The sequence below is a fragment of the Shimia sp. FJ5 genome (genome assembly GCF_032918335.1).
GTDB lineage: Bacteria > Pseudomonadota > Alphaproteobacteria > Rhodobacterales > Rhodobacteraceae > Shimia > Shimia aestuarii_A.
Genome location: NZ_JAWJUV010000005.1, coordinates 111991 through 168297 on the forward strand (window position 1 = coordinate 111991; position 56307 = coordinate 168297).

Genomic DNA, 56307 nt, shown 5'->3' on the forward strand with positions numbered 1-56307 from the left:
AGGTCCAGAGCGGTTTGGATCGGGTTGGTGTCTGGGGTGTCTTCGCCGCTTGGGAGGGGCTGCGCTGCACCATCCGGTTCAAGCCAGGCTGACTTCACGAGGGTGTTTGCCCAATCCGTATAGAACCCGCGCGGTTGCAACATATGCGGAAAGGTCGTGATTTCGCCCATGAGCGGCCCACGCACGCGATCGGCGTACCAATCAAGACGCACGAAAATCCCCATCTCACGCGCCAAGCGTTTGGAGTTGGCCAGCATGTCGGAAAGGCAGGTGGGGTTTCTCGCGTCTACCATCGCCTGATCGGTGCAGACCAAGGTCCGGTGCGTGCGCCAGCAGGTGGCCGGATCCCATGCCGGTTGGGGCAACAGGCGAAACTCTTCGTCGAGGAAGGCGACCCAGTTGAAACCGTCCATCCGGAAATGCAGTTGAAGCCACAGGAACCTCTCGCCGATCATAAAGACCTTGTAGTCGGTCGGAGCGGGGAACCCTCTTTCGTCGAGGACGAAAGCCTCGATCAGGAAGGAGGAGAAGTTGAACGGAAAGACCTTACCTTCGTGGCGACAGAATCCGCGCTCGGCCATCTTTGCGAGCTCTTGTCCGACGGTTGCCGGGTCGAAGGGAACGCCGCCTCGTGAGAGATCGATGCCGTTGCGCACAAGTGTCACGCCGAAGGAATGACCGGCGCCTACGGGTTTGATGACGAAGCTTTCCGGCAAATCCGGGGCCAGTTCGGTCAGCGCCTCTGCGATGCGGTCTTTTGGCACGATATGAAGCAGATCCGGCAGCGGCACATCGTGGCTTTCAAGAAAGCGGCGCTCTTTCAGCTTATCAAGCTGTGTGAAGGGGAAAGGATTGCTTGGCGTGCCGATGAAGCGGTTTTCTGTGTCGCGGCGCAGTCGGAACTGCGCGTCGTGTTGATACCAGCGCTGTTGGCGGGCTACGAGCTTTTCATAGATGAAAGCCCCGCTCTGTGCGGCCTTGTCGACAAGGGCCGAGGTGTCGCGCACATGGGTGGCTGCGAAATCCGCGCGATCCACGACGCGGGTGATGATCTCGTGGATCTGGAGGCCGGCAAGGCGGTCTTCGGAAGCGGCGAGCAGGTCGCGCAAGATCTCGACAAGGCAATAGGGCACGAGGCCCGCCAAGACGCGATCCTCGGAGAACGCCCGGAAGATGGCCCCGACAGGATCGTGGGATTTTGACCCTGCCTTTGCAGGCAATGTGGCCCGCAGCAACAGGCCCCAGCGGGGTTGCTGCGGGCGTTGAACGGAATGCTCGATGATCTCGGATGCTGCGCCAGAGGCGGGTGTGGGGGTGCGGACGATATTGATATGCGGAAAACGTTCGATCAGTGCCGCGGCGCGCTGGCCCTCTGTTTCGGATGAATCGTCAGACCGTATCCAACCGCCGCGCGGCAGATCGGACACGCAGAGGTGCGCGCCGGAGAAGGCCTCGTGTGTCTTGTGGCAGAGGGAGGCGAGTGTCTCGTCCTTTTCCAGCCTGACCGCCACTGGCACCGAGGTGTCGAGGCAGCCAACGGTGTCCTTCAGCACCGGATCGCGTTCGCGGTTTGACACGACATGGCATAGGAGCGTGTCTTGGCGTCCTGAGAGCGCCTTGTCCTCTCCGGTGAGGCGAGCGATCAGCGCCGAGGCCAGTGTATGCAGCAGCAAGGGAAGCGTTGTGCCAAGGCGCGCGGCGCAACGCTCGAGCGCGTCGGTCTCGGAAGGGCGCAGCTCTGCCTTGGCGTCAAGGCTCGCGAAGATTTCCCAGGTTGTCTTGGCGACGCGTGGCAACGGTCTTGTGGTAGTGATGTCGGCGCGGGCAAGACATGCGTCGAGGGTGGTCACGTGCTGTGCGCCGTCCGGGCCATTGGCGCGCTGGGCTTTCCAGAGCGCGACGTCGGAGAAATCAAAATCCTTTGCTTCGGCGTTTTGCAGGCGGTTTGAGGCAATCATCTCGCGCAGCTGTCGAGCGAGCCTGTGCATGCTTATACGGTCCGAGAAGACATGGTGCATCGTGATGCACATCCAATGACGGCCTTCGCTATTCGGGTCGGAAAGGATCAGGGCGCGGGTGGATGGTTTAAACGGCGAGCAGGGCTTGCCTTCAAAGGCTTCGATCAGGCGCATGGCCTCTTGGTCGGATGCGGGTGCGTCCTTGACCTCGACCGGAAGCTGGAGACCGGGCAGCGCCTGTTGTTGTACCGTGTCGCCTGACTGCACCAGAACCATACGCATGGCCTCGTTCGCGTCGCAGAGGGACTGCGCGATTGCGGGCAGAAACGGCGCGCGGATGAGCGAGGCAGGCATTGATAGACAGAGGCTTATGTTCGCCCATGGCCCCCAGCTTTCTTGCTCGAGCTGCGCCCACAAGACCTGTGGCCCAGCGAGGGCAATAGGGGCGGATGGGTCTCGAAGATCGGACGGTGCGGGCCGGGCTTCGGTTTTTTCGCCAAGGGCCTCAAACAGGAGGTCGATGCTGGTCTCACTGAGGAGAAATTCATAGGCCACGTCGTAGCCGAGCAATTGAAGCTCTTCCAAAAGCTCCGCAGCGCCGAGCGAGTCGAGCCCTTGAGAAACAAGGGACCGTTCCGCATCAACGGGCGTTTGCAGAATTCTCGAGGCAAGGTCGATCAGGGACGTCCGGGAGATCGGATCGGACGGCTCATCTCTGAGCTTTGAGGCCATCGCAATGATCCTCTACAAAAAATCGTTAAACACATACTTTAGCATTACCAGCGTCGAAAAAACTTATCCAAAATACACCATTACGGCAATAGAAGAGTGGTCTGTATGTATCAAATTGAAACGGTGCCAAGGGCGCTTGTCCAGACATGAGTGTGAGATGCTTTGGACTCCGATCGTGTTTTGACCGCGTGCCTGATTTCCGCGCGGTGCCGCCTTGTGACGCATACCACTTTGACACGGTCAGACGAACCCGTTACCCCTTCGAATACCAGGGGCGCCGTGAGGCTGAGATGTACCCTTTGAACCTGAACCGGATAATGCCGGCGGAGGGAGGTACCGGTCAGTTCGCGCATCGCCCTTGATGTCTTTCGACCGTCTCTCCCGTGCGGCGGGAGAGAGATCATGACCCAAACCCTGCTTAAAGACATGCGCGCCAAGGCTCCCTTGGTGCATTGCATTACCAACTATGTGGCGATGAATATCGCCGCGAATGTCGTCCTTGCGGCGGGCGCCTCTCCGGCGATGGTGCATGCGCCGGAAGAGATGGAGGCCTTCACCCCTTTGAGCGGTGCTGTCACGGTCAATATCGGCACGCTTTCGGCGCAGTGGCTCGAGAGCATGCGGGTGGCGGTGCGGGTGGCCAATGCCCATGGGATACCTTGGGTTCTGGACCCGGTCGCGCATTTCATCAGCGGCTTTCGCAAACAGGCGGCGCAGGACCTTCTTGGGATGCGCCCCGCTATTTTGCGCGGCAACGCCTCGGAGATCATGACCCTTGCCGGAGAAGCCGGGGCGGGAAAGGGCGCGGATAGCGGTGATGCGGTCGCAGATGCCGAAGGGGCGGCCAAGGCACTTGCTCGCGAATATGGCTGTGTCGTTGCCGTCACCGGGCCAGAGGATTTCGTGACCGATGGGGCACGCATGGCGCGGGTGGCAGGCGGTTCCGCGTTGATGCCTCAGGTCACGGCGCTGGGCTGCTCACAGACAGCATTGATGGGGGCCTATGCCGCTGTCGGGCCGGCCTTTGACGCCGCTCTTTCGGCACTGGCGCATTTCAAGGTTGCCGGGACGCAGGCCGCCGCGCGCGCCGAGGGGCCGGGCAGTTTCCAAGTCCATTTTCTCGATGCTCTGGCCTCGGTTGAACCATCACAGCTTGAGGCGGCGATCATGGAAGTGGCCCTGTCATGAGCGAATTGCGAGAGCACTTGCGGCTCTATCTGGTGACCGATCCGGAGATGTGTCGAGCGCGAGGCGTCGTGGAAACGGTCGGGCAGGCTGTCGCCGCCGGAGTGACCATGGTGCAGTTGCGGGACAAGGACATCAGCACGCGTGACCGCATTGCCTTGGCTCTGGCGCTGAAAGACGCGTTGCAGGGGACCGGGGTGCCGTTGGTCATCAATGATGATGTGGAGGCCGCGACCGCTGCAGAAGTGGATGGCGCCCATATCGGTCAGGGCGACATGTCGTCGGTAGAGGCGCGTGCGCGGCTTGGCGCGGGAAAGATCCTTGGCCTGTCCTGCGAGACGCCCGAGGCCGTTGTGGCGGCAGACCCTGCCCTTGTCGACTACCTTGGGTTGGGGCCGGTTTTTGGCACGGCGACCAAAACCGATCATGCGACTCCCATCGGCCTATCGGGTCTTGCAGAGCTTGCGGGGTTGAGCCGGTTGCCGAGCGTAGCGATTGGCGGGATCAAGGCCATGCACCATGCGCAGGTGTTGGCCGCCGGGGCCGATGGCTCGGCCGTCGTGTCGGCCATTTGTGGCCAGCCGGATATCGCCGCCGCAACGCAGGCCTTTTTCCCAGAGGCGCAGCCATGATCCCGAATGTTCTTAGTATCGCGGGATCCGACCCCTCGGGCGGGGCGGGAATTCAGGCGGACCTGAAATCCATCTCGGCCAATGGCGGGTTTGCCATGGCTGCGCTCACCGCGCTGACCGCGCAGAATACGGCGGGCGTGTCGGGTATCCATCTTGTGCCTGCCGAGTTTGTGCGCGCGCAGATCGACGCGATCTTTGCGGATATCCGGGTCGATGCGGTGAAGATCGGCATGATCGCCACGGCAGAGATCGCAGAGGCCGTGGCCGATGCCTTGGAGGGTCGGGCCGTTCCGGTCGTGCTTGACCCGGTGATGATCGCCAAGGGCGGCGCGGCGCTGTTGCAGCCAGACGCCGTGGCGATGATACGCACGCGCCTGTTGCCTTTGGCGACGGTGGTGACGCCGAACCTGCCGGAGGCGGCGCATTTGCTGGACAGTGAGATCGCGACCAGCCGTGTCGAGATGGAAGAGCAGGGCCGGGCGCTGCGTGCCCTGTCGTCAGGGGCGGTCTTGATCAAAGGCGGCCATCTCGAAGGCGCGGGCAGCCCAGACTGCCTTGTGTTTGCGGACGGATGCCGATGGTTCGAAAGCCCGCGCAGGCAGACGCAAAACACCCATGGCACGGGCTGCACACTGTCCTCGGCGCTGGCCACACAGATCGCCAAAGGCGCGGACCTGCCGAAAGCGACCGAAGCCGCTAAAGCCTATGTATCGCACGCCATTGCACATGCGGACGACCTCAGGGTTGGGCATGGGCATGGTCCGACACACCATTTCGCCGCGCTCTATGCGGCGTATTCCTCAGACCAGAATGGATCCCCCTCATGAGAACGCTACTATACGCCACCGTCTTTTCGCTCTTGTCCTTGCCCGCCATGGCGCAGGACAAGGTCACGCTGCTGCTTGATTGGTTCGTCAACCCGGATCATGGCCCGGTCATCATTGCGCAGGAGAAGGGCTTTTTTGCCGAGGCGGGGCTAGAGGTTGAGATGATTGCCCCGGCCGATCCCTCCGATCCGCCGAAGATGGTGGCTGCCGGGCGGGCGGACCTTGCGATTTCCTATCAGCCTCAATTGCATCTGCAACGTCACGAGGGTTTGCCGCTGCGGCGGGTCGGGACGTTGGTGGCGACGCCTTTGAACTGCTTGCTGACGCTTGCGGACGGAGAGGTGGCCACACCTGCGGACCTGAAGGGGGCCAAGATCGGCTTTTCCGTTGGTGGCGTCGAGGAGGCGGTGTTGGGGCGCATCCTTGAGACCTACGGCCTGACGCTTGGGGATGTAGAGCTCGTCAATGTGAACTTCTCTCTCTCGCCGGCGCTCATGTCGGGGCAGGTGGATGCGGTGATCGGGGCGTTTCGCAATTTCGAGCTGAACCAGATGGAGATCGAAGGTCGGCCGGGGCGCTGTTTCTATGTCGAGGAAGAGGGGCTGCCGTCCTATGATGAGTTGATCTATGTGGCCAATGCGGATCGCATGGACACCGACATGATACGCCGCTTTCTCGCAGCGACAGAGAAGGCCACGCAGTATATCGTCAACCATCCCAAGGACAGCTGGGACGTGTTTTCGGCAACTTCGCCAGAGTTGGCAGATGAGTTGAATCGCCGTGCATGGATCGACACGCTGCCCCGCTTTGCACTGCGTCCAGCGGCGCTTGATGTGGGCCGCTATGCTCGGTTCGAGGCCTTTCTGCTTGAGGCGGGCCTGACGCCGGGCCTGCATCCGGTTTCCGAAATCGCCATCGATGTGACAGCGCAATGAGCGGCGTTTCCTATGGGGCCGTCTTCGAACGGTGGCGCGCGGGCTGTGCCGAGACATGGCAGGCCTATACGCGGCATGCCTTTGTCCGAGGAATCGGCGATGGCAGTCTGCCGCGCGCGGCCTACCTGCGCTACCTCGTGCAGGACTATGTGTTTCTCGTGCATTTCGCCCGTGCGTGGTCCCTCGCTGTGGTGAAGGCGGAAACGCTTGAAGAAACGAAGGCCTGCACTGGGGTTCTCGATGCTTTGGTGAACCACGAGATGGCGTTGCATGTCGCGACCTGTGCGGACGAGGGGATTGACGAAGAAGCGCTCTATACTGCGACTGAAGAGATCGAGAACCTCGCCTATACGCGCTATGTTCTTGATGCCGGGTTGCAGGGGGATTTCATCGACCTGATGGCCGCGCTCGCGCCGTGTTGTTTTGGCTATGGGGAGATCGGGCACCGTCTTGCACATGAGGCCGCGCCGGGCACGCCCTACCGCGACTGGATCGCGACCTATGCGGATGAGGCGTACCAATCTTCCATGGTGACGCTTGGCAAAATGGTCGATGGCGCCGTGTCGCGACGTCTGGGGTCTGAACCTTGGCAGGCGCCCCGGTGGGCGCAGGTGCAACAGCGGTTCACGACTGCCACGCGGCTCGAGGTTGGCTTCTGGGAGATGGGGCTTAGGGTGTGATGAGCGCAGCGGCGCCCGGTATCGCGCTTCGGGGTCATCATGAGATTGCGGGAACGCCTCTGTTTGCGCCAGTGTCCTGCCATCTGCCTGCAGGGCAATGGACCTGCCTTCTCGGGAGATCAGGCACTGGTAAGACAACGCTGCTCCGCCTGATTGCCGGGCTTGAGGTTGCGGGGCAGTTCGTCGGGGACATCGCGGTTTCAGATGGGCTTCCGATTGAGGGGCGTTGCAGTTTCATGGCGCAGACGGATCTGCTCTTGCCGTGGCTCTCGGCGCTGGAGAACGCCGTGTTGGGGCAGCGTCTGCGGGGAGAGACGCCGGATTTGCCCCGCGCGCGCCGACTATTGGAACGTATTGGCCTCGGCGCATATCTCTCGGCGCGGCCAAGCGCGCTCTCTGGAGGGATGCGACAGCGGGTGGCTTTGGCGCGAACCTTGTTGGAGGATCGGCCTATCGTCCTGCTCGACGAGCCGTTCTCGGCGTTGGATGCAAGCACGCGTGCCGCGATGCAGGAATTGGCATGCGAGATGTTTCGCGACAAGACGGTCTTGCTTGTGACGCATGACCCTGCCGAGGCGATACGTCTTGGTCATCAGGTCATCTTTCTGACCGGCGAGGGCGCAAGGATTTGGCCCGTGCCCGAGACCCCTCCGTTGCGTGATTCCTATGCGCCAGACAGCGTCAAGGCGCAGGCAGAGCTGATGGCCGCGTTGCGGAGGCTCGCGTGATGCGGTGGGCGTATGGAGCCCTCGCTGCGGGGGTCGTGCTTGGCGTGTGGCAGGCGGTTGTCTGGGGCATGGAAATGCCACCCTTTATTCTTCCCTCACCTCTGCGCGTCGCCGAGGCGTTTTGGCAGAACCGGTTGATTTTGCTCGGCCATGCGGGGGTAACGCTGGCTGAGGTTCTTCTCGGCCTGCTGATTGGCAGTGTGCTTGGGGCAGGTACGGCGATCGCGATTGCGGGGTCGGAGCGGTTGAGCCGTCTGGTGATGCCGCTTTTGGTCTTGACCCAAGCCGTGCCGGTCTTTGCGCTCGCACCGATCCTGACGCTGTGGTTTGGCTATGGGATGGCGTCGAAAGTGCTTATGGCGGTGCTCATCATTTTCTTCCCTGTCACCAGCGCATTTCATGATGGGCTGACACGCATTCCCAAAGGGCTACGCGATCTGGCGCGGACCATGAATGCAACTCCGTTTCAGGAGATGCTCCGCCTGCGCATTCCCCATGCGCTGCCGTCGCTGGCGACAGGCCTGAAGATGGGGGCGGTCTATGCGCCCATCGGGGCGGTGATCGGGGAATGGGTGGGCGCCTCGCAAGGCTTGGGATACCTGATGCTTTTGGCCAATGGTCGGGCGAAAACCGATCTCATGTTTGCGAGCTTGTTGCTGCTCGCGCTGATGACTGTAACGCTTTACCACGTTGTCTCATGGGCCGCGGATCGCGCATCTTTTCGCGATAAGGATTTGCACGCTGCCTAGCCGCGTTTCGGTAGGTGCCGGGCAGGAACATATTCGCGGGGGCGCGCGGCGAAGCGAGAGGCCACGCCGCGCGATTGGATTAGGCCTTGGCGGCGGTCACGATGACTTCGACCAAATATTCCGGGGTTGCCAGTTTCGATTCGCCGCAGGCGCGGGTTGGCGCGTGGCCCTTGGGAACCCAAGCATCCCAGACAGCGTTCATTTCGGCGAAATCCTTCATGTCTGCGAGCCAGATCACCGCTTGTAGGATGCGCGTGTTGTCGCTGCCTGCTTCGGCAAGCAGGGCATCGACCTTGTCGAGACAGTCCTGAGTCTGCTGGGCGACGCTGGCCCCGGCGGTGCCGACTTGGCCCGCGAGGTAGATGGTCTCGCCGTGGGTGACGATCTGGCTCATGCGATCGCCAACATGTTTGCGCGTGATTTCAGTCATGGTCTTTCCTGTTTGGTTGAGTCGTCTGAATAGGGTCTAGCGTGTCAGGTGCTTGCCTGAAAGCCGCTCAGGGTTCGGGTCAGATTTTCGCCGAGGGAGTCCGACAGGTAGCCACCTTCTTGCACGAAGAGAACGGGCAGACCTGTCTTGGCGAGCGCCGCGCCAATGCGGGAGAAGCCCTCTTTGGTGACGCGAAGCCAGTCGAAAGGATCATCGATGGATGCGTCGAGGCCGAGGGCAACCACGAGAACGTCCGTTCCGAAATCATCGATGCGATTTAGGGCCGTGTCCAACGCCACGAGGTAGTCCTCGTCGCCAATGCCGCGGGAAAGCGGGATGTTGAGATTGTAGCCGAGCCCGGCGCCGTCGCCGCGTTCATGGACATGACCCCAGAAGAAGGGGTAGAACTTGGTCGGGTCGGCGTGAATCGACAAGGTGAGCACATCGTCACGGCGATAGAAGATGTCTTGGGTGCCGTTGCCGTGGTGCACATCTACATCGAGAATCGCGGGGCGCAGACCGGCTTTGCGCAGGCGTTCGGCGGCGATACCCGAGTTGTTGAGGAAGCAGAAACCTGCTGCAAGATCGCCATAGGCGTGGTGCCCCGGCGGGCGCGAGAGCACGTAGGCCGCATGTTCGCCGCCAAGAAGCAAATCGGCCCCCGTGATGGCGGATTGGGCCGACCAGTAGGCCGCTTCCCAAGTGCCTTCTGCAATCGGGCAAGCGGTATCGCCTTGGTGGTATCCAGCCTGACCTACGGGCGAGGTGGGGTAGCTATTGCTGCGGGCGAGGGGGTGGATGTTGGGAATAACCTCTTCGCCTGCGTCCGGAAGTGCGCGCCAGCGGGGGTAGATGGTTTTCAGGAAGGCAAGGTATTCGGGGGAATGCAGGGCCGCGATGGGGCCAATGCCGGCGTCCTTGGGGGCCTCGAACTGGCAGCCCGCCGCAAGCGCGCCCGCATGCAGCACTTCGATTCGTTTGGGTTGTTCTGGGTTGGGGCGAATGGCGCCGCTTGCGATGAAGTGCTTTGGGTCGTGGCGCCATTGCCGTTCGTCGAAGACTGCTTTCACGTCGTTCCTCTCAGGGCCGGAAGCCCGGCCTCGTCCGTTGTTTCTTGAGTTTCAATCCCGGTCGGCCGTTTCCAGCCCGCTGAAATGCGCCACGATCACGTGACGCGCCAGCCCGATGTGATAGTCCATCGCGTTGCGGACCTGTTCCACATCGCCGCTCTCGAGGGCTTCGATGATGTGGCCGTGATTGCTCGCGATGTTGTCTGGTGCGTTTTCCATCCTCCCGATCAGCGAAAGACCGAGTTGGATCTCCGAAGAGATCTGCTGGAAGATCGCAAGGAAACGGGGGTTGCCAGACGCCTCGATGAGAAGGCGGTGGAACTCGAGGTCTGCGGCAGACGTCTCGGGTTCGCGCCCGGCATCTGCCAAGGCGATCATCTTTTCAAGCTGTTGGCGCAGGACGGGTATCACATCCGCCGCGCCCTTGCGCACGACAAGCGCCGCAGCTTCGCGTTCGATCGCCAAGCGCAATTCATAGAGCGAACCGAGGTCTTCGGAGTTCATGGTGCGCACAAAGAAACCGCGATTGGGATGGGACACCAACAACCCCGTGCTTTCCAGCATGCGCCCGGCTTCGCGCACTGGTGCGCGGCTGACACCGAGCTCTCGCGCGATGACAGATTCGGACACTCTTTCACCGGGTCGAAGGCGACCGGACAGGATGTGATCGGTCAGAAGTGTCGCGATTTCTTGCGAGAGCGATCTCCGCTCGAGGTGATCCAGTCGCAGGGGGTTGGTTTTTGTGCTCATTCGTACAAACTACGCCTCAGATTGTCGACTGTCGACAATATTGTTGACATTCGGTGGGAACCTCCCCGAGCATGGGAGGCGTGAAGCGTGGGGTGCCCGCGCACAGTCTGCGAAGTGAAAGAGACCGGAAGAAATAATTCGGTCGCCACCAAAACAGGGAAGAATCAAATGATGAAACGACTAGTCACAAGCCTTATGGCGATGACCTTGGCGGGTGCTGTGCATGCCGAGAATCGCCTCGATATCGTGGTCCAGCCAGAGCCGCCCAGCTTGATGCTCGGCCTTGTGAGCAACGGGCCGACGCAGTTGGTCGCGGGCGATATCTATGAAAGCCTGCTGCGCTATGACACTGATCTCAATCCGATGCCGTCTTTGGCTTCCGAGTGGGAGATTTCGGACGATGCGCTTACCTATACGTTCAAGCTCCGTGAGGACGTGACATGGCATGACGGCGAGCCGTTCACCGCCGAAGACGTGGTGTTCTCGGTCGACAAGTTCCTGCGCGAGACCCACGCGCGCTTGCGTGTCAGCCTCGAACATGTCGAAAGCGTCACAGCGCCGGATGCGCATACCGTGGTCTTTAAGTTGAAACAGCCGTTTGGCCCGTTCATCGGGGTTTTCGAGGCTGGCACGATGCCGATGATCCCGAAGCACATCTATGAAGGCACCGACTACAAGACCAACCCGGCCAACAATACGCCGATCGGCACTGGCCCGTTCAAATTCGAAGCCTGGGAAAAGGGCAGCTATATCCACCTCGTGAAGAACGAGGACTACTATCTCGACGGTAAACCGGCGATTGACGATGTCTATTATCGCGTAATCCCCGATGCCGCGTCGCGCGCGGTGGCGTTCGAGAATGGCGATGTCGATGTTCTGCCGGGTGGCTCGGTCGAGAACTGGGACGTGAAGCGCCTGATCGAGATGGATGGCGTCTGTTCGACGGGCCATGGCTGGGAATATTTCGCGCCGCATGCGATGGCGTGGATGAACAACCGTGAAGGGCCGACCTCGAGCAAGGCATTCCGCAAGGCAGTCATGTATGCGACGGACCGCGAATTCGTCAAAGACGTGATCTGGAACGGGTATGGCAAGGTCGCGACGAGCCCGGTTTCGTCCAAGACCAACTTCTATAGCGACGATACGGTCATGTATGACTATGACCCGGACAAGGCGCGCGAGCTTCTTGCAGAGTCGGGCTATGATGGCGAGACCGTTCGCATCCTGCCGCTGCCCTATGGCGAGACCTGGCAGCGCTGGGCCGAAGCGATGAAGCAGAACCTCGAAGAGGTTGGCGTCAACGTGCAGGTCGTGGCGACCGATGTTGCGGGCTGGAACCAGAAGCAGGCGGAGTGGGATTTCGATATCGCCTTCACCTACCTCTACCAGTATGGCGACCCGGCGCTTGGTGTCGCACGTAGCTATCTCGCGAGCAACATTGCCAAGGGCAGCCCCTGGAACAACGTCGCTGGGTATGAAAACCCCAAGGTGGACGATCTCTTCGCCAAGGCCGCTGTTGCGGCGACCCCCGAAGAGCGCCAGGCGCTTTATACCGAGATTCAACAGATCCTCGTCGATGACGTGCCTGTCGCATGGCAGCTCGAGATCGAATTCCCGACGATCTATCGTTGCAACGTTAAAGACCTCGTCACCACGGCGATCGGCGTGAATGACGGTATGCGCGACGCGTATCTCGAAGACTAAGCGAAAGCAGACGAGAGAGACCGGCCTGGTCAGAGATCGGGCCGGTCTTTCTTTCTAACGCAACAAGTGAAGCAGGCATTGGCACAGTATGGACATCGTGACAGCTATCGTGGGGCGATTGTTGAAGGCGGTCATCACGCTCTTGATGATCGTCATTCTGAATTTCTTTCTCATTCATGCGGCTCCGGGCGACCCGGCTGCGGTGATGGCAGGGGAAGCGGGTGCGGCGGACGCCAAGTATATCGCCCAACTGCGAGAGCAGTTCGGGCTCGATCAGCCACTCATGGTGCAGTTTTGGAATTACGTGTCGGGGGTCTTGCAGCTTGATCTGGGCTATTCCTATCGCCAGCAGATGCCGGTTCTGGACCTGATCCTCGAACGCCTGCCCGCGACCTTGATCCTCACACTGACGGCCTTTGGCATGTCGCTCTTGCTTGGGATCGTCTTCGGCCTTGCCGCCGCCGCGCGCCAGGGCAAGTGGAGCGATACGGTCATTACCTCGCTCTCGTTGCTGTTTTACGCCACGCCGCTTTTCTGGGTCGCGCTTATGGCGGTGGTGCTATTCTCGGTGAAGCTCGGTTGGTTTCCCGCCTTTGGCTATGAGACCGTGGGGGCCGACTATGTGGGTTTCCAAATGGTGCTCGACCGGCTCAAGCACCTTGTGTTGCCCGCCTTCACGCTCGGCCTTTTCTTCATGGCGGTGTACCTGCGCATGACGCGGTCCTCGGTTCTTGAGGTGAGCCAGATGGATTTCGTCAAGACGGCCCGCGCGAAGGGCTTGCAGGAAAACGTCATCCGTCGTCGCCACATCCTGCGCAATGCGTTGTTGCCGGTGGTCACACTGGCCGGTCTTCAGGCCGGGCAGCTTGTCGGGGGCGCGGTCCTTACGGAGACGGTTTTTGCCTGGCCGGGGATCGGGCGGTTGATGTTCGAGAGCCTGACGGCTCGGGACTATAACACGCTTCTTGGCGTGTTCCTGATCTCGGCGGCGATGGTGATCCTTTTCAACGTGGTCACGGACCTTGTTTATCGGCTGATTGATCCGCGTATTGGCGCAGGGGGTGCAGCATGAAGGACTTCTTCAAACGCTTCTCGCGCAATCGTGGCGCGTTGATCGGGCTATTCATCCTTGTGGTCGTGATCCTTGTCGCGGTCTTTGCGCCGCTCCTTTATCCGGACAGCCCGTGGAAGATGGTGCAGCGTCCTTTCCTTGCGCCCTTTAGTGTCGATGGCTTCCCGCTTGGGACCGATACGCTTGGCCGCGACGTGGCGGCGGGGCTTGCGCATGGGGCGCGGGTGTCGCTTATCGTCGGGCTTGTTTCGACGCTGGTCGCCTTGTTGATCGGTGTGCCGCTTGGCGCACTTGCAGGGTTCTATGGCGGGCTTGTCGATGATGGCGCGATGCGCTTCACCGAGTTTTTCCAGACCATTCCGAATTTCGCGTTGGCCATCGTGCTTGTCGCGATCATGGAGCCGACGCTGCCGACGATCACGCTTGCCATTGCAATTGTGAGTTGGCCGCCGGTGGCGCGCCTTGTGCGGGCGGAGGTTCTTTCGCTTCGCCGACGCGAGTTTGTCGATGCTGCGCGGCTGGCGGGGCTTTCGAACATGCGCATCCTGTTCGGGCATATCCTGCCCAATGCCATGTCGCCGATCATCGTCATGGCTTCGCTCATGGTGGCGACGGCGATCCTTCTTGAAAGCTCGCTTTCCTTCCTTGGGCTTGGCGATCCCAACATCATGAGCTGGGGCTATATGATCGGGGCGGCGCGGACCGTCATCCGCAATGCCTGGTGGCTGAGCTTTATTCCGGGGGTGGCGATCCTGATGACCGTTCTTGCCCTCAACCTGATTGGCGAAGGCCTCAATGACGCGCTCAACCCGCGTCTGGCACGGAAAGGACGATAACCATGGATCCAGTGCTTTCTATTCGTGACCTCGCCATCTCCCTGCCGCCCGGCGCGGACCGGGACTATGCGGTGCAGAATATCGAATTCGACCTGACGCCGGGGGAAATCCTCTGTGTCGTGGGCGAGTCCGGTTCGGGGAAATCCATGACGGCGAATGCGCTCATGGGGCTTTTGCCGGATCTTGTTCACGTGACCCGTGGCGAAGCGTTCTTTGAGGGGCGCGATGTGCTCGCGCTTCCGGATGCGGAGCGGCGCAAATTGCGCGGGGATCGGATCGGGATGATATTCCAGGAGCCAATGTCGGCGCTCAATCCCCTGATGCGGATCGGGGATCAGATCGCCGAGACCTACGAGGCGCATGGGCGCTACACCCCGTCCGAGCGGCGTGAACGGGCGCTCGATCTGATCCGCGAGGTGGGCCTGCCAGAGCCGGAGAAGATCATCCGCGCCTATCCGTTCCAGCTTTCGGGCGGGCAGCGGCAGCGGGCAATGATCGCGATGGCGCTTGCGATGGACCCTGCGGTTCTTATCGCGGACGAGCCGACGACGGCGCTTGATGTGACCACGCAGGCGCAGATACTCGACCTCATCAAATCCTTGCAGGAACGGCACGGCATGGCCGTGATGTTCATCACCCATGACTTTGGTGTCGTGGCGGAAATCGCCGATCAGGTCATCGTCATGCGCTATGGCGAGATTGTCGAACAGGGCGGGGCCGCGCAGGTGCTTGAGAACCCGCAGCATGACTATACCAAGGCGCTCCTCGCGGCGGTGCCCTCGGATGTTGTTCCAAGCGGGCAGGAAACGTCAGAGCAGCATGTTCTCGAGGTGCGCGATCTGCGTAAGACCTACAGAACGCGCGGTGGCCTTTTCAAGGCGACCCGCGAGGTCCGGGCGATTGATGGCGTGTCCTTCACTGTTGGCAAGGGCGAGGTTCTCGGGATCGTGGGCGAAAGCGGATCGGGCAAGTCCACGGTGGGGCGGTCGATCGTGCGCCTTGTCGAAGCTGATAGCGGGCAAATCCTCCTTGATGGGGAAGATATGAACGCGCTTTCGACCGAGGAATTGCGGAGTGCACGGCGTCGGGTTCAGATGATCTTTCAGGACCCTTACGCCTCGCTCAACCCGCGCAAGAAAATCCTCTCGGCGATCAGCGAGGGGCCGATCACAATGGGCACGCCTGTGGCAGAGGCCCATGCGCGGGCGCGGGACTTGCTTGAGACAGTCGGTTTGGATGCCAGCGCGGCAGACCGCTATCCGCACGAGTTCTCCGGCGGACAGCGGCAACGAATCGGGATTGCCCGCGCGCTTGCCATGGACCCGGACCTGATCATTGCGGATGAGGCTGTTTCGGCGCTCGACGTGTCGATTCAGGCGCAGGTTCTCGAATTGTTGCGCGACCTGCAGCAGCGGTTGCACTTGTCCCTGCTCTTCATCACCCATGATTTACGCGTCGCGGCGCAGCTTTGCGACCGGATCGCGGTTATGCAGCACGGAAAACTGGTCGAGATTGGCTCGGTGGCGGAGGTCTTCCTGTCGCCGAAGCAGGACTATACGCGCAACCTTTTGGCTGCGGTGCCGGGCACTGAATGGGGCGGGGCGGCCTAGGCGGCTGCAAAGCTCTGGAGGATTTGGGGGGAGATGACGGAATGAGCGAACTTTGGTCCCTGACCGCCACAGAGATCGGTGCGGGTCTGCGCGCGGGAGACTTTACCGCGCGGGCCGTGGCAGAGGCGACATTGGCGCGGATCGACGCTGTAAACGGCCCGATCAACGCGGTTGTCGAACGCTGCGATGCGCAGGCCTTGGCGGCTGCGGAGGCCGTAGATGCGGCGCGTGCCGCCGGAGACCCGCTTGGACCGCTCGCCGGGGTGCCGGTGACGATCAAGGTCAACGTCGATCAGGCCGGTATGGCGACAACCAACGGGCTTCAACTTCAGAAGGATCTTGTCGCGGCTGAAGATAGCCCCGTTGTCGCCAATCTCCGCAAGGCAGGGGCGGTGATTGTCGGGCGCACCAACACGCCGGCGTTCTCCCTGCGTTGGTTTACCCGCAACAGCCTTCACGGAGCGACCCGCAACCCGCGCAATGCGGCGCTGACACCGGGCGGATCGTCCGGCGGGGCGGCGGCGGCGACAGCGGCGGGTATAGGGGCCATCGGGCATGGCACTGACATCGCGGGTTCTATCCGCTACCCGGCGTATGCTTGCGGTCTGCATGGGTTGCGCCCGTCTCTAGGCCGTGTGCCCGCAGTCAATTTTTCGGGCCCCGATCGCCATATCGGAGCGCAGTTGATGGCGGTATCCGGACCGATTGCACGGTCTATCCCCGACCTGCGATTGGCGCTTGAGGCGATGGCTGCGCCCGATCTGCGCGACCCGTGGTATGCGCCGGTATCTTTACAAGGACCATCCGTTCCGCGCCGCGTGGCGCTTTGTGTTGCGCCGGATGGCATGGAGGTCGATCCGGCCGTGGAAAGCGCTTTGCGCGATGCAGCGGATCGGCTCTCACGGGCGGGTTGGATCGTCGAGGAACAGGAGACGCCGCCGCTAAGAGAGGCAGTGCGTCACCAGCTTACTCTTTGGCTTGCCGAAACGCGGCGGGGTGCGGATGAAGCGATCCGGGAAGAGAACGATCCAGACTCTTCATTGGTCTACGAACGCCTGTCTGCGATGACGCCAGCCGTGGACGTGAATGGGCTTCTCGATACGCTTCAGGCGCGGGCAGGGCTAAGCCGTGCGTGGCGTCAGTTCCTTGGTCAATGGCCTGTGATGCTCTGTCCGGTGTCGGGGCAGCTTCCGTTCAAGGATCATCTCGACACCGAGAGCCAGTCCGCCTTTGAGGGGATTGTCGCGGCGCAGATGACTCAGATTGGTTTGCCGTTTATGGGCCTGCCGGGTCTTACCGTCAGCACAGGAACAGTCGATGGCCCGCATGACAAGACGCCGATCGGCGTGCAGCTTGTCGCGAACCAATTTCGAGAGGACCTGCTTTTGGAAGCGGGGGAGGCCCTTGTCGGTGCGACAGCCGTGAACTATGCGGCGGTTGATATTTCTGCGGGCTAGACACCCGCTTCTCATTTTCAAAGAAGTCATCTTATGCCTGAAATCCTGACGATCCCGAACGCTGCCACCCGTCCTTTTGCACATCGACAGGGGGGATCGCGCAGATGACGCTTGTTGAGGACCTTATCGAAATTGTCGGGGCGGCGCAGGTCTTTACCGGGACAGACGCCAAGCGCTGGTCCGAGGACTGGACCGGTCAGTACAAGGGAATGCCGCTTGCGGTTGTCCGTCCCGCAAGGACCGAGGAGGTCGCCGCAGTGGTCAAACTCGCCAATGCGCGCGAGGTTCCAGTCGTGCCGGTTTCGGGAAATACCGGCTTGAATGGTGGCGCTCTGGGCACAGATTCCATCATGATTTCCTTTGAGCGTATGAACCGTGTGCGCGAAATTCGCGCTGATGCGCGGGTCGCTGTCGTCGAAGCAGGGGTAATTGTGGACGCGCTCAACACCGCGACGGAAGAGCACGATCTTTTCTTCCCGTTGAGTTTCGGCGCGTCTGGGTCGGCCATGATGGGCGGTGTCTTGTCGACGAATGCCGGTGGCGCCAATGTCTTGCGCTACGGGAATACGCGCGATCTGTGTCTCGGGCTTGAGGTTGTGCTGGCGGACGGCCGGGTGATGGACCTGATGCAGGCGCTTCACAAGGACAACTCCGGCTTTGACCTGCGCAACTTGATGATCGGTGCGGAGGGGCAGCTTGGGCTTATCACAGCAGCGGTGGTCAAGCTTCACCCGCGTCCAGTCGACCACGTCACCGCCATGGTGGCGATGGATTCCCTGGAGCGGTCGTGTGAGTTGCTCAACGCAATTCAGGACGCATCCGATAGCGCGGTTGTGGCCTTCGAGTTCATGCCCCGCGCATATATCGAGGGGCATTTCCTTGTCAGTCTCGACGCGCGCGAGCCGTTTGAGGCGGCACACCCTGTGAATCTGCTCGTCGAACTTGCCGTGATGTCTCCCGGTGCGCTGGAAGATGTGCTCGAAGAAGTTCTGGCGGAGTGGATGGAGGAAGGCGCTGTGACGGATGCTGTCATCGCCCAGAACGAAGCGCAACGGACCGAAATGTGGGCCCGGCGGGAAGCCGCTGCGGTGATCGCGTTTCGCCAGCAACCGGTCCTGAGCGCGGATGTGGCCGTCCCGAGAGAATCTGTCGCCGCATATCTAGACGAGATCGAACCGCGTTTGCGCGCGATTGATCCCTCTTGCGAGGTTCTGTCGGTGGCGCATCTGGGCGACGGCAATATCCATTGCGGGTGCCACACGAAAGATGCGTCTCTGATCCCGGCCCTGCGTGCAGAGATCGACGCCCTTGCCGTCGAAATGAAAGGCACGTTCTCGGCAGAGCACGGTATCGGCCTTTCGAAGCTTGCGGCGATGGCCCGTTTCAAGGATCCGGTTGCACAAGACGTAATGAAGGCGATCAAGAGCGCACTTGACCCCAAAGGGATTTTGAACCCGGGCAAGACGCTTGCCCCGGAGTGAGTGCAGCGTTCTTGTGCCGTGGGAACAGGGTATCAGAGCAGTTTCTCGAAGATACCGCGGAAGACCGCGGCAACCTCTGCCGTGTCCTGTGGGCCATCGCTGATCTGACGCTGCATGAGATGCAGAAAGACCCCATCAATCAGCGCGTATTGAATGGCCAAGGTCTCGTCGATGGGATGCCCGGCTTTCTCGAGCGCATCCGCGACGATCCCGACGAGCATCTCTTCGATTTCATGGACGATGGGCCGGAATGTCTCGTCGAACATGGCTTGCGAGCGGATGTCATACCAGAGGCGGTGCGTCATCGCGTCATCCGTAATCGACTCGGCGAGCGCGTTTGAAAAAGTCTCGATAACCGAGTCGCGCCCTTCGGCGCCTGCAAGCGCGTCCACGATATTGCTGACGAATTGCTGTTTGTAGATGCTCACGCAGTAGATGATGAGCTCGGAGCGATCCTCGAAATAGTAGTGCAGCATGCCGAGCGACATGTCGCTTTTCTCGGCGATGTCACGCAAGGACGTGTTGGCATAGCCCAACTCTTGAAGCGCGAGGATCGCACTTTCTGCGATCTGGCGCTTCTTGACGTCTCGCTTGGCGTTTTTTCTTTCGGCGCGGGCTTTGAGTTTCGAGGGCATTTCGTTCATGGGCGAGAAAATGAGGGTTTCCGAGGCCAAAAGCAAGCTGCATCCGGCCTCGGGGAGGGCAGGTTATCCAAGAAGGGCGTTCAGGAAAATCCGCGGGAGTTTGAGCCAACCAGGCTTGTACTGGAAACGTGTCAGGAGTTTTCCGACTTTATCCTGTTTCCGGTTGGTGATGAACCACGGTGGGCGCGGCAAGAGCGTGAACTGCAAGGACAAGAGCCCGCGCGGGAAAGGGCGGAATGGGGCGCTGACAACGGTGCGTTCGACGTTCTCGAACATGAAAGTGTTGTGCACTGTGCCGATGCCCGATTGAACATCCTCCAGCGTATGGCCCGGGAAGGCGCCCCAGGGACATGGCGTCATCAAGAACCCAAGCCCCGTCCACGCGTTGATTGCGATTGTGCCATAGCGGAACTCGGCGATGATCTCCTCGAACCGCTTCTTTCCGATTTTGCGAATGGTGCGTGGGTGGATGATGATATTGCCACCGAGCGTGCCATAGAGATTCTCGTTGGCCCATTCGATCGCATTGATGAGGTAGGTTTCCGGGTCCGGGTCATCCATTGCGAGGGTGGACATGGCGGGGGCAAAGACCTCGTTGGTCTTGAAGTAGTCATCGCTCTGCATCGGGTTGATGACACAGGCAGGCGCAGACCCGCGTGCGACTTCTTCGGTGCTGTCGGCATGATCCGCGAATGTCGCGATACGATCCTCGGCACCGGGGTAGTAGGCAAGGCGCGTCGAGGAGGCCATGACGGACTTCAGGTTCGCCATGAAAGTCTTGGTCTTGTTCCATGTCTTCGGTGTGATGAGGACTTGGCAAGCGACACAGTTGAAACCGGAATTGTGCAGTTTCTGGGTCGCGACGTTCTCGGCCTGAAAGCGCAGGTCGGCTCGGCTCCACGGACCGGGGACGATGATCGTCGGGCAGACGGCGCCAAGCTCGGAGGTGAACCGCTTGGTGTTCTTCGGCGTGCCGGCCTCCTTGTTCTTGATGCCTTCTGCGCCCGGGCCCCAGACGATGGCGTCATGAGTCGCGCCTGCGCCGGTGATGTGGAGTTCTTCGACGATGGGGTGTTCGGTCAGCCACGCGCCGGCGACCCCGTCGCCTTTGACGATGCGCAGGGCGTTGCGGTCGATCAGCGGTTTCAGCGCGGCCTTGAGATAGTCGGTCAGGTAGTCGTTGACCGGATTCATCTTGAGGATCACGACCTGGTTCTCGTTGAAGACTTTGTGGAAGACATCGAGCGGCGTGATGGCATTGATGTTGCCTGCCCCGAGGACGAGCGCGACCTTGCCTTTCCGTTTCACGGTCGGCACGTCGTATTCGACCGCCGTATGCTTGGCGAGATTGCCTCGGTTGACCCCTTTCTGCATCCAGATCTCGGCATTCACACCGGACAGAAGCAAGCGATCCCAGATCGAATGTGGCACAACGCGCACAGCGGTTTGGCCTGTGGCCAATTCCCGGGTCTTCAGGTGATCGAGGTAGGACTTTCGTTCAAGCTCGGCGAAGGTCTGCATGTAGCCGTTACATGCGGACATCACCGCGTAGGGGCCGGAGGTCCACTCTTCGCCCACCAGCGGCGAGCCTTCAGGAATCATCTTTTTGCGGGCGGCCGTTTCTGCCCAACCCTCAGCGACGCTCAGGAGATTGTCCTTGATGTGTTGCAGGATTTGCAGGCGCTCGGCGTTGGAGGTGCGCGCCCAGTTGTCCTTGCCCGCGTCGAGCGCGGTCAGGGCGGCTTCATACTCTTCGAGCCAGAAGGGCTGGGCCTCGACGGGTTGTTGAATGGCTTGGGTCATAGGTTACTCCTCCCTTTCGATGAGCAGGTTTCCAAACTGTTCGCGCAGTTGGTTCTTGAGCATCTTGCCAGTGGCGTTGAGTGGGATGGCATCGGTAAAGACCACCGCGTCAGGAATCTGCCACTTGGCGACCTTGCCGTCGAAGAGGGCAAGAATATCGTCCTCTTTCGGGTCGGCCCCTTCGGCCTTGACCGCGACGACGATCGGGCGCTCGTCCCATTTCGGGTGCACAGCACCGATGGCGGCTGCCATGGCCACGCCGGGATGCGAAACGGCAATATTCTCGAGATCGACCGACGAGATCCATTCGCCACCGGATTTAATGATGTCCTTGGTGCGGTCACGGATCACCATGTAGCCGTCGGCGTCGATGGTGGAGACGTCTCCGGTATCGAACCAGCCGTCTTCGGTCGTCGCGCTCTGGTCCTTGCCGAAGTAGGTCTCGACAACCCAGTGACCACGGACCTGAAGCGCGCCCTGTGCCTCGCCATCATGCGGCAATGGGTTGCCCTCGTCATCGACGATGCGCAGGTCGATCCCGAAGGGCGGACGCCCTTGTCCGAGGCGCAGCGCCGCGAGCGTGTCTGCGTCGAGATCGTCATGCTTGCCTTTTGGCACGTTGGCCGAGCCGAGAGGCGAGGTTTCTGTCATGCCCCAAGCGTGGATCGTGTCACAGTCATATTCGTCGCGGAACGCGGCGATCATCGAGGGGGCGGCTGCGGATCCGCCGATGACATTGCGCTTGAGACTTTCCATTTTGGAGCCGGACTTGGCGGCAGAGGCCAAGAGCATCATCCAGATCGTCGGAACACCGAGGGCAAGCGAAACGCCATAGTCGTCGATCAGTTGCAGAAGGCTATCGCCGTCGAGGCCCGGTCCGGGCATGACAAGCTTTGCGCCCGTCATCGCTGCAGCGTAGGGGATACCCCATGCATTGGCGTGGAACATCGGCACCACGGGCAAGATCGTCTCTCGCGAAGAGAGCGAGAGCGCATCGGGTAGTGAGATCGCGAGCGTGTGGAGCATCGTCGAGCGATGGTAATAGAGGACACCCTTCGGGTTTCCGGTCGTGCCGGAGGTATAGCAGAGCGAACAAGGGGTATTTTCGCTGAATTGCGGCCAGTCGTAGTCTGCGTCGCCCTTCTCGATCAACTCATCAAAGAAGATCGCTTCGGGCAGGGCGGCGGCGACCTCTTCGTCTCGCGGCCCCATGAAGATGAAATGTTCGATGGTCTTGAGGTGTGCCTTGGTGCCGGTGATGAGCGGCATGAAGGTCTTGTCGAAGAAGATCGCCTTGTCCGCGGCATCATTGCAAATGAAGATGAACTGCTCAGGGGGCAGGCGCGGGTTCAGCGTGTGGCAGACGAGGCCACTGCCGGAGACCGCGAACCAGATCTTGAGGTGGCGATGATTGTTCCAAGCGAGCGTCGCGACGCGGTCACCGTGATCCAATCCCAGCGTGCCAAGTGCAGAGGCCAGTTGACGCGAGGAAGACGCAACCGCGCTCCACGTTGTTGTGTTCATGTCGCCTGTGGTCTCTCGCGATACGATTTCCGTATCGGCATGGTATTTTCCGGCATGGACGATCAGGTCGCTGATCAAAAGGTCCTTGTGCATCATCGCGCCAAGCATGGTGTGGCCTTCTTTCTTTCTAGACGTGTCGAGAGACGCCGCCGGCAGCGTAAACGCCGGCAGCGTCTTTGGATCAGGCGGCGTATTCGGCCTTGATCATGTCGGCAGCTTTTTCCGCGATCATGATCGTGGGGGCATTGGTGTTGCCGCCAATCAGGGTCGGCATGACAGAGGCATCGACGACGCGAAGCCCTTCCATACCATGCACCTTGAGCTTGGGGTCGACGACGGACATGTCATCCACGCCCATCTTGCAGGTGCCAATCGGGTGATAGATCGTGTCGGCACGGGCGCGGATATGGCTCTCCCACTCGGCATCCGTCATGTTGTCTTTCACCCCGAAAAGCTCCTTGTGACGATACTTGGACATCGCGTCCGATTGCAGGATGTCACGGGTCATCTTGGCACCCTTGATCGTGGTCTCGAGGTCGCGCTCGTCGGAAAGGAACTTCGGGTCGATGCCCGGAGCGGCCATGGGATCGGCGCTTTGCAGGAAGACCTCGCCGCGCGAATGCGGGCGGACGGCGCAGACGTGGCAGCTAAAGCCATAGCCCATGTGCAGCTTGCGCGCGTGGTCATCGACGACCGAGATCACGAAGTGAAGCTGAATATCCGGGCGGTCGAGCGACGGATCTGTCTTCAGAAAGGCTGCGCCTTCGGCGAAGGGGGTGGCGATCATACCAGTGCCGTCCTTGCGCCATTTGAAGATATGCTTCGTCAGGCCGATCGTTCCCGCAAGGCCGATACCGAAGTTATCGGTATCCTTGGTCTTGTATCCGAGGATGAAGTCGAGGTGATCCTGAAGGTTCTGGCCGACACCGGGCAGTTCGTGGACCATCTCGATGCCGTGCGGACGGATGTCCTGCGCCCGACCGACGCCCGAAAGCTGAAGCAGTTGCGGTGAGTTGAAAGCGCCGCCGGAGAGGATCACTTCCTTGCCCGCCATGGCACGATGGGTCTTCTTGCCGATACGGTATTCCACGCCGGTCGCGCGTTTGCCTTCGAAAAGAACCTTGGTTGCGTGCGCCTTAGTGATGATCGTCAGGTTGGGGCGCGAACCCATCACCGGGAACAGGTAGGCCGCCGCGGCAGAGCAGCGCTCGCCGTTCTTTTCCTTGGAATGGAATTGGGTCACCTGATAGAGGCCAACACCTTCGTTGTCGCCGGTGTTAAAGTCACTGACCTCGCGATGTTGAAGCTCGGTTGCACCCTTGATGAAGGCGCGCGTGATGTCCCGAGGGCTTTTCTGGTTGGAGACCTGAAGCGGCCCGTCATGGCCATGCACATCATCCGAACCAGTTTCGTTGTTCTCGGATTTCTTGAAGTAGGGCAGACATTCGTCCCAAGACCAGCCGTCACAGCCCATTTCGGCCCAACCGTCATAATCGGACTTGTGACCGCGCACGTAGAGCATGGCGTTGATTGCGGACGAACCGCCGAGCGCCTTGCCGCGCGGCTGATAGCCTTTGCGACCGTTGAGGCCCGGCTGTGGCACGGTGTTGAAACACCAGTTTGAAATCTTGCCGTGCCCGGGCAACATCCCGACAACGCCAGCAGGCGCGCGGATCAAAAGGTGGTTTCCGCCACCGCCAGCTTCGAGCAGGCAAACTTTGGTGTTTGGGTCTTCTGACAAGCGCGACGCCAAGGTCGCGCCGGCGGATCCACCGCCAACAATCACGAAATCGTAACTCATTCTTTCCTCCCTGTGTCCGCCCCTCTCCCTGAGGCGAAACGCTTGCGAATCCAGAGTGGAGTCAGGCAAGCAAAATCACTTAACAAAAAATTTGGACAAAAGTCCAGAAAAAATGTTCAGATGACTTTTCAAGCCCCGCGCGAGCTACGGGCTTTGGCATTTTCATGCGGGTGGGATTTCTTAGCCCGCCTGCTCCAGCTCACGTTCAAGTGCCTTTTCAACGGCGCCACGCGGCTTGGTGAAGCGTGCGAACAAGTCATAAAGAGTTGGCGTAACGATCAGCATCAGGACGGCAGAAAGGGTCAGGCCGGCGATGATGACCGTGCCGATGGCATTGCGGCTTTCGGCGCCTGCGCCTTCTGCAAGGACGAGAGGCAAGGCGCCGAGGATCGTTGAAAGCACTGTCATCATGATCGGGCGCAGACGCAGGACGGCGGCTAGGATTGCGGCCTCGTGCACGGACTTGCCCTCGTCGCGTAGCTGGTTGGCGAACTCGACGATCAGGATGCCGTTCTTGGCCACGAGGCCGATCAATAGGATGATGCCGATCTGGCTATAGACGTTGAGTGATAATCCTCCGAGCGCCATCGCGTAGATTGCACCGGCGACACCGGCAGGCACACTGAGAAGGATAATCGCCGGGTGCACGAAGCTCTCGAACTGCGCGGCAAGAACCAGGAAGACAATCAACAGTGCCATCGCAAAGACGGCGGTCGCACCGGCTGTGGTGTCCTTGAAGGTTCGCGATTGCCCTTCATAGCCGAGTTTCCCCGTTGCTGGCACGATGTCATCGGCAAGCGCTTCGATCTCGCCCAGTACGGCACCGAGATCAGCACCGGGCGCGAGCGCGCCGGAAAGCTGGATAGAGGGCAGGCGGTCAAAGCGGCGCAAGGACGGAGCCGCTGCGTTCTCTTGCAAGGTGACAAGAGCGCCGAGCGGCACAAGCGTTTCGCCATCTCCGGAACGGATATAGATGTTGTCGATATCAGAGGGTGAACGGCGATCCTGCGCCTCGGCCTGAAGGATGACAGGGTATTCGCGTCCGCGACTGATAAAGGTCGTGGCCTGCCGAGAGGCGAGCATGGATTGCATCGTGGAGGCAATGGTCTCGATGGAAATCCCAAGATCATCGGCGCGCTGCCGGTCGATATTGATCTCAAGCTGTGGCAGGTTCTGTTCGTAGTTGATCTCTGGATTGACGAGACCTTCAATGGATTCTGCGCGGGCGAGAAGCGTGGTGGACCAGTCTTTGACGCTCTCGAAATCAGGGCCGCTAATCACGATGCGGACCGGAGTCGAGTTGCCGCGCAGGCCGAGACCCGCCGGAGTAATCGGGAAACCGCGCGCGGCGGTGATTTGTGCCATCTTGGGAGCGATCTCGCGGGCGACCTCTGAGGCGGATTTCTCGCGCTCTTCCCACGGTGCCAGACGAAAGACGACAAAAGAGCGCCAGGCACGATTGCCCCAGCCGGTAAAGGTAAAGACGGTTTCGATCGTGCCTTCTTCGCGTAGCGGATCAAGCAGGGCCTCTACCTGTTGTGCGGCTCGGTCGGTATAGGCCGTAGTGCTGCCTTGCGGGGCGGTCAGGGGAATAAAGCCGACGCCACGGTCCTCGCGCGGGGCGAGTTCACGCGGCAGGCTATCATAGAAGAAGAACGCGCCGCCGCTGATCGCTGTGCCAAGAACGATGACGACAAGGGGCATCCTCAGGCAGTATCGCAGGAGCGCGGCATAGGCACGTTGCACTGGGCTTTCGGGGTGTGCTGTGGTTGCAAGGGGCGCGCCGTCGCTTTGTTTTCTTGCCCGCAAGATCTTGGAGGCAAGTGCCGGGCAGGCCGTCAGGGCAACGAAAGTTGAGATGGCCACCGTGCCCGCCATCACCCAACCGAACTCGATAAAAAGTCGCCCGACCTGACCCGGCATGAAGGAGAGCGGCACGAAGACCGCAATCAACGTGACCGAGGTCGCCANCGACCTGACCCGGCATGAAGGAGAGCGGCACGAAGACCGCAATCAACGTGACCGAGGTCGCCAATACTGCAAAGGTGACCTGTCGCGCGCCCTTGAGCGCAGCAACAAGCGGCGTCTCGCCGTTCTCGATCCGGCGTTGGATGTTCTCGAGTACGACGATGGCGTCGTCCACTACGAGGCCGATGGCGAGGAGCAGTGCAAGCAGTGTCAGGGTGTTGAGAGAGAACCCCCAAGCCCCAATCAGGACAAACGCACCAATGAGAGAAACGGGAATGGTGATCGCGGGAATGAGCGTGGCCCGGAACGAACGCAGGAAAAGGAGGATCACGAGAACGACGAGGCCGAGCGAGATCATCAAGGCATTGACCACTTCGCGGATCGAAGCGCCGACGAAAAGCGCATCATCGGAGCCGATCTGAATCTTCATACCTTCGGGAAGGGTGGGGTTGATGCGGTCGACTTCGGCGCGCACGGCGTTGGAAATCTGCAGTGTGTTGGATTGGCTTTGGCGTTGAACGGCGATGCCAACCGCATCTCGGCCGTCACTGCGCGCGATGGTGGTGTCCTCGGCGACACCGGGCTCTACTCTGGCAACATCGCCAAGGCGCACAGGGTAACCTGCGACCCGGTCGAGCACGACATCCCGGAAATCATCGACGCTCTGAAGGCGGCTGTTGAGCCGCACGGTCAGTTGCCGGTTGCGAGAGGTGACCTCTCCGGCTGGTAGCTCGACGTTGTTGCGTTTGAGGGCGTTCTCGACATCCGCCACCGTCAGTTTGCGCGCGGCCAGCGCGCGGCGGTCGAGCCATATCCGCACGGCAAAAGATCGTTCGCCGTAAATGCGTAAGCTGGCGACACCGTCAAGTGTGGCGAGGCGATCGGATATGAAGCGATCCACATAGTCGGTGATTTCGGCGGTTGTCATTCGGTCGGACACCACCGCAAGACGCATCACCGGGTCGGCGTCGGCGTCGCTCTTCTCGACTTCGGGTTGATCGGCCTCCTGCGGGAGGTTGTCTCGGATGCGCCCCACGGCGTCGCGCACGTCATTGGCGGCGACATCCACATCGCGCCCGGCCTCGAACTCTATGGTGACCCGAGAACGGCCCTGTCGGCTTTCTGAACTGATCGACCGGATGCCCGAGATGGAGGCAACTGCCCCTTCGATTGTTTCGGTGATGTCGGTGTCGATGACTTCTGGCGCGGCGCCGCGATAGGTCGTCGTGACGGTCACAACGGCGTTGTCGACATCTGGCAATTCCCGCACAGGGATGTCGCGCAGCGCAATGATGCCGAACACAATGAGCAACAAATTTGCGACCGCGGCGAGAACCGGTCGGCGCACCGATATGTCGGAGAGAGTCACGACTCGCCCTCCGCCCCATCCGGGGTCTGCCCTTCTGCACCGACCTCCCTGACAGGGGATCCATCACGTACTCGGTGCAGCCCCTTGACGACCACCCTGTCGCCTGCCTCCAATCCGCTGAGGATCGCGACAAGCCCATTGCGGCGTTGGCCCGCTTTCACAGTGGTGCGTTTTGCGATGCCATCATGAACCGCAAAGACATAGGTCTCGGCAGCCTGAAACAAGATGGCTTCTTCAGGGACAACAAGGTGATCTGTCTGCGAGAGTGTGAGTTCAAGCGACATGAACATGCCGGAGGGCAAGGTGCCGCTTGGGTTCGGGATGACAGCGCGGGCGCGGAACGAACGGCTCTGGGGGTCAATACGGCTATCTACCGCGTCGATGGCCCCGTCAAACCGCTGTCCGGGAAATGCGGCGCTCGTGGCGACGATGGTTTGCCCTCTCGAGACGCGGGCGAAAAGGGTCTCGGGAAGCGCGAACTCAACCTCGACATGAGAAAGGTCGTCGAGCCGCGCGATGAAGGTTCCGGCATTCACGCGCGCGCCTTCATCGACTTCTGCAAGGCCGATGGTCCCGTCAAAAGGCGCGCGCAGGCTCCGTTGGGCAAGGCGTTGCTCAGCGCGATCAAACTCGGCATGGGCTTCGGCTTGACGGGCCGTGGCATCTTCGAGCGTGGCTTCGGCCACAGCACTTGCGCCGCGTAGCTGTGTCATACGTTCAAGCATCCGATCACGCTCGGTGACTTGGGCGCGGGCCTCGGCAAGGTCGGCGCGTGCAATCGTATCATCAAGGCGGACAAGCACGGCGCCAGCCTTTACCTTTTGGCCAGAGGAGAACGTGATTTCTTCAATTCGACCGCTCGCCTCGGGCACGATATCGACGGATTGCCGCGCACGTGTGGTTCCGACGGCCTCGACCGCATCGGATAGTGTTTCGAGACGCACTTCGGCGAGTTCAACAGGTGCGGCGCCCGACCGGCGCGGCGCGGTTTGTGCTTCGGAAGCGGTCTCGGCGGCGATAAAGCGCTGGTAGCCTTCGTAGCCGCCATAGCCAAGCGCCGCACACACGGCCAAGATCAGAACCTGTTTCCAGATAGACATAGGAGTCGACACCCGTTTTGACGTTCCAGCGATCAGCAGAACCAGTCATTGAGGGTAGAGGAACGGGCCGGATAAGCAATCTTAACCTTGCGGGTCGGACCGCACCGACCACCCCGCTCTTTACGCCGCTCAAGCGTTGCTCACATGCGTTCGCAAGCTTTGGGCAATCAAGGCCGGTGTCTGTGGCCATTCGATGAAGGGCGGCAAAAGTGGACCGCTGAACGCGGCAGATGCGAGAGCATCGGGGACATCCTCGATGTAGTGCCCGGCACGAAGTGCAAAGAACGGCAGGCAAATCGCCTGACCAAGGTCTTGCGCGGCATCGCCGAGGAAAGGCTCCTGCTCCACAAATCCGGGGCGCGCGGAGCCGAACCCGAGGGCCGATTCAAGCCGTGATGTGAGGGCTTTTGTGGTTTCGGCATTCTTTTCGGAGACAGCGCTCCCATGTGCAGCGACAAGAAGCGCCGTGTCCTTGGCGTGCCACTCATTTGCGGCAAGGCACTCTGTGAGCGCAGCCATGATGGTATCGGTCAAGGCCGGCTCATGGCCGAAGGGGGGTAGAACGCTGAGCCCCAGCGCCTCGGCTTTCTTGCCGATGATGCGTCCGACGAAATAACCATCGGCCATGAAGAACGGATAGAGCAGCGGTGCACCAAGCTTCTCCACCGCAGCTTCAAAGCGGCCCGGTGCAGCGAGCGTTGCGCTTGACACCTGAATGTCAGGCAGAAGCGCATCGACCTTTGCAGCAAGAGCAGCAAGAGCGTCTTCCTGCACTTCTCGATCAGAGGGGCTTCCATGGGCAACGATGAGAACAGAGGGGGTATTGGTTTGTTGCATTTGAGGGCCTTTGGTGCGGCTGATGCGGTTTGCTGTATCCTAGAGGCTCTGTCCTGAAAGCTGAATGGTGCGTTTACAGCGGAGGGCGCAAAATCCGTCTATAGTCCGTCTATAGGATGGCATTGTCCCGCGTCCTCACAAGGACTTGATTGATGGCTGCAAGCAGGACATCTTCTTTTCTCTGGCGGAAATGACGAAAGCAAAGCTTTGCGCGGGGTGTCAAATGCGGATCGGATTTCTCGGAACTGGCACAATCGCAAGCGCGGTTGTCGAGGGAATCGCTGGCGACGGGCATGTGATCATCGTGTCTCGGCGCAGTGAGGCCAGATCAAGCGCTTTGGCGGAGGCTTATTCTTCGGTGCACGTCGGTGAGAACCAAGAGGTCTTGGATCAGAGCGACGTGGTGTTCCTTGGCCTCATGGCGGAAACCGCAGCGGAGACGCTAGCACCGCTGACGTTCCGCGAGAATCAGGCTGTGATCTCTTTCATGGCGGGCGCGACATTGGAGGCGGTTGGGGAAATGGTGCGCCCGGCGCGGGCGGCGGCAGTGATGATGCCCTTCCCCGGGATCGCGCAAGGCGGCTCACCGATCATGATGCAGGGCGATGCGGGCCTCGTTAAAACGATCTTCGGGGCGCGGAATAAGGTTTTCGCTCTTGGGGATGACAGCGAGTTACAGGCCTATCTCGCAGCGCAGGCCGTGTTGTCGCCGGTGGCGGCGATGGTCGGCGAAGCGGCGGCTTGGCTTGGGGCGCGCGTGGAGGATGCGGGTCAGGGTGAGGCCTTCCTGCGGATGCTCGTTGCGTCGAGCCTTGCCGAGACCGGCTGCGCCGATCTCGTGGCGGCGCTCAATACGCCCGGCGGATATAACCAGCGGTTACGGGTGCATATGGAAGAGGCGGGGATAGGCGCGGCCCTGACAACGGGTCTCGACGCCTTGGAGGGCTGAGACGCGCGTCAATGCGTAGAGCGGATTTCCCCGGTGTCGAGAACGGGCGCCACATCAAGATCTTCTGCGTCGAGCATAGAGGCGACACGTTCTAGAGCCGCAATGAGCGCCGCTTGTTCCCAATCTTCCATCGCGTCGAACTTGCGCACGAATCGTTGTTGTAGTGGATCGGGCGCGTCCGCGATGGCCTGACGCCCTTTTTCTGTCGCGACGATGTTGGTTTGGCGGCGGTCAGTCTCTGAACGCTGACGCTCGACCATATCTTGCCGCACCAGCTTGTCGACGAGCGAAGTCACCGTGGCCTGCGAAATGCGCATTTGTTGCGCGATCTTGGTGGCGGTGCATTGGCCATTCTCGGCCACGATCTGCAGCACTCGGAACTGCGCGCCAGTCAGGCCAACCGACTGTGCCAGCTCACGTGAGAACATCTCTGTCGCCCGAAGAATACGGCGAATGGCAATAAGGCTTGTATCAACGCGATCCATGCTTTCACGTTCTCAGGTTTCGCTGGTGAAGGCAAGAACGGGCGTTCTGTTTACACTTTGATAGCCAAAGCAATTGAATTCGGTCGAAAGCCCTAGTTTGCAACGCTCATAGCGCGTTTATCGCTCAAAAAGGGCTGAAAGGTTGACTTTTGAGGGACCGCAATATACTTAGCCTATCAAAGCAAATCTGGAGGCCTCGAAAGAGATGCAGAATACATTGGAGTTTTTTCGCAAGTCCGTACCGGTGCTTCGCAAGCCCGAAGCAGAGGATGGTGCAGATATTTGGGCTCTCGTGCGCGCGTGCAAACCGCTCGACGAGAATTCCATGTATTGCAACCTGATCCAGTGCGATCACTTCCGCGATACCTGTATCCTGGCCGAGCTTGATGGCGAGGTTGTGGGCTGGATTTCCGCCTATATCCCTCCCGCCGACCCAGAGACGCTCTTTATTTGGCAGGTGGCCGTGTCCGAGAAGGCGCGTGGCATGGGCCTTGGCACGCAGATGCTCGACGGGCTTCTGCACCGCGATGCCTGCCGGAAGATCACGCAGCTTCAGACCACGATCACCGGGGACAACTCGGCGTCTTGGGGGCTGTTCCGCAAATTTGCCGATAAGCACGGGGGCGATCTCGATGCGGAGCCCCACTTCACCAAAAAGGACCACTTCCGAGGCAAGCATGACACCGAGAACATGGTGACGATCGACCTCGAGGAGCGGATGCGCAAAGCGGCCTGAGCCGATGCTGCGTCCGCCCGTCCTGAACTCAACAATCCCAAAAGGATCCAACATGTCGACTGATAAGTCAGCCGAAATTTCCGTATTCAAACGTCGTGAATCCGAGGCGCGCAGCTACTGCCGCGGCTTCGATACGGTGTTCAAAAAGGCCCAAGGTTCCGAGCTCACCGACGAGCGCGGCCGGACCTATATCGATTTTCTTGCCGGGTGTTCCTCGCTCAACTACGGGCACAATGACCCGGACATGAAAGAGGCGCTTGTCGATCACATCTCGTCGGACGGGATCGCGCATGGCCTTGACCTGCACACCGATACCAAGGGCGCATTCCTCGAAGCCTTCGAGAGCCATATCCTCAAGCCGCGCAACATGGACCACAAGGTCATGTTCACCGGCCCGACCGGCGCCAATGCCGTCGAGGCGGCGATGAAGCTCGCCCGCAAGGTGACGGGGCGCACCAACATCATCTCGTTCACCAACGGGTTCCACGGTGTGACGCTCGGCGCGCTGGCCGCGACCGGCAACAGTTATCACCGCGGTGGCGCAGGCACGTCGCTTGGCGATGTGACCCGGATGCCGTTTGACAAATACATGGGCAATGGCTGCGATACGGCCGATTTCCTCGAGGCGATGCTCAATGACCGCTCCGGCGGCATGGATGCCCCGGCGGCGATCATGTTCGAGACGGTACAGGGCGAAGGCGGTCTCAATGCCGCGAGCCCGGAATGGATCAAACGCGTGGCCGACCTTGCCAAGGAACATGGCGCGCTGCTCATCATCGACGATGTGCAGGCCGGTTGTGGCCGCGCCGGCTCGTTCTTCTCGTTCGAGGACATGGATGTGACCCCGGATATCGTCACCATGGCGAAGTCGGTTTCGGGCTTCGGCCTTCCGATGGCGCTTATGCTGGTGCGTCCGGAGCATGACATCTTTGGTCCGGCCGAGCATAACGGCACGTTCCGCGGCAACACCCATGCCTTCGTGACCGCCCGCGTCGCGATCGAGAAATTCTGGAGCGACTCGTCCTTCCAGGAAGAGATCGCCGCCAAGGCGCGCCTTCTTGAGGTCGTGCTCGGCGAGATGGTCGAGATGGTGCCGGGGGCCGAGATCAAGGGCCGTGGCATGATGCAGGGCGTCGATGTGAAATCCGGAGCGCTGGCTTCGGAAATCTGTTCGCGCGCCTTTCAGAAGGGTCTCATCATCGAGACCTCCGGCAACGAAGATCAGGTCGTGAAGGTTCTCGCGCCGCTGACCACGCCGGATGCAACGTTCCGCAATGGCCTTTCCATCCTCCTCGACGCCACGCGCGAGGTCACCGACAACAACAAGATCGCGGCGGAGTAAGACACCATGATCGTTAGAGATTTCAACAAGATCATCGAGACCGAGAAAGAGCGCGTCGTCTCAGACGCCCAGTGGTCTTCGGTACGCATGTTGCTCGCGGATGATGGAATGGGCTTCTCGTTCCACATCACCTTTCTCGAAGCCGGTTCGGAACACACGTTCGAATACAAGAACCACTTCGAAAGCGTCTACTGCATGCAGGGGACAGGGTCGATCACGGATCTCGCCACTGGCGAGACCCACGAGATCAAGCCGGGCGTGATGTATGCTCTGAACGAGCATGATCGCCATATCCTGCGCGCCGAGGAAGAGCTTGTCATGGCTTGTGTGTTCAACCCTCCCGTGACGGGGAAAGAGGTTCACCAAGCCGACGGTTCCTACGCGCTCGAAGACGCTTAACCCAGTTGAAACGGAGGCCCCGGTTCGAAAACGGCCGGGGAAATCCCATTGACCTTTCCTGACCATACCGTCGAAAAAATCGGCGGCACTTCCATGAGCCGCATTGATGAGCTTGTGGAAACCCTCATTATCGGGGATCGCAAACCCGAGGATCTTTATCACCGCGTTTTCGTGGTGTCCGCCTTTGGCGGGATCACGAACCTGCTTCTTGAGCACAAGAAGACGGGGACACCAGGCGTGTTTGCGCTTTTCTCCAATGACGACAACGACCATAGCTGGCTCGATGCGCTGACCAAGGTGTCTGACGCGATGAGCGAGGCGCATAATGCGGTGCTTACCGAGGCTGCCGATCAGTCTGCCGCGGATGACTTTGTGCGCGAACGGATCGAGGGTGCGCGCAGTGTGCTCTTTGACCTGCGCCGCCTGTGTTCCTACGGCCATTTCCGCCTGTCGAGCCACATGCAGATCGTGCGCGAGCTGCTGTCGGGGCTTGGCGAGGCGCATTCGGCGTTTGTCACCAGCCTGATGCTGCAACGCGCTGGTGTGAACGCGCGGTTTGTCGACCTTTCGGGGTGGCGCGACGAGACGGAGTGCTCGCTTCAGGAGCGGATCGCGGGCGGTTTCGCCGATGTCGATCTTGCGCGCGAGATGCCGATCGTGACGGGCTATGCCCAATGTCGCGAGGGGCTTATGAAAGAGTATGACCGCGGCTATTCCGAGGTCACCTTCTCGAGCATCGCCGCCTACACACAGGCGCGCGAGGCGATCATCCACAAGGAGTTTCACCTCTCCTCAGCGGACCCGAACCTTGTTGGAGAGAGCTCGGTTCAGAAGCTTGGCCACACGAATTACGATGTCGCAGACCAGCTTTCGAACATGGGGATGGAGGCGATTCACCCCAATGCCGCCAAGACCTTACGCCAAGCGAGCGTCGCGCTGCGTGTGACCAACGCGTTCGATCCGGGCGACCCTGGCACGTTGATTGATGACGAGGCTGGAGAGGCGGCAGGCGTCGAGATCATCACCGGCCTCGATGTCTTTGCGCTCGAGCTTTTCGAGCAGGACATGGTGGGTGTCAAAGGCTATGACGCGACGGCGCTGGAGGCGTTGACGCGGCATAATGTTCGGATTGTTTCGAAGACGTCGAATGCGAACACGATTACCCATTATGTCGAGGCGACGTTGAAGTCGGTGCGGCGGGTGATTGCGGAGTTGGAAAAGGCCTATCCGTCTGCTGATATCAGCGCCCGCAGTCTTGCGCTTGTTTCGGCGATCGGACGCGACCTTTCGGGGACGCGGGCCTTTAGCCGGGGGCTTTGTGCGCTTGAAGAAGCGGGCATCGGTGTCGTCGCGGCGCATCAGACACCGCGCAATGTCGATATTCAGTTCGCGGTGGATCGTTCGGACGCTGACAAGGCCATCAAGGCACTGCACGAAGTGCTTATCGAAGAGCCATCGAAACCGGTTCTGAACGTCGCGGCCTAAGGCCCGGTAAGAGACCAGTTCATGCGCCCCCGTCGCGTCCCTCGCGGCGGGGGTTTTCCGTCTTAGCCTTTGTTTTCGCCTACGTTTTCGGCAAAGGCGACCTTGAAGGCCTCTTGCTTTTCGGGGCTGGCCTCGGTCTGGTTTTCGGCCTTCCAGTCGTCGTAGGGCATGCCGTAGTAGATCTCGCGGGCCTCGTCCTTGGACATCTCGATGCCGCGCTCGTTGGCGGCTTCCTGATACCAGCGCGAGAGGCAATTGCGGCAGAACCCGGCGAGGTTCATCAGGTCGATATTCTGCACGTCGGTGCGTTTTTCCATGAGGTGTTCGCGCAGGGTCCGGAAGGCGGCGGCCTCAAGTTCAATGCGGGTCTGGTCGTCCATGAAAAGCTCCGATCTGGTCTGGCAAGTAGTGTTTCCCATCTAGGCAAGGGATGTCGCAAGGGCAAGTGTCGGCGCGATTCGTGAGCCGTGGGTTAACGGGCGAAAACGCCTTCTGTATCGCGTCGGTATAACGTCGGTATTGCGTCGGTATGGACCCCGGAAATGCCATGATGAACGCAGCGCACGCCCTGCGGAGAGGTAAACAAAACCCTAATGGGATTTCGGGTCGCCTATTCGTCTTCGATGGTGCGCTTGGCGTAGGTCTCGGTCTGCATGTCCTGCGTATCGACAGAGAGCGCGCCGACGGTCGGCAGATGGCGATCCATCACCGCGAGGAGGGACTCGGCCAGCTCTTGCTTGGCCTCGATGGTGCGGCCCGAGAGCATCCAGACCGTCAGGTGGGCGAAGGTCGCGGGGGCGGTGCCCATGTGGACATTCTCGCAGGCGATGGTGCGGGTCTTGATGGCGGCGATGTTGTGAAAGACCGGGCTTGCCGCCGCCGCATCAAACAGCGCCTTGGAGAGCGCGTCGAGGTCATGAGTTCCGGCGAGTTCGGCGGAATGTTCGAGGACGAGATGCGGCATGGTTCAAAGACCCGTGAGTTGGAGCGTTTCGGTCAGGAGCGGCGCGAGGCGCGCGGCCCAGGCGTTTTGCTTTGCCTCGGCATCGATCTCGTCATGGCGCAGCTCGATCAGCGCGTTGAGACGGCCATGGGCAAAGCAATGCTTGTCGACGGAATCGCCGGGCAGGTGGCCAGCATAGGGTTCGTTGTCGCCCACGGTCAGGTCGCCTTCGCGGTTCAGGCGGTCAATGAGGGCGACGCCAAAGCGTTCTTCTTGCGGGGCGTGCAGGATGCCGATCTCCCAAGGGCGCGGGGCGCGGCCATTGAGCTTGGGCGAAAAGCTATGCATGGCGATGATCACGGGATCCTTGCGTGCGGCGGCGAGGCCGGAGAGGGCCTCGTGGTAGGGGCGGTAGTAGGCCTGTTTGCGGCGCTCGATCTCGGTCGCGTCGATATGGCGGTTAGCGGGGATGATCGTACCGTCATAGAGCCGCATCACGAGGGTCGGATCGTCTTCGCCCCGGTTCGGATCAATCACGAGGCGCGAGAAATTCGACGAGATGACCGGCGCGTCGAGCAGTTCACCGAGCCGAAGAGAGGTGCCGAGCGCGCCGATGTCATAAGCGATATGGCGTTGCATGTCGGCAGGAGCGAGGCCGAGGTCGCCGCCGTTGATTTCCTCGGGGACGTGGTTCGAGGCGTGATCGACGGTCACAAGGAAGCGCGATTTGCGGTCTGCGCCGTGAATGTGAAAAGGTTGGTATGTCATGAGCCTGTTATTTCCTTACGCGACAGACTTAAGATGTTTCTGGGGGAAACTGAAACAGAGATTTTCCGGAAACGGCCAGAGGTGTAGATGTGAGGCAAGTTCAGGGGCACGGGTGCCCGGCAATTCAGCCCCGCGACGCTTCGGCCCGTTGCTCCCGAAGGGGAATTGGGCGATAAGCCCAGAGAGATACGTTAGCGGTAACAGGTGCCGCGAGAAAGCAAAGACGATATGAGAAGACTTCGAAATACCAAGATCGTGGCGACCCTCGGGCCGGCAAGCGAAACCTATGAGATGATCCGCGCCCTGCACGAGGCGGGGGCGGATGTGTTCCGGCTCAACATGAGCCACGGGAGCCATGAGGAAATCCGCGAGAAGCACCGGATCATTCGTCAGGTCGAGAAAGAGCTCAACAGCCCGATTGCGATCCTTGCGGATTTGCAGGGGCCGAAACTGCGCGTTGGGGTCTTTGCCAAGGGTAAGGAAAAGCTCGTCAATGGGGCGAAGTTCCGCATGGACCTTGATCCGGCAGAGGGGGACAAGCATCGTGTCTGCCTGCCGCATCCGGAGATTTTTGCCGCACTTGAGCCGGGCAAGACGCTCCTCGTCAATGACGGCAAGATCCGGCTGCGGGTCGAGGGGTGTGGCGCGGACTATGCCGATTGCGTCGTGGTCAATGGGGGCAAAATCTCGGACCGCAAGGGCGTAAATGTGCCGGACGTGGTTTTGCCGTTGGCGGCGCTGTCGGAGAAGGATCGCGACGACCTCGAGTTTGTCTGTGGTCTTGGGATCGACTGGCTTGCGCTCTCCTTTGTGCAGCGGCCAGAAGACGTAGATGAAGCGCGTGCCCTGGCGCAGGGGCGGGCGGCGATCCTGTCGAAGATCGAAAAACCCTCGGCGGTCGAGCATTTCGAGGAGATACTCGCGGCGTCGGATGGGATCATGGTTGCGCGGGGCGATCTTGGGGTTGAATTGCCGGTAAGCCATGTGCCGCCGATCCAGAAGCGCCTCGTCCGCAAATGCCGCTTTGCGGCCAAGCCTGTGATCGTCGCGACGCAGATGCTCGAGAGCATGATCGACAGCCCGATGCCGACGCGGGCCGAGGTCAGCGACGTGGCGACGGCGATCTACGAGGGCACGGATGCGATCATGCTTTCGGCGGAATCGGCGGCGGGGCATTTCCCGATTGAGGCGGTGAAGACGATGAATGACGTCGCCGCAGAGGTCGAGGAAGACGAGACCTATCGCACCATTATCGAGGCGTCGCGCTCTGCGCCGCGCTCGAGCGTGGCGGATGCCATCGTGTCGGCGGCGCGGGAGGTTGCGGAGACCACGGATATCGAGGCGATCTGCTGTTTCACGGAAAGCGGGACCACGGCGCTCAAGACGGCGCGGGAACGGCCGCGCGTGCCGATCCTTGCCATGACATCCTTGCGTGGCACGGCACGGCGGTTGGCGCTGAGCTGGGGCATCAACTGTGTGATGACGGGCGAGGTCAAACGCTTCAAAGAGGCCGTTGTCGCCGCGGCGCGGGCCGCCACGGCGCAGGGCTTTGCAGGGCCGGAAGATCAGATCGCGGTCATGGCGGGCCTGCCGTTCAACGTTCCGGGGACGACGAATATCCTGCGTGTCGCACCCTGCGATGAGCGTTTGATTTACAATATGGAAACAGAGTAGGTTCGTCCGAGGATTAAGACAGGCGGGCAAATGCTAAGCGACTACTTGCTGACGAGCGGGCTTGTGTTGGGGCTTTTCTCGATCCCGGCGATGCTTGCCGCCTATGCCGATCTGCGCACACCGCGCGCGTCGATGGCGGCCTTCATCCTCGCCTGTGCGATCATCGCGTTCGCCTATATGAGTCACCCCGGTGGCTATGTGATCGCCGATGTGCCCAACGTGGTGGTGTCGGTGATCGCGGATATCATCAAGGTCACCCAGTAGCGCCACGCGCGAAAGGTGTAAGAATCCCCTTGCAGCTTGGGGTTTTGCCCCGTATACGGCGCCTCTATCCGCGCGACCGGCCCGAGAGGCATGCCGAGTCGCGTTTGTAACCGACCATCGAAGGAGACGGAAATGCCCAAGATGAAGACAAAGTCGAGCGCCAAGAAGCGCTTTAAAGTGACGGCGAAAGGCAAGGTCATGGCAGGCCAGGCCGGCAAGCGCCACGGTATGATCAAGCGTACCCGCAAGTTCATCCGCGACGCCCGCGGCACCACCACCCTGTCCGCCCCTGACGCAAAGACCGTCAAGGGCTACATGCCCTACGACCGCTAAGAGGAGTACGAGAGATGTCCCGAGTTAAAGGTGGAACCGTCACTCACGCCCGTCACAAGAAAATCACGAAGGCAGCGAAGGGCTATTACGGCCGTCGCAAGAATACCTTCAAGGTGGCGACGCAGGCCGTTGATAAGGCCAACCAGTATGCAACACGCGACCGTAAGAACCGCAAGCGCAATTTCCGCGCGCTGTGGATCCAGCGTATCAACGCTGCTGTGCGCGCACATGACGCCGATCTGACCTATTCGCGCTTCATCAACGGCCTGAACCTGGCCGGGATCGAAGTCGACCGTAAGGTCCTTGCCGATCTCGCCGTGCATGAGCCGGAAGCGTTCAACGCTATCGTCGATCAGGCGAAAGGCGCGCTGGCCGCGTAAGTTTTCCCGATAAGGGATTGAGGAAACGCCGCTGACCGAAAGGTTGGCGGCGTTTTTCGTTGGGCCGGATGGGCCGTGCGCGCTCTTGCATTCGTGGCCCTCTGTGGTAGCAGAGAGCCGACGAATTTGGAGGGTCCGATGGACGATCTCAGAGACAAGTATATCGCGCTTATTGCGGAGGCCGGGAACGAGGCCACGCTCGAAGAGCTGCGGGTGCAGGCCGTGGGCAAGAAGGGCGAGATCAGCCTCAAGATGCGCGAGCTTGGCAAGATGACCCCGGAAGAGCGGCAGGTCATGGGGCCAAAGCTCAACACGCTCAAGGACGAGATCAATTCGGCGCTCGCCATGAAGAAAGAGGCGCTGGCCGATGCAGCGCTTGATGAGCGGCTCAAGGGCGAATGGCTTGACGTGACGCTTCCGGGGCGCGCGCGCCGCGAAGGCACGATCCATCCGGTGTCACAGGTCATGGAAGAGGTCACGGCGATCTTTGCCGATCTTGGCTTCTCGGTGGCCGAGGGGCCGCAGATCGAGACCGATTGGTACAACTTCGACGCGCTCAACATTCCGGGCCATCACCCGGCCCGCGCCGAGATGGATACGTTCTATACCCATCGCGCAGAAGGCGACAATCGCCCGCCGCACGTGCTTCGCACGCATACCTCGCCGGTGCAGATCCGGTCGATGGAAAAGCACGGCGCGCCGATCCGCATCATTTGTCCGGGGCGTGTCTATCGCGCGGATTACGACCAGACGCACACGCCGATGTTCCATCAGGTCGAGGGCCTCGCGATTGGTAAGGACATTTCCATGGCGAACCTGAAATGGGTTCTCGAGGAGTTCTTCTCGGCCTTCTTTGGCACCCATGTGGACACCCGATTCCGCGCCTCGCATTTCCCGTTCACGGAGCCGTCGGCGGAAGTCGATATTCAGTGTGAATGGGTCGATGGGCAGGTCAAGGTCGGCGAAGGCAATGACTGGCTCGAGGTGCTTGGCTCGGGCATGGTGCACCCGAAGGTGCTCGAGGCGGGCGGCATTGATCCGAACGAATATCAGGGCTTTGCCTTTGGAATCGGGATCGACCGGCTTGCGATGCTGAAATACGGTATCCCGGATTTGCGGGCGTTCTTTGATAGCGACCTGCGCTGGCTGCGCCACTACGGGTTTGCGAGCCTCGATCAGCCGACGCTGCATGGTGGGTTGTCGCGGTAATCGGACGTGTCCAAGTTTGACGAGATCGTTGCGCTTGATGGAACGGTCTGGTCCATTGCTTGGGGAGTGGATGATCACCCCGATGTTGCGTCTGAGGTTCTGGGCGTGCCCCTGAAACCGAAAGGGCGCATCGGAGCAGTCGCCTTTTACGAGCCGCGATATGGCGAAGAGAAGACGCTCTCGATCTATGACTGTGGCGCGTATCTATGGGCTGCCGCTGAGATTACCCCTGGTGTCTATGCGCAGGCGGTGCGGCCCAAGAACGGCAAGGTGGTATGCTCTCCCGAGGTTCCGAAACCCGAACCTGTAGAGCGTCGTATCAAAGTTCTTAAGACGATGCTCGTTCTGATAGGGGCTGCGATCATCTATTGGATTCTTGATTAGTTTTCAATGGTCTAAGCGCAGTGGCGGGCTGAGGCCCGCTCTACGGGTGGACGGCCATGTCGGGATGGTTGAAGGGGGCGCGTTTGGCGCCCCTTTTTTGGTTTCGCGACAGAGGCCGCAGATAGGCGAAACTTGGTCGGGATCGGCGGGGTTTTTGCGCGGTGATTGGGGCAGGGTTTTTCCGAGACAAGGAGACCTGCCGATGACGACGATTCTTATTGTGGAGAGCAATTCGCCCGATCTTTTGGCGATTGGGAAGTCGGCGGCGTCGAGTTTTTTGCGGACATTTCAGGCGCTTGTGCCGGAGGCAGAGCTGCGGGTGGCGTGCCCATATGCGGCGGCGTTGCGTGAGGATGCGCTCGACGGGATCGACGGGGTCGTGTTCTCGGGCTCGGGGGTGATGTGGTCGACGGATGGTCCCGAGGCGGCGCCGCTACGGGCCGAGATGGAGCGGGTTTTCGCGGCGGGTTTGCCGGTTTGGGGATCGTGCAACGGGATGCAGCTTGCCGCGTCGGTACTCGGCGGGCGGGTCGGCGCGTCGCCCAACGGGTTCGAGCTTGGCACCGCGCGGGATGTGCAGGTTACCGAAGAGGGCGCAGCGCATCCGATGATGGCGGGGCGCGCGGCGGGGTTTGCCGTGCCGTGTATCCATCGCGACGAGGTGCAGAGCGTGCCGGAGGGCGCGGTTCTCATGGCCGGGAACGGCCATTCGCCGGTGCAGGCGATGGTGTATGAGAGCGGCGGCGTCGATTTCTGGGGCACGCAGTATCACCCGGAGATGAGCCTTCAGGAGATCGCGGCAGCGGTGCGGGGCAAGGGGCTTTTCGAGGCGGCGGACCGGATGGCGGATCGCCTCGAGATTGCCGATCAGGACGCGGACGCGGCGGCGGAGTTCGGCACCAGCCCCGAGGCGCTTGCCGTGCCGGTCCGGGGGCGGGAGCTTGTCAACTGGATCGCGCATCTGCACGGACGGCGCTAGGGGCTTTGCCCCTCTGGCCGCAAGCGGCCATTCACCCCAGGATATTTTCGGCAAGAGGAAGAGCGGGCGCAGTTTCGGCGCAACGCGCCCTTTCCCCTGTGATCCATATCCGGTAAAGCCCCTATGACCCGGTTTTGAACGACGGACGGATACGATGAAATTCACGCTTTCCTGGCTCAAGGATCACCTTGAAACGCAAGCGACCCTGGATGAGATTCTCTATGCCCTGACTGATCTTGGGCTTGAGGTTGAGGGGGTCGAGGACCCGGCGGCGAAGCTTGCAGGCTTTACGCTTGCCAAGGTGGTGCATGCCGAGCAGCACCCGGATGCGGATCGCCTGCGGGTGTGCAAGGTGGCGACCGACGAGGGCGAGAAACAGATCGTCTGTGGCGCGCCGAATGCCCGCGAGGGGATCACCGTGGTGCTTGCCAAGCCGGGCGACTATGTGCCGGGGATCGACGTGACGCTTTCGGTCGGCAATATCCGCGGTGTCGAAAGCCATGGCATGATGGCCTCGGAGCGCGAGCTGGAATTGTCGGATGAGCATGACGGGATTATTGAGCTTCCGTCGGGCGAGGTTGGCGAGAAGTTCGTGGATTGGCTTGCCGCGAATGATCCTGCGAAGGTCGATGCGGTGATCGAGATCGCCATTACGCCGAACCGTCCGGATGCGCTTGGCGTGCGGGGCATTGCGCTTGATCTTGCGGCGCGGGGGCTTGGCACGATGAAGCCGGCGCCGAAGGCAGAGATTGCGGGCGGCTATCCCTCGCCGATCAATATCACCATCGACGACGAGGCGCGCAAAGATGGTTGTGAGGTGTTCGCGGGCCGTCTCATCAAAGGTGTGACAAACGGGCCGTCGCCGAAATGGCTTCAGGATCGCCTTCGCGCCATCGGGCTTCGCCCGATTTCGGCGCTTGTCGATGTCACCAACTTCTTCACTTTCGACCGCAACCGCCCGCTGCACGTGTTTGACGCGGACAAGGTCAAGGGCGACCTGCGCGTGCATCGCACCAAGGGCGGCGAGACGCTCGTCGGTCTGGACGAGAAGGCATACACGTTCGGGGCCGGTCAGGTTGTGATCTCGGACGATGAGGGGATCGAGAGCATCGGCGGGATCATGGGCGGCTTGCCCACGGGCTGCACCGAGGAGACCACGAATGTGTTCCTTGAGGCCGCGGTTTGGGATCGGGTGCAGATCGCCTATACGGGGCGCGCGCTCAAGATCAATTCGGATGCGCGGTATCGCAACGAGCGCGGCATTGACCCGGCGTTCAACATGGAAGCGATTGACCTCGCGACGCAGATGATCATCGACCTGTGCGGCGGGGAGCCTTCGGAGGTTGTCGTCGCGGGCGAAGTGCCGGATGTGAGCCGGGCCTACAAGCTCGACACGGACCGGGTGCAGTCGCTTGTCGGGATGGAAATCCCCGCCGAGACGCAGCGCGCGACGCTGACGGCGCTTGGCTTTGTGATTGAGGGCGACATGGCGCAGGTGCCGAGCTGGCGTCCGGACGTGATGGGCGAGGCGGACCTTGTGGAAGAGGTGGCGCGTGTGGCGTCGCTGACCAAGCTTGAAGGTAAGCCGATGCGCCGCCCGGTCGAGGGTATCCCGGCGCCGATCCTGTCACCGATGCAGAAGCGCGAACAGATCGCCCGGCGCACGGCGGCGGCTTTGGGCTATAACGAATGCGTCACCTATAGCTTTATCGACAAAGCGTCGGCGGAACTCTTTGGCGGTGGCAGCGATGCGACCATGCTCGAGAACCCGATCTCGAGCGAGATGAGCCATATGCGCCCGGCGCTTCTTCCGGGGCTGTTGCAGGCGGCGGCACGCAATCAGGCGCGCGGGTATATGGATATGGCGCTCTTCGAATGTGGCGCGGCGTTCCATGGTGGCGAGCCGGGGGAGCAGCATCTTCTGATCTCTGGTCTTCTCGTCGGGAAGACCGTTGGCAAGGATGTGCATGGCGAGAGTCGGGGCGTCGATCTTTATGACGTGAAGGCCGATGCCGAGTCGATCCTCGCGGCGATTGGTGCGCCCGCGAAGGTGCAAATCCTGCGCGGCGCGCGGGAATGGTGGCATCCGGGGCGGCACGGCAAGATCTGTCTTGGGCCGAAGAAGGTTCTTGGCGTCTTTGGTGAACTGCACCCGAAAGTCCTTGCGGCGATGGATGTGAAGGGGCCGGCGGTTGCCTTCACGATCTGGCCGGAAGAGATTCCGATGCCGCGCAAGAAGAACGCGACGCGCCCGGCGCTTGCGATCAACGATCTTCAGGCGGTCGAGCGCGACTTTGCCTTTGTCGTGGACAAGGATGTAGAGGCGCTGACGCTGGTCAATGCGGCGGCGGGCGCGGACAAGGCGCTTATCGAGGATGTGCGGGTCTTTGACGAGTTCATCGGCGGTGCGCTTGGCGAGGACAAGAAATCCATCGCCGTGACCGTGCGCCTTCAGCCGACGGACAAGACGCTCAAGGAAGCCGATATCGAGGCTGTTGCGGGCAAGATCGTCGAGAAGGTTACCAAGGCGACGGGCGGCAGCCTGCGCGGGTAAGGGGGGAGGGGGCGCTGCCCCCTCTTGGCCAAAGGCCAATTCACCCCCGAGGTATTTTCACCAAGAAGAAGCGGCAGGGTTTGCCCGGCCTCTTGGGGTGTGCAAGGGAGCATGACATGACACTGAGAATCTATCTGTCCGGGGAAATTCACACCGATTGGCGCGAGCAGATCGTTGCGGGGGCCGAGGGGCTTGATGTGGCGTTCGATAGTCCGGTGACGGATCACGCGGCGAGCGATGATTGTGGGGTGGCGATCCTTGGGGCAGAGGATCAGAAGTTCTGGCACGATCACAAGGGCGCCAAGGTCAACGCCATCCGCACCCGCAAGGGGATCGAGGATGCGGATATCGTCGTCGTGCGGTTTGGCGAGAAATACAAGCAGTGGAACGCGGCCTTTGACGCGGGCTATGCGGCGGCGCTTGGCAAGTCGATCATCGTGTTGAGCCAGCCGGAGCATCAGCACGCGCTCAAGGAAGTGCATGCCGCCGCGCTGGCCGTGGCCGAAGAGCCGAAGCAGGTTGTCGAGATCCTGCGCTATGTGTTGACGGGTGCGCTTCCGGGGTAAGGGGCATGGGTTTTTCCCCTGTTGCCAGACCCTCGCTCCATGAGACAGAGTAAGTCACGCCAGCTTTGCGCGAGCGTTATGACAACTGTGAGCGTGGGGGAAAGGAACCAGGATGCTTCAGGAATTCAAGGATTTCATTGCCAAGGGCAATGTCATGGACATGGCCGTCGGGATCATCATCGGCGCGGCTTTTACGGCGATCGTCAAGTCGATGGTCGGCGACCTTATCAACCCGTTTGTCGGGCTTTTCCTTGGGGGTGTGGATTTCACCAACCTCTATGTGGTGCTCTCGGGCAGTGTGCCGGAAGGTGCGAGCCTTGAGGCGGCGCGCGAAGCGGGTGCGGCGGTCTTTGCCTATGGGGCCTTCATCATGGCGGTGATCAATTTTCTCATCATTGCTTTCGTCGTCTTCATGCTTGTGCGCTATGTGAACAAGGTCAAGGAAGCGGCAGCGAAGCAGGAAGAAGAGGCACCGGCCGAAGAAGCGCCCGCCGGGCCAAGCGAGCTTGATGTTCTGCTTGAGATTCGCGACGCGCTGAAGAAGTAAGACAAGAGACATTCCGGGGCAGTCCTGCCGCTGGCGGGGCTGCTCCTTTTTTGTGGAAAGGGGAAACGCGCAATGGAACAGGTATTGGACTACGTCGGCGATATGGGGCCGCTGGTCATTTCGGCGATCAAGGCGCTCGTCGTCATCGTCATCGGCTGGAGCGTGGCCGGGATCGTGAGCGGCATGGTGCGGCGCAAGGTTAACGCCAAGCCGGAGATCGACGACACGCTTGGCAACTTCGTGGCGTCGATGATCCGCTGGGTGATCCTGCTCATGGTGCTGATCGCGGTGCTTGGGCTTTTCGGGATCGAGGCGACATCGCTTGTCGCGGTGATGGGGGCGGCAACGCTGGCGATTGGCCTTGCGCTACAGGGCACGCTGAGCGATTTGGCGGCAGGGTTCATGCTTATCCTGTTCCGACCCTACAAGCTTGGCCAGTATGTCGATATTGGCGGCACGGCGGGGACGGTCAAAGATCTCAACCTCTTCATCACCGAGTTGGTGACGCCGGACAATGTGCAGATCATTATCCCCAATGGTCAGGCCTGGGGGGCGATCATCACCAATTATTCCGCACATGCGACGCGGCGTGTCGATCTCACCTTTGGCATTGATTATGGCAATGACGCCGATCACGCGATGGCGATTATCCTGCGCGAAGCCGTGGCCGAAGGGCGGGTCAAGGAAGACCCGGCGCCTTGGGTGCGCGTCACCAACCTCGGTGATAGCTCGGTTGATATCACCACGCGCCTTTGGGTCGATGCGGCGGACTATTGGGACGTGAAGTTTGCGCTTACCAAGACGGTCAAAGAGGCCTTTGACAAGGAGGGCGTCTCGATCCCCTATCCGCATGTGGTCGAGATCAAGAAACAGGGCTAAGACCCGTTTCCCAGACATGGAAAAGGCGCCCCGAAAGAGTGGGGCGCCTTTTGTCGTTCCCGGGTGGGAGGGTCAGCCCTTGAGAACGACGTTCGGAGACACGACGTCCAGCCCGAGCGCCTTGCCGACCGCATAGTAGGTCAGCTTGCCCGCGTGGACGTTGAGCCCGTTGAGGAGGTGCGGATCGTCTTCGCAAGCCTTGCGCCAGCCCTTGTCGGCGAGCGCGAGCATGAAGGGCATGGTCGCGTTGCCAAGGGCGATGGTCGAGGTGCGGGCCACGGCGCCGGGCATGTTGGCAACGCAGTAATGCATGATCCCGTCCACGTCATAGATCGGGTCCGCATGGGTCGTGGCGCGAGAGGTTTCGAAGCAACCGCCTTGGTCGATGGCGACATCGACGAGCGCCGCGCCGGGCTTCATGGTCGAGAGCTGGGCGCGGGAGACGAGCTTGGGCGCGGCGGCGCCGGGGATGAGGACCGCACCGATCACCATGTCGGCCTGTTCGAGCAATTCGGCGGTGTAGCCTGCCGAGGAGAAGCCGGTCTTGAAGGTGCCGCCAAAGACGTCATCGAGATAGCGCATGCGAGGCAGGGAACGGTCGAGCACTGTCACATCCGCGCCCATGCCCGCAGCGATGCGGGCGGCATGGGTGCCGACGACGCCGCCACCGATCACCAAGACCTTGGCAGGGCCGACGCCGGGGACGCCGCCCATGAGCACGCCGCGCCCGCCATTGGCCTTTTGCAGGGTCCATGCGCCGACCTGCGGCGCGAGGCGGCCCGCGACCTCGGACATGGGGGCCAGAAGCGGCAGGCCACCGGCGGCGTCAGTCACGGTTTCATAGGCGATGGCGGTGCAGCCAGAGGCGATCAGGTCATGGGTCTGATCCGGGTCGGGGGCGAGGTGCAGATAGGTGAAGAGGAGTTGGCCCTCGCGCAGCATCTTGCGCTCGCCAGCCTGGGGTTCCTTCACCTTCACGATCATGTCGGAGATCGCAAAGACCTCTTCTGCGGTGTCGATGATCTTGGCCCCGGCGCGGGTATAGTCTTCGTCGTTGAAGCCCGAGCCAGTCCCGGCCCCGGCCTGAATATAGACCTCGTGGCCGTGGGCGACGGCTTCTTGCGCGGCGTTCGGTGTCATACCAACGCGGAATTCTTGTGGTTTGATCTCTGTGGGGCAACCGATTTTCATATGTGTCCTCCCTGTTCCCTGTGGCGGAGCTTGCCGGATTTTCTTCGCAAAGTGCTGCAAAAATAGGCAAAATATGAAAGTGCAAATGGGAGATTCTTCGCGTAGATATGGGGAATGGGAAAAGGAGCTTCGCGAAAATGTCGCTAGACCAGACGGATCGTCGGATTCTCACGGTCCTTCAGAAGCAAGGCCGGATCTCCAACGCGGACCTGTCGGAGGCTGTCAACCTTTCGCAGTCGGCCTGTCATAGGCGGGTGCATCGCCTCGAACAGGAAGGGTATATCCGAGAGTATGTCGCGCTTCTTGATGCGCGCAAGATGGCGGTGCCGACGACTGTGTTCGTGGAAATTTCGCTCTCAGGGCAGGCCGAAGACGTGCTTGGCGCGTTCGAGACGGCGGTGTCGCGAATCCCGGATGTGCTTGAATGTCATCTCATGGCTGGGTCGGCGGATTACCTTTTGAAGGTGGTGGCCGAGAACACGGACGATTTCGCGCGTATCCATCGGCAATACCTTTCGCGCCTGCCGGGGGTTGTCAGGATGCAGTCGTCTTTTGCGCTGCGCACGGTGTTCAAGACGACGGCGCTTCCGGTTTAGGGGGGAGGGGCGCTGCCCCTCACGTCGCTTTTGCCCTGCAATAGCGACGCTCACCCCGGAGTATTTTTACAGAGAAGAAGAGCGGGGCCTTAGCGATAGGGTGGCACCGGGTCGTTTGGCGCGGCCGTGGCGTGATAGACGGCGCGGGCGATGGCGCGGGCGAGGCAGGTGGCGGCGGCGTGGCCGAGCCAGAGCGTGTCGGCGACCGGATCGGTGAGCGGTTTGCCCGCGGTTGAAACAGCGAAGACGAGATCGCCATCCATCGGCGTATGGGAGGGCACCAGCGCGCGGGCCATGCCGTCATGGGCGGCAGTGGCGAGGCGGGTGCATTGGCTTTGGTCGAGGGTGGCGTCGGTGGCGACGATGGCGATGGTGGTGTTAGCGTTGTGGCTTGCGAGTTTCGTTGGCGGCAGGCCGGTCGGGATCGTCTTGGCCGGGCCGTGGCCGCCGAACTCCTCGCCGACCTCGAAGGGAGCGGCCCAGAAATGGGTGCCGTCGACGGTCGCATCGCCAAGCGCGTTGACGGCGACCAGCGCGCCGACCGTATGGCCCGAGGGGAGCGTTGCGGAGGCAGACCCGAGGCCGCCCTTGCGGGTTGCGAGCATGGCGCCAGTGCCGGCGCCAGTCGTGCCGATCCGGAAGTCCGTGGCAGCGTTGGAGAGGGCCTCGGCACCGAGGCGTTTATAGGGGTTCTCGGGCCAGTTCTTGTCACCGCCATTCAGCAGGTCGAAGAGGATCGCGCCGGGCACGATCGGCACGCGCTGTTCGCCGACGGCAAAACCACGGCCCGCCGCGCGTAAAGCATCGGCCACGCCGGAGGCGGCATCGAGGCCAAAGGCGGAGCCGCCCGAGAGCACCAGCGCGTCGACCTGTTGCACGGTTTTGTCGGGGGCGAGCAGGTCGCTTTCGCGCGTGCCGGGCGCGCCGCCCATGACATGCAGCCCCGCAGTAAAGGGCGCGTCCGCTGTCAGCACGGTGACGCCGGTCTTGATCGCGGCATCAGACGCATTGCCGACGCGCAGCCCGGGGATATCTGTGATGAGGTTCTTGGGACCGGGGGTCATGGGGCGCTCCGTTGCATGTCTTGCAGGCAGAGTAGCGGTGGACGTGCGCGAATGCGACGCCAGAGTCGCAAAGGGGCTTGATCGGGGGCGCGGAAGGCGGCAAAGGAAGAGAAGAGCAATCGGCGATGGCGTCGCCACGGCCCGATTAGGCCGCGCTCGTCTTTCCCAGTCCTGAACGCCGGGACCTCTTTGATCGGAGGTCTATTATGACTGCACGTCCTGAATTCTATCGTTTCCACAATGGCGAGAAAGCACGCCTGCAATTTGCCGAGGCCGAGTATGCGGCGCGGATTGACGCCCTACGTAAGCGTATGGGTGAGGCGGGGGCCGAGGCGGCTGTGTTCACCTCGATGCACAATGTCTCCTATTACTCGGGCTTCACCTATTGTTCTTTCGGGCGGCCCTATGCGCTTGTCGTGACAGACACGGAATGCGTCACGATCTCGGCCGGGATCGACGCGGGCCAGCCTTGGCGGCGCTGTTATGGCGACAACATCACCTATACCGATTGGCAGCGCGACAACTACTGGCGCGCGATCTGCTCGGTGACGGGGGAGGGGCGCAAGATCGGGTATGAGAGCGATCACCTGACCCTTTTGCAGAAGGGGAAATGCGAGGCGTTCCTCAAGCCCGCCGCGATGGTCGATCTATACGAGACGACGATGCGCCAGCGGATGCATAAATCGCCCGCCGAGCTGGACATGATCCGCGCGGGCGCGGCGGTGGCCGATGTGGGCGGCTATGCGATCCGTGACGCGGTCAAGATCGGGGCGCGGGAGATCGACATTGCCATGGCCGGGCGCGATGCGATGGAGCTTGAGATCGCGAAGCGGTTCCCGGATGCGGAATATCGCGACACGTGGGTCTGGTTCCAGTCAGGGATCAACACCGACGGGGCGCATAACCCGGTGACCAGCCGGGCGCTTGAGCGGGGCGATATCCTGTCGCTCAACACCTTTCCGATGATCTCGGGCTATTACACGGCGCTTGAGCGGACGATGTTCGCGGGCGAGGTCGATGCCGAGAGCCTACGGATTTGGGAGGCGAATGTCGGGGCGCATGAGTTGGGGATTTCCCTGCTCCAGCCCGGAGCGAGCTGTGCGGAGGTGACGCATAAGATCAACGCGTTCTTTGCCGAGCGCGACCTGCTGCAATACCGGACCTTTGGCTATGGGCATTCGTTTGGCGTGTTGTCGCATTACTATGGCCGTGAGGCGGGGCTAGAGCTTCGTGAAGATATCGACACGGTGCTTGAGCCGGGGATGGTTATCTCGATGGAGCCGATGCTCACGATTGCCGAGGGGCAGCCGGGGGCCGGGGGCTACCGCGAGCATGATATTCTTATCATTACCGAGGATGGGAACGAGAATATCACCGGCTATCCCTATGGGCCGGAATTCAACGTGGTTGGATAAAGGAAAGGGCGGGGCGTGAGGCTCCGCCCTTTTGGATTGGAGGATGGCGGTTATGCGGGACTTTTCAGCCGTTCAATTGTTCTATGTATCGTCGTGCCAATCCACCTTTGACGGCCGCTGGCCTGAAGCGACAAATTCGAGAAGTGCGTCAAAGACCATCTTGCGATCCATTGTCCAAGAGCTGGGGAAAGTATCCACTTGTCCATTCGACAGAACGAAAGCTTCCTTTGGGCCTTCACTCTGTTCCCTCAATGGATTCCGCGAACTGAATCCGGCATCACCCTCAAATCGCAGAAACATCAGCCACCCATATTGCCGGTTGAGTAGCGCACAAAGCGATGATCCGTTGCCTTCGGACATCCAGATTTCGAGGTCATCCGTATGCCCATGCGAAGCGAGAAGTCTTTCCGCTTCCTCGACCCCGGCAAGGCTGTGCTGTTCTCCGTTGATCGTGACGTGCATACCAATATTGCGCTCCGAGAAGTTCGCACTAGACTACTCCGCCGATGGCATAAGGGCAATTTGGGCTCAAAGCAGACATTTGCATAGACCTGCCTGAGGCCTCCAACACGGTGCCGCACCGCCTCGTTGCACCCGCTGATTGAGTTGGCCGATCTTGGCTTCTCGCCAGCCAATCACAGGTGGCAGGATGCCGCGAGACGCTTGGACTCATTTTTGTTCGGCGGCTCCCCTAACCCAATCGGCGAATGTCTTAACGCCGTGCTTGTTGCGCGACAGGGGATTGAGCACGAGGGAATAGGCAAATCCGGGCAGCTCTGGACCGGGGATTTGCCGGTAGCGACCTGATTTCAGACCTTCCTCGACCAACGCGCTGCTGGACAAAAGCAGACCCAGTCCCTGATCCAGCGCGTTGAAAGCCGCACTTTCATCGCTGAAACGGGTAATGCTGTTTGACGGGAACGGTTCCCCGGCTTCCTTGAACCATTCTTCCCAGGTCGGGCCGCCCATGTCCGGGTTGCGCCAGCGGAATCCCAGCAGTCGGCTGTCTTGCAAGCCGGTTTCCGGGCGGTCAGCCAAACTGACAGGGATGTAGCGATCCGAGAACAAAACCTCAGTTTCCTCATTCGCGGAGGCCTGGGGGCCATATCTGATCGCTAGGTCCAGCCGGTCAACCCGCAGGTCCAAAACATCGTCATCGGTTTCGACCTCAACCCTGATCTCGCCGTGCTTGTCGAAAAAATCCGGCAGGCGCGGAACCAGCCAGCGTTCTGCAAAGGCATATGTTGTTGTGACCCGAACCAGCGATTGTTCAACGTCCTTGTCGAGCATTGCGAAGGCTTCGCCCAAAATATCAAAAGCCGTCTGCAGCTTGGGGAACAACTCTTGCCCGGCGGGAGTGAGGGCGATCTGACGGGGCCGGCGCTCCACCACCTGGAACCCAAGGTAGGCTTCCAAATGTCTGATCTGGTGGCTTATGGCGGTGGCGGTGACGCCCAGTTCTTCCGCAGCCTCGGCAAAACTGAGCCTCCGGGCGACCGCTTCGAAGGCTCGAATTGCGTTTAACGGCGGCAGTTTACGCATGGCGTCTGCCACTTGCGCAAAGAAAACTCAGCATGGCCTGATGAATGGTCATTTGTTTTTTGGCCTCCTCTTTCTGAAGCTTGCTGAATGAAAAGGGAGAGAAAAATGACACATAATATTATCACCACCCGGCGGCGGTTGATCAAGGGGGGGCTTGCGGTCGCGACTGCCATCGCTACCCCGGCCGTCTTGCGCGCACAGGGTCGCCGCGAACTGTCGATGCTCACTTGGGCAGGCCATGCCGACCCCGCCGTGATCGGCGCATTCGAGGAGACGCACAATGTTCGTATCCGCGCCAAGGAATATGTCGGCGGCGACCAGATGCTCGCGCAAATTGCGCAGTCTCCAGCCGGAACCTACGATGTAATCCTGTCGGATGCGGAATACGTCGTGCAATTGCAGCAAGCGGGTTTCATTGAGCCGCTGGCGCCTGAGGACTATCCGTTCGACGACTTTTTTCCGGAGTTTCAGACCTTCCGCGGCCACTGGTTTGACGGTCAGCCCTATGCGGTCTTTCTGCGGTTCGGTTTCCTCGGGCTGTCCCACAACCGCGCCGCGATGAGCGAGGCCGAAGCCCGCAGCTATCGCACCATGTGGGATCCGCAGCATGAGGGGCGCATCGGCCATTTCGACTGGCATCTGCCCAATCTGGGCGCGTTGAGCCTCCTCAATGGCAACGCGTCGCCTTTTGATCTTGATGAGGCGCGCTGGACGGAACTGACCGAGACGATGATGTCGCTCCGGCCTCAGGTGCGCGGTTTCTATGATTACGGCGGGATGCTGTCGGCGCTGCGTTCGGGCGAGGTCTCCGCGATCCCCGGCATCGGTGACTGGATCACCGGCGTGCTGGCCCGCGATGGTGCGGATGTCACCACGACAATCCCCGAGGAAGGTGGCCTGCAATGGACCGAGTCGCTGTCGATCGGCACGCAGTCAGAAAATCAGGATCTGGCCCAGAAATTCATCCAATACATGCTGTCGCCAGAAGGGCAGGTGAAGACCGCCACGCTCAGGGCTTATCCGGCGATGATCCCGAGGCGGGCAGGCTGGGCGCGGCTGAATGATGAACTGCCGGGAGTGGCGCAGCGCCAGAACATGGTGCTGAACGGGCCCAATGCACTCGATGAGATCCGGGCCGGGCGCATCCGGCTGCGGGAGCTTCCGGTACAGCAATCGCTGGAAACCTGGAACGACGCCTGGACGCGTTACAAGAACGCCTGATGTCCGGTTCGGCCCCGGCACAATCGTCGGGGCCGCAGCCCTATCGGAGATATCGACATGACTTCCTCTACTTTCCCGGCCCGTACTTCGGGGCGCCGGTTCCACTTCTTCTTTCACCGTGCCTGGCAGGCGCTTTGGGTCCTGCCGCTGCCTGTCTGGCTGCTGCTGTTTTTTGCAGTGCCGCTTGGTTTGCTGGTGGCGATTTCATTCTGGTCCGTGGTGAACTACCGGCTGACGCCGGACGCCACGCTGTCGGCCTGGCGCTATGTTCTAGGTCTCGATTTCCTCTGGGCCAGTTTCTGGCGCAGCTACGGAGTGTCGCTTGCCAGTGCGGTCGCCATTTCGCTGCTGGCCTTTCCGGCCTCCTACGCGATGGCCTTTGTCGCAGCCCCGCGTCAGCGGCTGATCCTGCTGGGGCTTGCGATTGCGCCGTTTTTCACAAGCTATCTCGTCCGCATCTATTCCTGGCAGGTCTTCCTGACAGAAGGCGGCGTGATCCCCTCCATCGTTCAGGCGCTCGGCGGCAAGGGGGAAAGCCTTCTCAACACCTATTTCGCGCTGTTTCTTGGCCATGCGACGCTGGCGCTGCCGGTGGTTCTGATCCTGCAGACCATCGCCCTTGCCAATGTGGACCGGACCGGGATTTCGGCTGCCGCCAACCTTGGCGCGCGTCCCGGAGCCATCCTGTTCCGCGTTATCCTGCCCGCGGCCCGGCCCGGGCTGACGCTGGGGCTGCTGTTCGCCTTCCTGTTGTCCTATGCCGAATTCGTCAGCGCCTCCTATCTGGGCGGCGGCACCTTCCAAACCCTGCCGATCCTCGTGACGGACCTTGTTCGGGCCGGTCAGCAATGGCCGCGCGCCGCCGTGGTGTCGCTGCTGATGATCGCCAGCCTGCTGGTCACAGCCTTTGTAACCGTCCGCTGGGCCTACCGAGAGAAAGGATAAGACATGCCTCCGCATCTGAAACACGCCTTGCCAAGAGCATTCTGGATTGCCGGACTCGCATTGGTTTTCCTGCTGCTCTACGCACCGATCCTGTCGGCGGTCCTGTTTTCCTTCAGCGCCGACCGCTTCCCGAGCCTCAGCATGTCCGGGTTCAGCACCAAATGGTACGCGCAGGTCCTGACCGACCGCGCCATGCTGGAGGCCCTCTGGAACAGCCTGACGGTTGCCGGGATCACCGCAGTGATCGCCACAACTCTGGGATTTGCCGCAGCCTATGCGGACTATCGTTTTAGGTTCTTTGGTCAGAAAGCCGTGCTGGCGCTTGCCTTGCTGCCGCCGACGGTGCCGCTGGTTATCCTTGGCCTCGCCATGCTGGCCTTCTTCTCCCGCATTGGCATTGCCGGCACGCTTGCGGCCGTAGTTGCAGCGCATGTGGTGATCGCCGCACCCTTTGCGATGGCGGTCTGCCGTCTGCGGCTGGCGCAGTTGGATGAGACGCTGGAAACCGCAGCGCAGAACCTCGGTGCATTGCCGCATTCCGCGCTCGCCCGTATCGTGCTGCCGCACACGCTGCCTGCCATTCTCGCTGCCTTCCTGATCACCTTTGCCGTGTCATTCGACGAGTATGTGATCTCTTGGTTCACGGGTGGCTTGAACCAGACCATTCCGGTTGCGGTTCTGACCACCCTTCAGGGGCAGGTCGATCCGACCATTCACGTTATCGGCACATTGAGTTTTTCCGTCACGCTGACGCTGGTTCTGATCGCGCTTGCCGTGGTCCTGAGCCAGAGCGGCGGCGCTATGTCCAAGGAGGAGACATCATGACCAACGCACATCTGAAACTGGAGGGGCTTGCAAAGTCCTATGGTAAATTCATCGCCGTCGAAGAGTTCTCGCTGGATATTGCCGAAGGGGAGTTCATCGCAATCATGGGGCCGTCCGGCTGTGGCAAGACCACGAGCCTGCGCATGCTTGCGGGTCTTGAAACGGCAGACCGCGGTGAAATCACCCTTGCGGGCACCCGGATCGACCAACTGCCGGTCTGGGAGCGGGAAACCCCCATGGTCTGGCAAAGCCTGGCGCTGTTCCCCTTCATGACTGTGCGGGAAAACGTCGAGTTCGGGCTAAAGATGCGCGGCGTTGCCGGGGCAGAGCGCCGCCGCCGCGCTGACGACTGGCTGGAACGGTTGGGCATTTCCACCTATGCAGACCGCAATGTTGCGCGTCTTTCAGGCGGTCAGCGCCAGCGTGTTGCCCTCGCTCGCAGCCTGGTGCTGGAACCCAAAGTGCTGCTCTTGGACGAGCCGCTGTCGGCACTGGACGCCCATATGGCGATCAAGATGCAAGGCGAACTGAAGAAGCTCCAGCGCGAGCTTGGTATCACCTTTGTCTATGTCACGCACAGCCATTCAGAGGCCTTTTCGCTCGCCGACCGGGTTGTCATCATGAACGCCGGCAGGGTGGAGCAGATTGGCAGCCCGCAGGACATCTTTCTGCGACCCCGCAGCAAATTTGTGGCGCAGTTTGTCGGCGGGATCAGCCTTCTGGAAGGCAAGATCTCAAGCAGAGAGGAAG

Annotated in this window: 54 protein-coding genes, 1 pseudogene and 1 riboswitch (2 of these 56 cut by a window edge); of the genes and pseudogenes, 35 read left to right on the forward strand and 20 right to left on the reverse strand. The window is 60.9% G+C overall.

Features of this window, described 5'->3' with window-relative positions:
- Positions 1-2690: the 5' portion of an AMP-binding protein gene (locus R1W01_RS15680; protein WP_317275311.1), read on the reverse strand. Its footprint begins 3619 nt before the window's first position; the window shows 2690 of its 6309 coding nt (coding positions 1-2690); it begins with the start codon at positions 2688-2690; its stop codon lies off the left edge, out of view.
- Between the two features lie 260 nt (positions 2691-2950).
- Positions 2951-3039, forward strand: a riboswitch (TPP riboswitch).
- Between the two features lie 53 nt (positions 3040-3092).
- On the opposite strand from R1W01_RS15680, the gene thiM reads away from it, so the two are divergent.
- Genes thiM through R1W01_RS15715 form a run of 7 tightly spaced genes read left to right on the forward strand, consistent with a single transcriptional unit; the run spans position 3093 to position 8426 of the window.
- Positions 3093-3878 carry a hydroxyethylthiazole kinase gene (gene thiM / locus R1W01_RS15685; protein WP_297757993.1) on the forward strand — a complete coding sequence of 262 codons (786 nt, stop codon included), beginning with the start codon at positions 3093-3095 and terminating at the stop codon, positions 3876-3878.
- Complete coding sequence (thiE, locus tag R1W01_RS15690) at positions 3875-4507, forward strand: thiamine phosphate synthase (protein WP_297757991.1); 633 nt, start codon at positions 3875-3877, stop codon at positions 4505-4507. Before thiM ends, thiE begins: the two co-directional genes overlap by 4 nt.
- Positions 4504-5334: a bifunctional hydroxymethylpyrimidine kinase/phosphomethylpyrimidine kinase gene (thiD, locus tag R1W01_RS15695; RefSeq protein ID WP_297757988.1), complete on the forward strand. Its 831-nt coding sequence runs from the start codon at positions 4504-4506 to the stop codon at positions 5332-5334. The genes thiE and thiD overlap by 4 nt, the downstream gene beginning before the upstream one ends.
- Positions 5331-6269 carry an ABC transporter substrate-binding protein gene (locus R1W01_RS15700; RefSeq protein ID WP_297757985.1) on the forward strand — a complete coding sequence of 313 codons (939 nt, stop codon included), beginning with the start codon at positions 5331-5333 and terminating at the stop codon, positions 6267-6269. The genes thiD and R1W01_RS15700 overlap by 4 nt, the downstream gene beginning before the upstream one ends.
- A complete protein-coding gene (gene tenA / locus R1W01_RS15705; protein WP_297757982.1) occupies positions 6266-6949 on the forward strand; it encodes a thiaminase II in 684 nt (227 codons plus the stop codon). Before R1W01_RS15700 ends, tenA begins: the two co-directional genes overlap by 4 nt.
- Positions 6949-7677, forward strand: a complete 729-nt coding sequence (locus tag R1W01_RS15710) for an ABC transporter ATP-binding protein (RefSeq protein ID WP_297757979.1) — start codon at positions 6949-6951, stop codon at positions 7675-7677. The genes tenA and R1W01_RS15710 overlap by 1 nt, the downstream gene beginning before the upstream one ends.
- Entirely contained in the window at positions 7677-8426 is a 750-nt protein-coding gene (locus tag R1W01_RS15715) for an ABC transporter permease (protein ID WP_297757976.1), read from the forward strand. The genes R1W01_RS15710 and R1W01_RS15715 overlap by 1 nt, the downstream gene beginning before the upstream one ends.
- Positions 8427-8505: 79 nt before the next feature.
- On the opposite strand, the gene R1W01_RS15720 is transcribed toward R1W01_RS15715, so the two are convergent.
- From R1W01_RS15720 to R1W01_RS15730, 3 genes are read right to left on the reverse strand one after another with little or no spacing between them, the layout of a single operon-like run.
- On the reverse strand, positions 8506-8856 hold the full coding sequence (locus R1W01_RS15720; RefSeq protein ID WP_243614014.1) for a RidA family protein: 351 nt from the start codon (positions 8854-8856) through the stop codon (positions 8506-8508).
- A gap of 44 nt (positions 8857-8900) precedes the next feature.
- Positions 8901-9926 carry a histone deacetylase family protein gene (locus R1W01_RS15725; RefSeq protein WP_297757972.1) on the reverse strand — a complete coding sequence of 342 codons (1026 nt, stop codon included), beginning with the start codon at positions 9924-9926 and terminating at the stop codon, positions 8901-8903.
- A 51-nt stretch (positions 9927-9977) separates the two neighbouring features.
- On the reverse strand, positions 9978-10676 hold the full coding sequence (locus R1W01_RS15730; RefSeq protein WP_243614016.1) for a GntR family transcriptional regulator: 699 nt from the start codon (positions 10674-10676) through the stop codon (positions 9978-9980).
- A 171-nt stretch (positions 10677-10847) separates the two neighbouring features.
- Here R1W01_RS15730 and R1W01_RS15735 point away from each other — a divergent pair, with 171 nt between their 5' ends.
- The 6 genes from R1W01_RS15735 to R1W01_RS15760 all read left to right on the forward strand — a co-directional run bounded on the left by R1W01_RS15735 (position 10848) and on the right by R1W01_RS15760 (position 18836).
- Entirely contained in the window at positions 10848-12380 is a 1533-nt protein-coding gene (locus R1W01_RS15735; protein WP_243614075.1) for an ABC transporter substrate-binding protein, read from the forward strand.
- 88 nt (positions 12381-12468) lie between these two features.
- A complete protein-coding gene (locus tag R1W01_RS15740) occupies positions 12469-13452 on the forward strand; it encodes an ABC transporter permease (RefSeq protein ID WP_243614017.1) in 984 nt (327 codons plus the stop codon).
- On the forward strand, positions 13449-14288 hold the full coding sequence (locus R1W01_RS15745; RefSeq protein WP_243614018.1) for an ABC transporter permease: 840 nt from the start codon (positions 13449-13451) through the stop codon (positions 14286-14288). Before R1W01_RS15740 ends, R1W01_RS15745 begins: the two co-directional genes overlap by 4 nt.
- 2 nt (positions 14289-14290) lie before the next feature.
- Positions 14291-15898, forward strand: coding sequence for an ABC transporter ATP-binding protein (locus tag R1W01_RS15750; protein WP_297757968.1), 1608 nt, complete (start codon positions 14291-14293; stop codon positions 15896-15898).
- 41 nt (positions 15899-15939) lie between these two features.
- Positions 15940-17355, forward strand: a complete 1416-nt coding sequence (locus R1W01_RS15755) for an amidase family protein (RefSeq protein WP_297757965.1) — start codon at positions 15940-15942, stop codon at positions 17353-17355.
- A 104-nt stretch (positions 17356-17459) separates the two neighbouring features.
- Positions 17460-18836: an FAD-binding oxidoreductase gene (locus R1W01_RS15760; protein WP_297757962.1), complete on the forward strand. Its 1377-nt coding sequence runs from the start codon at positions 17460-17462 to the stop codon at positions 18834-18836.
- Positions 18837-18868: 32 nt separating this feature from the next.
- On the opposite strand, the gene R1W01_RS15765 is transcribed toward R1W01_RS15760, so the two are convergent.
- The 8 genes and pseudogenes from R1W01_RS15765 to R1W01_RS15800 form a co-directional block, all read right to left on the reverse strand.
- The gene (locus tag R1W01_RS15765; RefSeq protein WP_317275312.1) at positions 18869-19516 is read right to left on the reverse strand and encodes a TetR/AcrR family transcriptional regulator; all 648 of its coding nucleotides are present in this window, start codon (positions 19514-19516) and stop codon (positions 18869-18871) included.
- A 27-nt stretch (positions 19517-19543) separates the two neighbouring features.
- Positions 19544-21283: an aldehyde dehydrogenase family protein gene (locus tag R1W01_RS15770; RefSeq protein WP_297757956.1), complete on the reverse strand. Its 1740-nt coding sequence runs from the start codon at positions 21281-21283 to the stop codon at positions 19544-19546.
- 3 nt (positions 21284-21286) lie between these two features.
- Entirely contained in the window at positions 21287-22915 is a 1629-nt protein-coding gene (locus R1W01_RS15775; protein WP_297757954.1) for a long-chain-fatty-acid--CoA ligase, read from the reverse strand.
- Positions 22916-22988: 73 nt separating this feature from the next.
- Positions 22989-24608, reverse strand: coding sequence for a GMC family oxidoreductase (locus R1W01_RS15780; protein ID WP_297757951.1), 1620 nt, complete (start codon positions 24606-24608; stop codon positions 22989-22991).
- A gap of 180 nt (positions 24609-24788) precedes the next feature.
- The gene (locus R1W01_RS15785; RefSeq protein ID WP_317275314.1) at positions 24789-26531 is read right to left on the reverse strand and encodes an efflux RND transporter permease subunit; all 1743 of its coding nucleotides are present in this window, start codon (positions 26529-26531) and stop codon (positions 24789-24791) included.
- 91 nt (positions 26532-26622) lie between these two features.
- Positions 26623-27945 (reverse strand): annotated as a pseudogene (locus R1W01_RS15790) (efflux RND transporter permease subunit); the annotation flags it as partial.
- Positions 27942-29045 carry an efflux RND transporter periplasmic adaptor subunit gene (locus tag R1W01_RS15795; protein ID WP_297757946.1) on the reverse strand — a complete coding sequence of 368 codons (1104 nt, stop codon included), beginning with the start codon at positions 29043-29045 and terminating at the stop codon, positions 27942-27944. The gene R1W01_RS15795 and the pseudogene R1W01_RS15790, both read right to left, overlap by 4 nt.
- 129 nt (positions 29046-29174) lie before the next feature.
- Positions 29175-29882, reverse strand: coding sequence for a sirohydrochlorin chelatase (locus R1W01_RS15800; RefSeq protein WP_297757943.1), 708 nt, complete (start codon positions 29880-29882; stop codon positions 29175-29177).
- Positions 29883-30105: 223 nt separating this feature from the next.
- Between R1W01_RS15800 and R1W01_RS15805 the strand changes: the two genes are divergently transcribed.
- Positions 30106-30831 (forward strand): NAD(P)-binding domain-containing protein, encoded by a 726-nt coding sequence (locus R1W01_RS15805; protein WP_297757940.1) that lies wholly within the window; start codon positions 30106-30108, stop codon positions 30829-30831.
- 8 nt (positions 30832-30839) lie between these two features.
- Here R1W01_RS15805 and R1W01_RS15810 read toward each other — a convergent pair whose 3' ends face one another.
- On the reverse strand, positions 30840-31316 hold the full coding sequence (locus tag R1W01_RS15810) for a MarR family winged helix-turn-helix transcriptional regulator (RefSeq protein ID WP_243614030.1): 477 nt from the start codon (positions 31314-31316) through the stop codon (positions 30840-30842).
- Between the two features lie 205 nt (positions 31317-31521).
- On the opposite strand from R1W01_RS15810, the gene ectA reads away from it, so the two are divergent.
- The 4 genes from ectA to R1W01_RS15830 are packed head-to-tail and all read left to right on the forward strand — an operon-like array spanning position 31522 to position 35278.
- Entirely contained in the window at positions 31522-32052 is a 531-nt protein-coding gene (ectA, locus tag R1W01_RS15815) for a diaminobutyrate acetyltransferase (RefSeq protein WP_243614031.1), read from the forward strand.
- A 52-nt stretch (positions 32053-32104) separates the two neighbouring features.
- Positions 32105-33394 carry a diaminobutyrate--2-oxoglutarate transaminase gene (gene ectB / locus R1W01_RS15820; RefSeq protein ID WP_297757935.1) on the forward strand — a complete coding sequence of 430 codons (1290 nt, stop codon included), beginning with the start codon at positions 32105-32107 and terminating at the stop codon, positions 33392-33394.
- Positions 33395-33400: 6 nt separating this feature from the next.
- Positions 33401-33793, forward strand: a complete 393-nt coding sequence (locus tag R1W01_RS15825; RefSeq protein ID WP_297757931.1) for an ectoine synthase — start codon at positions 33401-33403, stop codon at positions 33791-33793.
- Positions 33794-33841: 48 nt separating this feature from the next.
- The gene (locus tag R1W01_RS15830; protein ID WP_243614034.1) at positions 33842-35278 is read left to right on the forward strand and encodes an aspartate kinase; all 1437 of its coding nucleotides are present in this window, start codon (positions 33842-33844) and stop codon (positions 35276-35278) included.
- 62 nt (positions 35279-35340) lie between these two features.
- Here the strand turns inward: R1W01_RS15830 and R1W01_RS15835 are convergent, their stop codons facing one another.
- The 3 genes from R1W01_RS15835 to R1W01_RS15845 all read right to left on the reverse strand — a co-directional run bounded on the left by R1W01_RS15835 (position 35341) and on the right by R1W01_RS15845 (position 36989).
- Positions 35341-35658 carry a DUF1244 domain-containing protein gene (locus tag R1W01_RS15835; protein WP_297757928.1) on the reverse strand — a complete coding sequence of 106 codons (318 nt, stop codon included), beginning with the start codon at positions 35656-35658 and terminating at the stop codon, positions 35341-35343.
- Between the two features lie 230 nt (positions 35659-35888).
- A complete protein-coding gene (locus R1W01_RS15840) occupies positions 35889-36242 on the reverse strand; it encodes a 5-carboxymethyl-2-hydroxymuconate Delta-isomerase (RefSeq protein WP_297757926.1) in 354 nt (117 codons plus the stop codon).
- Positions 36243-36245: 3 nt separating this feature from the next.
- Positions 36246-36989 (reverse strand): N-formylglutamate amidohydrolase, encoded by a 744-nt coding sequence (locus R1W01_RS15845; RefSeq protein WP_243614037.1) that lies wholly within the window; start codon positions 36987-36989, stop codon positions 36246-36248.
- A 228-nt stretch (positions 36990-37217) separates the two neighbouring features.
- On the opposite strand from R1W01_RS15845, the gene pyk reads away from it, so the two are divergent.
- The 11 genes from pyk (at position 37218) to R1W01_RS15900 (ending at position 46758) form a co-directional block, all read left to right on the forward strand.
- Positions 37218-38663, forward strand: a complete 1446-nt coding sequence (gene pyk, locus R1W01_RS15850) for a pyruvate kinase (protein ID WP_243614038.1) — start codon at positions 37218-37220, stop codon at positions 38661-38663.
- Between the two features lie 30 nt (positions 38664-38693).
- Positions 38694-38927: a hypothetical protein gene (locus R1W01_RS15855; protein ID WP_243614039.1), complete on the forward strand. Its 234-nt coding sequence runs from the start codon at positions 38694-38696 to the stop codon at positions 38925-38927.
- A 132-nt stretch (positions 38928-39059) separates the two neighbouring features.
- Positions 39060-39260 (forward strand): 50S ribosomal protein L35, encoded by a 201-nt coding sequence (rpmI, locus tag R1W01_RS15860; protein WP_243614040.1) that lies wholly within the window; start codon positions 39060-39062, stop codon positions 39258-39260.
- 14 nt (positions 39261-39274) lie between these two features.
- A complete protein-coding gene (gene rplT / locus R1W01_RS15865) occupies positions 39275-39640 on the forward strand; it encodes a 50S ribosomal protein L20 (protein ID WP_243614041.1) in 366 nt (121 codons plus the stop codon).
- A gap of 138 nt (positions 39641-39778) precedes the next feature.
- Positions 39779-40849, forward strand: coding sequence for a phenylalanine--tRNA ligase subunit alpha (pheS, locus tag R1W01_RS15870; protein WP_243614042.1), 1071 nt, complete (start codon positions 39779-39781; stop codon positions 40847-40849).
- A gap of 6 nt (positions 40850-40855) precedes the next feature.
- On the forward strand, positions 40856-41233 hold the full coding sequence (locus R1W01_RS15875) for a hypothetical protein (protein ID WP_297757919.1): 378 nt from the start codon (positions 40856-40858) through the stop codon (positions 41231-41233).
- Between the two features lie 202 nt (positions 41234-41435).
- A complete protein-coding gene (locus R1W01_RS15880) occupies positions 41436-42212 on the forward strand; it encodes a type 1 glutamine amidotransferase (RefSeq protein ID WP_297757916.1) in 777 nt (258 codons plus the stop codon).
- Positions 42213-42366: 154 nt separating this feature from the next.
- Complete coding sequence (pheT, locus tag R1W01_RS15885; RefSeq protein WP_297757913.1) at positions 42367-44766, forward strand: phenylalanine--tRNA ligase subunit beta; 2400 nt, start codon at positions 42367-42369, stop codon at positions 44764-44766.
- A 116-nt stretch (positions 44767-44882) separates the two neighbouring features.
- Positions 44883-45332 (forward strand): YtoQ family protein, encoded by a 450-nt coding sequence (locus R1W01_RS15890; RefSeq protein WP_297757910.1) that lies wholly within the window; start codon positions 44883-44885, stop codon positions 45330-45332.
- A 112-nt stretch (positions 45333-45444) separates the two neighbouring features.
- Positions 45445-45879 carry a large conductance mechanosensitive channel protein MscL gene (mscL, locus tag R1W01_RS15895; protein WP_243614047.1) on the forward strand — a complete coding sequence of 145 codons (435 nt, stop codon included), beginning with the start codon at positions 45445-45447 and terminating at the stop codon, positions 45877-45879.
- 72 nt (positions 45880-45951) lie between these two features.
- Positions 45952-46758: a mechanosensitive ion channel family protein gene (locus R1W01_RS15900; protein WP_243614048.1), complete on the forward strand. Its 807-nt coding sequence runs from the start codon at positions 45952-45954 to the stop codon at positions 46756-46758.
- Positions 46759-46830: 72 nt separating this feature from the next.
- On the opposite strand, the gene ald is transcribed toward R1W01_RS15900, so the two are convergent.
- Complete coding sequence (gene ald, locus R1W01_RS15905) at positions 46831-47949, reverse strand: alanine dehydrogenase (protein WP_297757907.1); 1119 nt, start codon at positions 47947-47949, stop codon at positions 46831-46833.
- 137 nt (positions 47950-48086) lie between these two features.
- Between ald and R1W01_RS15910 the strand changes: the two genes are divergently transcribed.
- Complete coding sequence (locus R1W01_RS15910) at positions 48087-48545, forward strand: Lrp/AsnC family transcriptional regulator (protein ID WP_243614050.1); 459 nt, start codon at positions 48087-48089, stop codon at positions 48543-48545.
- An 89-nt stretch (positions 48546-48634) separates the two neighbouring features.
- Here R1W01_RS15910 and R1W01_RS15915 read toward each other — a convergent pair whose 3' ends face one another.
- Positions 48635-49609: a P1 family peptidase gene (locus tag R1W01_RS15915; protein ID WP_297757904.1), complete on the reverse strand. Its 975-nt coding sequence runs from the start codon at positions 49607-49609 to the stop codon at positions 48635-48637.
- 206 nt (positions 49610-49815) lie between these two features.
- On the opposite strand from R1W01_RS15915, the gene R1W01_RS15920 reads away from it, so the two are divergent.
- Entirely contained in the window at positions 49816-51024 is a 1209-nt protein-coding gene (locus R1W01_RS15920; RefSeq protein WP_297757901.1) for an aminopeptidase P family protein, read from the forward strand.
- Positions 51025-51105: 81 nt separating this feature from the next.
- Here R1W01_RS15920 and R1W01_RS15925 read toward each other — a convergent pair whose 3' ends face one another.
- On the reverse strand, positions 51106-51486 hold the full coding sequence (locus tag R1W01_RS15925; RefSeq protein ID WP_297757898.1) for an Imm1 family immunity protein: 381 nt from the start codon (positions 51484-51486) through the stop codon (positions 51106-51108).
- A 207-nt stretch (positions 51487-51693) separates the two neighbouring features.
- Complete coding sequence (locus R1W01_RS15930) at positions 51694-52566, reverse strand: LysR substrate-binding domain-containing protein (RefSeq protein WP_297757895.1); 873 nt, start codon at positions 52564-52566, stop codon at positions 51694-51696.
- Between the two features lie 105 nt (positions 52567-52671).
- On the opposite strand from R1W01_RS15930, the gene R1W01_RS15935 reads away from it, so the two are divergent.
- The 4 genes in view from R1W01_RS15935 to R1W01_RS15950 are tightly spaced (at most 57 nt apart) and all read left to right on the forward strand, a layout consistent with a single transcriptional unit that may run on beyond the window.
- Positions 52672-53787 carry a spermidine/putrescine ABC transporter substrate-binding protein gene (locus R1W01_RS15935; RefSeq protein WP_297757892.1) on the forward strand — a complete coding sequence of 372 codons (1116 nt, stop codon included), beginning with the start codon at positions 52672-52674 and terminating at the stop codon, positions 53785-53787.
- Between the two features lie 57 nt (positions 53788-53844).
- Positions 53845-54732, forward strand: a complete 888-nt coding sequence (locus R1W01_RS15940) for an ABC transporter permease (protein ID WP_297757889.1) — start codon at positions 53845-53847, stop codon at positions 54730-54732.
- A gap of 3 nt (positions 54733-54735) precedes the next feature.
- The gene (locus R1W01_RS15945) at positions 54736-55557 is read left to right on the forward strand and encodes an ABC transporter permease (protein ID WP_297757886.1); all 822 of its coding nucleotides are present in this window, start codon (positions 54736-54738) and stop codon (positions 55555-55557) included.
- A protein-coding gene (locus R1W01_RS15950; RefSeq protein ID WP_297757883.1) for an ABC transporter ATP-binding protein crosses the window boundary here: on the forward strand, positions 55554-56307 show its 5' portion. It continues 365 nt past the right edge of the window; 754 of the gene's 1119 nt are visible here — the first part of the coding sequence; it begins with the start codon at positions 55554-55556; the stop codon falls past the right edge of the window. The genes R1W01_RS15945 and R1W01_RS15950 overlap by 4 nt, the downstream gene beginning before the upstream one ends.

Excerpts from the sequence above, each read along its gene's own strand:
- thiM (WP_297757993.1), top strand. The coding sequence starts at position 3,093 with ATGACCCAAACCCTGCTTAAAGACATGCGCGCCAAGGCTCCCTTGGTG.
- thiE (WP_297757991.1), top strand. The coding sequence starts at position 3,875 with ATGAGCGAATTGCGAGAGCACTTGCGGCTCTATCTGGTGACCGATCCG.
- thiD (WP_297757988.1), top strand. The coding sequence starts at position 4,504 with ATGATCCCGAATGTTCTTAGTATCGCGGGATCCGACCCCTCGGGCGGG.
- R1W01_RS15700 (WP_297757985.1), top strand. The coding sequence starts at position 5,331 with ATGAGAACGCTACTATACGCCACCGTCTTTTCGCTCTTGTCCTTGCCC.
- tenA (WP_297757982.1), top strand. The coding sequence starts at position 6,266 with ATGAGCGGCGTTTCCTATGGGGCCGTCTTCGAACGGTGGCGCGCGGGC.
- R1W01_RS15710 (WP_297757979.1), top strand. The coding sequence starts at position 6,949 with ATGAGCGCAGCGGCGCCCGGTATCGCGCTTCGGGGTCATCATGAGATT.
- R1W01_RS15715 (WP_297757976.1), top strand. The coding sequence starts at position 7,677 with ATGCGGTGGGCGTATGGAGCCCTCGCTGCGGGGGTCGTGCTTGGCGTG.
- R1W01_RS15720 (WP_243614014.1), bottom strand. The coding sequence starts at position 8,856 with ATGACTGAAATCACGCGCAAACATGTTGGCGATCGCATGAGCCAGATC.
- R1W01_RS15730 (WP_243614016.1), bottom strand. The coding sequence starts at position 10,676 with ATGAGCACAAAAACCAACCCCCTGCGACTGGATCACCTCGAGCGGAGA.
- R1W01_RS15735 (WP_243614075.1), top strand. The coding sequence starts at position 10,848 with ATGAAACGACTAGTCACAAGCCTTATGGCGATGACCTTGGCGGGTGCT.
- R1W01_RS15740 (WP_243614017.1), top strand. The coding sequence starts at position 12,469 with ATGGACATCGTGACAGCTATCGTGGGGCGATTGTTGAAGGCGGTCATC.
- R1W01_RS15745 (WP_243614018.1), top strand. The coding sequence starts at position 13,449 with ATGAAGGACTTCTTCAAACGCTTCTCGCGCAATCGTGGCGCGTTGATC.
- R1W01_RS15750 (WP_297757968.1), top strand. The coding sequence starts at position 14,291 with ATGGATCCAGTGCTTTCTATTCGTGACCTCGCCATCTCCCTGCCGCCC.
- R1W01_RS15755 (WP_297757965.1), top strand. The coding sequence starts at position 15,940 with ATGAGCGAACTTTGGTCCCTGACCGCCACAGAGATCGGTGCGGGTCTG.
- R1W01_RS15760 (WP_297757962.1), top strand. The coding sequence starts at position 17,460 with ATGACGCTTGTTGAGGACCTTATCGAAATTGTCGGGGCGGCGCAGGTC.
- R1W01_RS15770 (WP_297757956.1), bottom strand. The coding sequence starts at position 21,283 with ATGACCCAAGCCATTCAACAACCCGTCGAGGCCCAGCCCTTCTGGCTC.
- R1W01_RS15775 (WP_297757954.1), bottom strand. The coding sequence starts at position 22,915 with ATGCTTGGCGCGATGATGCACAAGGACCTTTTGATCAGCGACCTGATC.
- R1W01_RS15780 (WP_297757951.1), bottom strand. The coding sequence starts at position 24,608 with ATGAGTTACGATTTCGTGATTGTTGGCGGTGGATCCGCCGGCGCGACC.
- R1W01_RS15785 (WP_317275314.1), bottom strand. The coding sequence starts at position 26,531 with ATGCCGGGTCAGGTCGGGCGACTTTTTATCGAGTTCGGTTGGGTGATG.
- R1W01_RS15795 (WP_297757946.1), bottom strand. The coding sequence starts at position 29,045 with ATGTCTATCTGGAAACAGGTTCTGATCTTGGCCGTGTGTGCGGCGCTT.
- R1W01_RS15800 (WP_297757943.1), bottom strand. The coding sequence starts at position 29,882 with ATGCAACAAACCAATACCCCCTCTGTTCTCATCGTTGCCCATGGAAGC.
- R1W01_RS15805 (WP_297757940.1), top strand. The coding sequence starts at position 30,106 with ATGCGGATCGGATTTCTCGGAACTGGCACAATCGCAAGCGCGGTTGTC.
- R1W01_RS15810 (WP_243614030.1), bottom strand. The coding sequence starts at position 31,316 with ATGGATCGCGTTGATACAAGCCTTATTGCCATTCGCCGTATTCTTCGG.
- ectA (WP_243614031.1), top strand. The coding sequence starts at position 31,522 with ATGCAGAATACATTGGAGTTTTTTCGCAAGTCCGTACCGGTGCTTCGC.
- ectB (WP_297757935.1), top strand. The coding sequence starts at position 32,105 with ATGTCGACTGATAAGTCAGCCGAAATTTCCGTATTCAAACGTCGTGAA.
- R1W01_RS15825 (WP_297757931.1), top strand. The coding sequence starts at position 33,401 with ATGATCGTTAGAGATTTCAACAAGATCATCGAGACCGAGAAAGAGCGC.
- R1W01_RS15835 (WP_297757928.1), bottom strand. The coding sequence starts at position 35,658 with ATGGACGACCAGACCCGCATTGAACTTGAGGCCGCCGCCTTCCGGACC.
- R1W01_RS15840 (WP_297757926.1), bottom strand. The coding sequence starts at position 36,242 with ATGCCGCATCTCGTCCTCGAACATTCCGCCGAACTCGCCGGAACTCAT.
- R1W01_RS15845 (WP_243614037.1), bottom strand. The coding sequence starts at position 36,989 with ATGACATACCAACCTTTTCACATTCACGGCGCAGACCGCAAATCGCGC.
- pyk (WP_243614038.1), top strand. The coding sequence starts at position 37,218 with ATGAGAAGACTTCGAAATACCAAGATCGTGGCGACCCTCGGGCCGGCA.
- R1W01_RS15855 (WP_243614039.1), top strand. The coding sequence starts at position 38,694 with ATGCTAAGCGACTACTTGCTGACGAGCGGGCTTGTGTTGGGGCTTTTC.
- rpmI (WP_243614040.1), top strand. The coding sequence starts at position 39,060 with ATGCCCAAGATGAAGACAAAGTCGAGCGCCAAGAAGCGCTTTAAAGTG.
- rplT (WP_243614041.1), top strand. The coding sequence starts at position 39,275 with ATGTCCCGAGTTAAAGGTGGAACCGTCACTCACGCCCGTCACAAGAAA.
- pheS (WP_243614042.1), top strand. The coding sequence starts at position 39,779 with ATGGACGATCTCAGAGACAAGTATATCGCGCTTATTGCGGAGGCCGGG.
- R1W01_RS15880 (WP_297757916.1), top strand. The coding sequence starts at position 41,436 with ATGACGACGATTCTTATTGTGGAGAGCAATTCGCCCGATCTTTTGGCG.
- pheT (WP_297757913.1), top strand. The coding sequence starts at position 42,367 with ATGAAATTCACGCTTTCCTGGCTCAAGGATCACCTTGAAACGCAAGCG.
- R1W01_RS15890 (WP_297757910.1), top strand. The coding sequence starts at position 44,883 with ATGACACTGAGAATCTATCTGTCCGGGGAAATTCACACCGATTGGCGC.
- mscL (WP_243614047.1), top strand. The coding sequence starts at position 45,445 with ATGCTTCAGGAATTCAAGGATTTCATTGCCAAGGGCAATGTCATGGAC.
- R1W01_RS15900 (WP_243614048.1), top strand. The coding sequence starts at position 45,952 with ATGGAACAGGTATTGGACTACGTCGGCGATATGGGGCCGCTGGTCATT.
- ald (WP_297757907.1), bottom strand. The coding sequence starts at position 47,949 with ATGAAAATCGGTTGCCCCACAGAGATCAAACCACAAGAATTCCGCGTT.
- R1W01_RS15910 (WP_243614050.1), top strand. The coding sequence starts at position 48,087 with ATGTCGCTAGACCAGACGGATCGTCGGATTCTCACGGTCCTTCAGAAG.
- R1W01_RS15915 (WP_297757904.1), bottom strand. The coding sequence starts at position 49,609 with ATGACCCCCGGTCCCAAGAACCTCATCACAGATATCCCCGGGCTGCGC.
- R1W01_RS15920 (WP_297757901.1), top strand. The coding sequence starts at position 49,816 with ATGACTGCACGTCCTGAATTCTATCGTTTCCACAATGGCGAGAAAGCA.
- R1W01_RS15925 (WP_297757898.1), bottom strand. The coding sequence starts at position 51,486 with ATGCACGTCACGATCAACGGAGAACAGCACAGCCTTGCCGGGGTCGAG.
- R1W01_RS15930 (WP_297757895.1), bottom strand. The coding sequence starts at position 52,566 with ATGCGTAAACTGCCGCCGTTAAACGCAATTCGAGCCTTCGAAGCGGTC.
- R1W01_RS15935 (WP_297757892.1), top strand. The coding sequence starts at position 52,672 with ATGACACATAATATTATCACCACCCGGCGGCGGTTGATCAAGGGGGGG.
- R1W01_RS15940 (WP_297757889.1), top strand. The coding sequence starts at position 53,845 with ATGACTTCCTCTACTTTCCCGGCCCGTACTTCGGGGCGCCGGTTCCAC.
- R1W01_RS15945 (WP_297757886.1), top strand. The coding sequence starts at position 54,736 with ATGCCTCCGCATCTGAAACACGCCTTGCCAAGAGCATTCTGGATTGCC.